Origin of the sequence: Ruegeria marina (assembly GCF_900101475.1) — a bacterium.
GTDB lineage: Bacteria > Pseudomonadota > Alphaproteobacteria > Rhodobacterales > Rhodobacteraceae > Ruegeria_B > Ruegeria_B marina.
In genome coordinates, this window is record NZ_FMZV01000006.1 from 1 (window position 1) to 57671 (window position 57671).

Annotated in this window: 37 protein-coding genes (1 of these 37 running past the window's edge); 17 read left to right on the forward strand and 20 right to left on the reverse strand. The window is 66.4% G+C overall.

Features of this window, described 5'->3' with window-relative positions; translation table 11 throughout:
- Positions 1–335: hypothetical protein (locus tag BLT75_RS24585; protein ID WP_218128871.1), on the reverse strand; the 335-nt coding region annotated here is incomplete at its 3' end.
- Between the two features lie 352 nt (positions 336–687).
- On the opposite strand from BLT75_RS24585, the gene BLT75_RS10140 reads away from it, so the two are divergent.
- The 5 genes from BLT75_RS10140 (at position 688) to BLT75_RS10160 (ending at position 6865) form a co-directional block, all read left to right on the forward strand.
- Positions 688–1722, forward strand: coding sequence for a hypothetical protein (locus BLT75_RS10140; RefSeq protein WP_093030587.1), 1035 nt, complete (start codon positions 688–690; stop codon positions 1720–1722).
- A gap of 2 nt (positions 1723–1724) precedes the next feature.
- Positions 1725–2966 (forward strand): GNAT family N-acetyltransferase, encoded by a 1242-nt coding sequence (locus BLT75_RS10145; protein ID WP_093030590.1) that lies wholly within the window; start codon positions 1725–1727, stop codon positions 2964–2966.
- A gap of 789 nt (positions 2967–3755) precedes the next feature.
- Positions 3756–4520 carry a sugar transferase gene (locus BLT75_RS10150; protein ID WP_093030593.1) on the forward strand — a complete coding sequence of 255 codons (765 nt, stop codon included), beginning with the start codon at positions 3756–3758 and terminating at the stop codon, positions 4518–4520.
- Between the two features lie 40 nt (positions 4521–4560).
- Positions 4561–5493: a CpsD/CapB family tyrosine-protein kinase gene (locus BLT75_RS10155; protein ID WP_143028540.1), complete on the forward strand. Its 933-nt coding sequence runs from the start codon at positions 4561–4563 to the stop codon at positions 5491–5493.
- A 97-nt stretch (positions 5494–5590) separates the two neighbouring features.
- Positions 5591–6865, forward strand: coding sequence for a GumC domain-containing protein (locus tag BLT75_RS10160; protein ID WP_176827919.1), 1275 nt, complete (start codon positions 5591–5593; stop codon positions 6863–6865).
- A 4-nt stretch (positions 6866–6869) separates the two neighbouring features.
- On the opposite strand, the gene BLT75_RS10165 is transcribed toward BLT75_RS10160, so the two are convergent.
- Positions 6870–8228, reverse strand: coding sequence for an oligosaccharide flippase family protein (locus BLT75_RS10165; protein WP_093030602.1), 1359 nt, complete (start codon positions 8226–8228; stop codon positions 6870–6872).
- Positions 8229–8432: 204 nt separating this feature from the next.
- Between BLT75_RS10165 and BLT75_RS10170 the strand changes: the two genes are divergently transcribed.
- On the forward strand, positions 8433–9632 hold the full coding sequence (locus tag BLT75_RS10170) for a glycosyltransferase family 4 protein (protein ID WP_093030605.1): 1200 nt from the start codon (positions 8433–8435) through the stop codon (positions 9630–9632).
- Positions 9633–9683: 51 nt separating this feature from the next.
- On the opposite strand, the gene BLT75_RS10175 is transcribed toward BLT75_RS10170, so the two are convergent.
- From BLT75_RS10175 to BLT75_RS10210, 8 genes are all read right to left on the reverse strand, one after another.
- The gene (locus BLT75_RS10175) at positions 9684–10529 is read right to left on the reverse strand and encodes a glycosyltransferase (protein WP_093030608.1); all 846 of its coding nucleotides are present in this window, start codon (positions 10527–10529) and stop codon (positions 9684–9686) included.
- Entirely contained in the window at positions 10526–13051 is a 2526-nt protein-coding gene (locus BLT75_RS10180; protein ID WP_093030611.1) for a hypothetical protein, read from the reverse strand. The genes BLT75_RS10175 and BLT75_RS10180 overlap by 4 nt, the downstream gene beginning before the upstream one ends.
- A complete protein-coding gene (locus BLT75_RS10185; RefSeq protein ID WP_093030614.1) occupies positions 13048–13995 on the reverse strand; it encodes a hypothetical protein in 948 nt (315 codons plus the stop codon). Before BLT75_RS10185 ends, BLT75_RS10180 begins: the two co-directional genes overlap by 4 nt.
- A gap of 31 nt (positions 13996–14026) precedes the next feature.
- Positions 14027–14698 (reverse strand): 4'-phosphopantetheinyl transferase family protein, encoded by a 672-nt coding sequence (locus BLT75_RS10190; RefSeq protein WP_093030617.1) that lies wholly within the window; start codon positions 14696–14698, stop codon positions 14027–14029.
- Positions 14695–19296 carry a MupA/Atu3671 family FMN-dependent luciferase-like monooxygenase gene (locus BLT75_RS10195; RefSeq protein WP_093030619.1) on the reverse strand — a complete coding sequence of 1534 codons (4602 nt, stop codon included), beginning with the start codon at positions 19294–19296 and terminating at the stop codon, positions 14695–14697. The genes BLT75_RS10190 and BLT75_RS10195 overlap by 4 nt, the downstream gene beginning before the upstream one ends.
- The gene (locus BLT75_RS10200) at positions 19293–20300 is read right to left on the reverse strand and encodes a glycosyltransferase family 2 protein (RefSeq protein WP_093030622.1); all 1008 of its coding nucleotides are present in this window, start codon (positions 20298–20300) and stop codon (positions 19293–19295) included. Before BLT75_RS10200 ends, BLT75_RS10195 begins: the two co-directional genes overlap by 4 nt.
- Positions 20301–20304: 4 nt before the next feature.
- On the reverse strand, positions 20305–26733 hold the full coding sequence (locus tag BLT75_RS10205) for a type I polyketide synthase (protein WP_093030625.1): 6429 nt from the start codon (positions 26731–26733) through the stop codon (positions 20305–20307).
- Between the two features lie 277 nt (positions 26734–27010).
- Positions 27011–28474, reverse strand: coding sequence for a hypothetical protein (locus BLT75_RS10210; RefSeq protein WP_176827921.1), 1464 nt, complete (start codon positions 28472–28474; stop codon positions 27011–27013).
- A 183-nt stretch (positions 28475–28657) separates the two neighbouring features.
- Between BLT75_RS10210 and BLT75_RS10215 the strand changes: the two genes are divergently transcribed.
- On the forward strand, positions 28658–29446 hold the full coding sequence (locus BLT75_RS10215; protein ID WP_425441132.1) for a WecB/TagA/CpsF family glycosyltransferase: 789 nt from the start codon (positions 28658–28660) through the stop codon (positions 29444–29446).
- On the opposite strand, the gene BLT75_RS10220 is transcribed toward BLT75_RS10215, so the two are convergent.
- Genes BLT75_RS10220 through BLT75_RS24815 form a run of 3 tightly spaced genes read right to left on the reverse strand, consistent with a single transcriptional unit; the run spans position 29418 to position 33569 of the window.
- Positions 29418–31517 carry an NAD-dependent epimerase/dehydratase family protein gene (locus BLT75_RS10220; protein ID WP_093030627.1) on the reverse strand — a complete coding sequence of 700 codons (2100 nt, stop codon included), beginning with the start codon at positions 31515–31517 and terminating at the stop codon, positions 29418–29420. The two genes, BLT75_RS10215 and BLT75_RS10220, sit on opposite strands and share 29 nt — an antisense overlap.
- Positions 31518–31524: 7 nt before the next feature.
- Entirely contained in the window at positions 31525–32496 is a 972-nt protein-coding gene (locus BLT75_RS10225; RefSeq protein WP_093030630.1) for a glycosyltransferase family 2 protein, read from the reverse strand.
- Positions 32493–33569 carry a glycosyltransferase family 4 protein gene (locus tag BLT75_RS24815; RefSeq protein ID WP_093030633.1) on the reverse strand — a complete coding sequence of 359 codons (1077 nt, stop codon included), beginning with the start codon at positions 33567–33569 and terminating at the stop codon, positions 32493–32495. Before BLT75_RS24815 ends, BLT75_RS10225 begins: the two co-directional genes overlap by 4 nt.
- A 216-nt stretch (positions 33570–33785) precedes the next feature.
- Here BLT75_RS24815 and xylB point away from each other — a divergent pair, with 216 nt between their 5' ends.
- Genes xylB through BLT75_RS10250 form a run of 4 tightly spaced genes read left to right on the forward strand, consistent with a single transcriptional unit; the run spans position 33786 to position 38788 of the window.
- Entirely contained in the window at positions 33786–35234 is a 1449-nt protein-coding gene (xylB, locus tag BLT75_RS10235) for a xylulokinase (protein WP_093030636.1), read from the forward strand.
- On the forward strand, positions 35231–36535 hold the full coding sequence (xylA, locus tag BLT75_RS10240; protein ID WP_093030639.1) for a xylose isomerase: 1305 nt from the start codon (positions 35231–35233) through the stop codon (positions 36533–36535). The genes xylB and xylA overlap by 4 nt, the downstream gene beginning before the upstream one ends.
- Positions 36528–37493 (forward strand): aldose epimerase family protein, encoded by a 966-nt coding sequence (locus tag BLT75_RS10245; RefSeq protein ID WP_093030642.1) that lies wholly within the window; start codon positions 36528–36530, stop codon positions 37491–37493. Before xylA ends, BLT75_RS10245 begins: the two co-directional genes overlap by 8 nt.
- The gene (locus BLT75_RS10250) at positions 37490–38788 is read left to right on the forward strand and encodes a cytochrome-c peroxidase (RefSeq protein WP_093030645.1); all 1299 of its coding nucleotides are present in this window, start codon (positions 37490–37492) and stop codon (positions 38786–38788) included. Before BLT75_RS10245 ends, BLT75_RS10250 begins: the two co-directional genes overlap by 4 nt.
- A 57-nt stretch (positions 38789–38845) precedes the next feature.
- Here the strand turns inward: BLT75_RS10250 and BLT75_RS10255 are convergent, their stop codons facing one another.
- Together BLT75_RS10255 and BLT75_RS10260 are read right to left on the reverse strand one after the other, a co-directional pair.
- Positions 38846–40414 (reverse strand): CRTAC1 family protein, encoded by a 1569-nt coding sequence (locus tag BLT75_RS10255; protein WP_093030648.1) that lies wholly within the window; start codon positions 40412–40414, stop codon positions 38846–38848.
- Positions 40404–41642 (reverse strand): ROK family transcriptional regulator, encoded by a 1239-nt coding sequence (locus BLT75_RS10260; protein WP_245706467.1) that lies wholly within the window; start codon positions 41640–41642, stop codon positions 40404–40406. The genes BLT75_RS10255 and BLT75_RS10260 overlap by 11 nt, the downstream gene beginning before the upstream one ends.
- 176 nt (positions 41643–41818) lie before the next feature.
- Between BLT75_RS10260 and xylF the strand changes: the two genes are divergently transcribed.
- The 5 genes from xylF to BLT75_RS10285 all read left to right on the forward strand — a co-directional run bounded on the left by xylF (position 41819) and on the right by BLT75_RS10285 (position 46932).
- The gene (xylF, locus tag BLT75_RS10265) at positions 41819–42847 is read left to right on the forward strand and encodes a D-xylose ABC transporter substrate-binding protein (protein ID WP_093030651.1); all 1029 of its coding nucleotides are present in this window, start codon (positions 41819–41821) and stop codon (positions 42845–42847) included.
- Between the two features lie 66 nt (positions 42848–42913).
- On the forward strand, positions 42914–44212 hold the full coding sequence (locus BLT75_RS10270; protein WP_093030654.1) for a sugar ABC transporter permease: 1299 nt from the start codon (positions 42914–42916) through the stop codon (positions 44210–44212).
- Positions 44213–44246: 34 nt separating this feature from the next.
- Positions 44247–45026 (forward strand): ATP-binding cassette domain-containing protein, encoded by a 780-nt coding sequence (locus BLT75_RS10275; protein WP_093030657.1) that lies wholly within the window; start codon positions 44247–44249, stop codon positions 45024–45026.
- 2 nt (positions 45027–45028) lie between these two features.
- The gene (locus BLT75_RS10280) at positions 45029–45952 is read left to right on the forward strand and encodes a glucokinase (protein WP_093030660.1); all 924 of its coding nucleotides are present in this window, start codon (positions 45029–45031) and stop codon (positions 45950–45952) included.
- Entirely contained in the window at positions 45949–46932 is a 984-nt protein-coding gene (locus tag BLT75_RS10285) for a Gfo/Idh/MocA family protein (RefSeq protein WP_245706469.1), read from the forward strand. Before BLT75_RS10280 ends, BLT75_RS10285 begins: the two co-directional genes overlap by 4 nt.
- 168 nt (positions 46933–47100) lie before the next feature.
- On the opposite strand, the gene BLT75_RS10290 is transcribed toward BLT75_RS10285, so the two are convergent.
- The 4 genes from BLT75_RS10290 to BLT75_RS10305 all read right to left on the reverse strand — a co-directional run bounded on the left by BLT75_RS10290 (position 47101) and on the right by BLT75_RS10305 (position 56188).
- Positions 47101–48891 (reverse strand): gamma-glutamyltransferase family protein, encoded by a 1791-nt coding sequence (locus BLT75_RS10290; protein WP_093030663.1) that lies wholly within the window; start codon positions 48889–48891, stop codon positions 47101–47103.
- A 4-nt stretch (positions 48892–48895) separates the two neighbouring features.
- The gene (locus tag BLT75_RS10295; RefSeq protein WP_093030666.1) at positions 48896–52987 is read right to left on the reverse strand and encodes a translocation/assembly module TamB domain-containing protein; all 4092 of its coding nucleotides are present in this window, start codon (positions 52985–52987) and stop codon (positions 48896–48898) included.
- On the reverse strand, positions 52987–54792 hold the full coding sequence (locus BLT75_RS10300) for an autotransporter assembly complex protein TamA (protein WP_093030669.1): 1806 nt from the start codon (positions 54790–54792) through the stop codon (positions 52987–52989). The genes BLT75_RS10295 and BLT75_RS10300 overlap by 1 nt, the downstream gene beginning before the upstream one ends.
- A 166-nt stretch (positions 54793–54958) precedes the next feature.
- Positions 54959–56188, reverse strand: a complete 1230-nt coding sequence (locus BLT75_RS10305; RefSeq protein ID WP_093030672.1) for a urate hydroxylase PuuD — start codon at positions 56186–56188, stop codon at positions 54959–54961.
- A gap of 95 nt (positions 56189–56283) precedes the next feature.
- On the opposite strand from BLT75_RS10305, the gene BLT75_RS10310 reads away from it, so the two are divergent.
- Complete coding sequence (locus BLT75_RS10310; RefSeq protein ID WP_093030675.1) at positions 56284–57207, forward strand: LysR family transcriptional regulator; 924 nt, start codon at positions 56284–56286, stop codon at positions 57205–57207.
- Positions 57208–57416: 209 nt separating this feature from the next.
- Here BLT75_RS10310 and uraH read toward each other — a convergent pair whose 3' ends face one another.
- Positions 57417–57671 carry the 3' portion of a hydroxyisourate hydrolase gene (uraH, locus tag BLT75_RS10315; RefSeq protein ID WP_093031120.1) on the reverse strand. 102 nt of this gene lie beyond the right edge of the window, so 255 of the gene's 357 nt are visible here — the last part of the coding sequence; the start codon falls outside the window, past its right edge; it ends in the stop codon at positions 57417–57419.

Genomic DNA, 57671 nt, shown 5'->3' on the forward strand with positions numbered 1-57671 from the left:
CCGCCGGAGCCCTTGGTGCCGCCGGAGCCCTTGGTGCCGCCGGAGCCCTTGGTGCCGCCGGAGCCCTTGGTGCCGCCGGAGCCCTTGGTACCGCCGGACCCCTTGGTGCCGCCGGATCCCTTGGTGCCGCCGGATCCCTTGGTGCCGCCAGACCCCTTTGTGCCGCCGGAGCCTTCGTCATCCTCTGGCTGTTGCGAAGTCAAACCCGCAAAGCGATTTCCGATATGCGTGTCATACCAGGAAGAGAAACCATCTCCCTCGATTCCGCCATTGTGGTAGCTGTTTGTACCCCAGCTGTACTGGCCGCCTTGCCAGTTCCCTCTTCCGTAACCCATTACACAAATCCCCCGAATAGAGCCCCGCATCCGGCCAGTGTGAATGCCCTGCAATTGAACCGGCAGAGCGCCAGTTCCGTGCGAGAAGGACAGCGTAGGCAATTGTGGCGTAACGGGGCAAATTTGTGTCAAAATTATGGCCAAAACTCCGGCGGGCTGGGCGAGGCTGGAAACAATGCGCCGGAAACTAGGGAATTGATCGGGCTTTTTCCCGTATTCTGGCGGGGAATCGCGCTAGTTCTGAGGACGAATCGGCAATCGTGATATCGCCCGGACTCACGGGTCGTGCCGGTAGGGCGGGGCGGTCCGTGTTGGTAAATGAATCGGTGCCAGTGTCAAAGAGAGGCGGGACATGACGGACAGCGGGAAAGGCGACAGGCTCACAAGGATCGTGGCGGCGGCAGAGACGCATTTCGGGCGGCCTGTGCAGAAAGTCACTGCTCCTGGTGGCGAGGGGAGGTCGAGTTTCCGGCTGCATTTCAACGACTTGGACGTTATCGCCACCCTGCGCCCGAATTTCCGGCGCACCCATCTGGAAGCTTTTGTGTTGGAGCAGTTGCGCGCCCATAGCGACGACCTGCCCGAATGCCTGGGCGTGGTGGGCGAGATCATGTTCCAGTCCGATGTCGGGCGCCGCCGGCTGAACCAGGAGATCGTGCGCCACAAGGAAAAGGGCCGTCTGGACCTGGCCGCCGAGGCGGTAGCGGCGATCTTTCGCATACAGAGCGCGGCGCGGCGCACCGATCTCAACAGGATGTTGCCGCATCTGGGTGCCAATGACGGCTGGGTGACCAGCCTGGTCGAGGCCGTGGATGTGCTGCAACCCTATTCCATGGGGATTTCGCACCGCTTTGACCGGCAGGCGGCGGCCGAACGACTGGCCTCTCCGGGCCGGCAGTTCGTGAAGTGGGACTGCCGGTCGGGCAATGCGGCGCTGGACCGGGCGGGCAAGCTCCGGTGGTTCGACTTCGAGTATTCCGGCCTGCGCCACGGGGCCGAGGACTTTGCCTGGCTCATCGGCGACGAAGCCTGGCCGGTGGCGCCCGACCAGATGGCGGATGTGATGATCGACGCCTTCGACCCCGGTTGCGGCCACGGGATCGGCGACTACTTTGACTACCTGTCGGTCTACCTGACCTTCCATGCGGTCCAGCGGCTGAAACTGATCACGAAAGAGGCCAGGAAACGCGGTTGGCTGTCCAAGGAACGGGTGCGCAAGTATGACGATGCCGGGGTGCATCCCGAGTTCGCAATGCAGATCAGCCGCGTGGGCGCCTATTATGCGGCCCAGTCACCGGTGACCGAGCCGCTGGCCCGTAATTTCGAGGCGTCGGAGGGCTATTTCCGGGCGATCCTGAAGGATGGGCGCTCGTTGAAAAGCGCCTGATCATGGATGGCGCCGCCGATATCCTGACCCTTGCCGTGCAGGCGAGCGGGCTACGGGTCGCTTCTGTCGAGCGGATGGAGGATCTGACGGCGCTGCGCGACCGATGGCGGGCGCTGGAAGGGCGCGACCCGGAAGGCACCGTTTTCCTCTCCTGGGACTGGCTGGAGCGGGCATTTTCCGGCAATCCGGGTCGTTGGCGGGTCTTGGCCGTGTTCCACGGCCCGCGGCTGGTCTGCGTCTTTCCACTCAAGTACCGGGTGCACTGGAGCAGTTCGCGGCAGGAGTTCCAGTCCGAGATCGAGGCGGGCGGGCGGCTCTTGTGGAGCGAATACACCGGGTTTCTGTGCGAACCGGCCTACGAGGACGCCGCGATCGCAGCGCTGGCCGAGGTGTTGCGGCAGCGCCCATGGGTACGGCTGTCGCTGAGATACGAAGGCTCGCAGGCGCGTGCGGCGAAGTTCATGGCTGCCTTTCCCGGCGAAGAATACTCGGCGCGCCGCAAGGACTATTTCATCAACAAGGGCGAGACCGACAACCTGATCTGCCCGCGGGTGCATCTGCCGGCGACATACGAGGACTGGCTGACCACCGGACCGAGCAAGAATACCCGTCAGAAGATCCGCCGGTTCACCCGCCGGTATCTTGAAAGCGGGGAATGTACCCTCTCCCATGCCTCGGGCGATGCGCTGAAGGCGGACATGGCGGCGCTGCTCAGGTTGTGGATGCGGAAATGGGCGCCGGTCAAGGGCGTCGAGACCGCGCGGCAGGTTGCCGCGAACTATCTGCGCATCCTGACCACCGCAAGTCAGCTTGGACTGCTCTACATGCCGGTTCTCAAGCGAAATGGCCAGGTACTCGGGGCGCTTGGCCATGTCGTCGACCCGCGCATGCGGCGGGTGCATTTCATCGTCGCGGGTCGGGACGAAAGCGCCGAGGGTCATTTCATCGGGCTTTTGCTGCATGCGCAAGCCATCGGTTGGGCGATCCGGCAGGGACACGAAATCTATGATTTCTGCCATGGCAACGAACCCTACAAGTACAGTTTCGGCGCGCAGGAGAGCCGTGTCGCCTATTTCACCATCCGGCGGCGCGCCCTGCCTGCGCCGGGACGGTCGCTTGACCCGATCTCGGGGAAAGCGGCGCTTGGCCGGGTGCTTGGCTTTGTCGAGGCGGAACAGACCAGGGAGGCGGCGGCCGGTTGCCGTCAGCTGCTGGGCATGATGGACCGGCCGGCCCGCGAGTGAACCGGTGGCGGTTCAGGCCTTCGGTTGCCGGGGACAGCTCCGAGCGCAGGAAATCAATGAAGATGCGCGGCTTTGACTGGATGTAGCGGCCTGCCGGAGCGCGCGCGAACACCTTCTTCGCGTGCAGGGGCGCAGACAAGACCCGGCAGCAGGACGATACTCATGCCACTCGGCCCCGTCGCCGTCGAGCAAGCGCCATGCGCTTTGGACAGGGCGACCCGAGGCGCCGCATTGCCTGATCGGACATCCCGGATTGTCTGCGCTCGCCGTGGGGACCGCGCCGGTCAACATCGCCTGCTGCGGTGTCATTTCGCGGTCCTCCTTGACCGTGCGGCGCCGGCAACTTGGTCTCCGGGGTCCTGCCGGACCGTTGACACAATTGCGCCTCGTTTCCGGTGACCCGAACCAAGGCCGCAGGACAATGATTCCGGGATTCCATTGTTCACGAAGCGGGAACATTTGCTCGCCCGGAGAGGAATTGATTATCTCGATTTTTGAAAAAATCCTTTGTTTTGGGCGTTTATAAATGGAAACAATCTGTTTACGCAGAATTCCTTAAATTTTTGCCGGTCCAGGCGTAATCCTGATCATGGCGGAAATGTGGCGTGACTGCGCCGTATTCGAGTTCGAGTTGCAGCGCGTAGGGCGCTGCCGGAACAGAGGAAACTTTCCGCGAAACCTTGGGCCGGCTGCCACTGTCCCGGGGTTTGTAACAAGTGTCTTGGCTTGGCCTTTCTACGCCATGGTGGCGTGGTCAGGGTGGCCTTTGTCCCTATCGCAGGGGGGGAAATGAGCGACTATACCCAAAAGGCATCGCTGGCCGGTGCGACATCGGTAGGTTCGGTTCAGTTCACGACGCCGCTTCCTGCAACCAGGTCGGGACGGGCTCCAGTCAATCTGAATGCTCCGCTGGGAACCGAGGGGGGGCGTGGTTCCCGGCGGGGCGCCCTGTATGCCGATCTGGGCAAGCGTGCTCTGGATGTCACCCTTGTGCTCTTGTCCCTGCCGGTTGCAGGCGTGGTGGTTGTGTTCTGTGCGTTGATGCTGTGGCGCGAAGGTGGCAACCCGTTCTACTGGCAGGCGCGCCTGGGGCGGGGGGGCAAGCAGTACCATATCGTAAAATTGCGTACCATGGTCATGGATGCCGATGCGCGACTGGCCCACCTCCTGGACAAGAATCCGGCCCTGAAGGCCGAATGGGACGCGACGCAGAAGCTGAAGAACGATCCGCGCATAACACCGGTCGGCGGGTTTCTGCGCCGGACTTCGCTGGATGAACTGCCGCAGCTGTGGAACGTTCTGAAAGGTGAAATGAGCCTCGTCGGCCCGCGCCCGATGATGCCCGAGCAACTGCCGCTCTACGGCAAGGCAGAGGCATACTTCTCCTTGCGCCCGGGGATCACGGGGCTTTGGCAAGTGTCGGATCGCAACAACTCGCGCTTCGACCATCGTTCCAAGCTCGACGCCGACTATGCGCGGAACCTGAGCCTGATGGGGGATCTGGCGCTTTTGATTAGAACGACAACGGTTGTCGTTCGTCGCACCGGCCATTGAACAGGCTCGGTACCCAATTTACTTCGGTCGGGAGATGGCGATGGCTTATCATGGCAGAAATCTGGGCTTGAACGGGAATGTGACGACAGTAATGCAGGGCCCGAAGAAAACTTGTGACGATGAACTGGCGAAAACCCGCCCGTTCCGGCGCAAGGCGGCCCTGCGCGCCGAAGCCGAGGAGATGGTCTCTCAGCCTCAGACCCAACTCTCTACCAGGAGGCCGCAGGTGGAGCCGGCACACTATCAGTTGCCTGCAACGCAGCCGGAACCGTGGGAGCGTCTGGCCGCGACACCTTTGCGGCTGAGCCTGCCGAGGGATGGCCGTATGCCGCTGGTCAACCTGTTTCGGACCGATCCGGTGGCCCGGGCGTTCGACGTGATGCGGACAAGGGTACTGCAGGCTCTCAAGGCAAAGGGATGGACGCGGATCGCCATCGCTGCGCCGACTGCGGGGTGTGGGGCGACTTTCACGTCGGTGAACCTTGCGCTCAGCATGGCGCGCGTTCCTGCCAGCCGCACCGTGTTGCTGGATCTCAACATGCGCGATCCGGGTGTCGCTTCGGCGCTGGAACTGCCTGCGCGGGCCGACATGCGCCGATTGCTGAAGGGAGAGACCTCGTATCTCGACCATTTGACCCGGTGCAGCGACACGCTCGCGGTGGGGCTGGGCGCCGGGCCGGTGCGCGATGCCTCCGAACTGCTGCACTCCGGCACCGCATCCGACATGCTGGACCAGATACAGCAGGACCTGCGCCCGGATGTCGTTCTGTGTGACCTTCCGCCGGTTCTGGGTTTTGACGATCTGGTTGCCTTGGTGCCACGGATCGACGGGGTCCTGCTGGTGGCGGACGGAACGCGTACGACCTCCGAACAGATACGCCGGTGCGAACAGGTGCTGGGTGCGGATGTTCCGTTGCTGGGCGTGGTGCTGAACCGCGGGCGCGGGAATGGGGCGGAAAACTACGTCGTTTGACCTTCGTTTTTCCGGCGTGTTGCCTTAATTTGGGCGGTATACCCTGTTTTCTTGCGGGCAAGAGAGCAGGGCTTCGGAAACGAGTGAGATAACAGGTATGGGGCCGATCCATTCGATCAGCGATGTGGTCGATATGCTGCGTCGCCGGGCGCGACTGATCATCGCCGTGATCTTCGTGGGGTCGCTGCTGTCCTTGTACGCGGCGATGATGCACCAGCACGAGTATGAATCCCACGAAGTCATCCAGATTGCCCGTCCGGTCGTGTCCGATGAACTGGCCAGCAGTACGGTCGAAGGCTCTGCCGCCAGGCGGCTTCAGCTGATCCAGCAGGTTCTCACGACCCGGGGGACGATGCTGGAAATCATCGAGAAATACGGCATCTACGACGATCTGCCGGCGCTGAAACCGCAGGCCAAGGTCACGATGTTGCGCAACGCCATCCGCATCGAGGGCATCGCTGCCGCGCGCGAAGGCTATGCCGATGATGGCGCGATTTCCGTGCTCAGCATCACGGCCCGCATGGCCACGCCGGAACTCGCGCAGCAGGTGGCGCATGAGTTCGGGCAACGCACGGTGGAACTGAGCAAGCAGAGCCGGATAGAAAACGCGCGCGCGACGCTCAACTTCTTTGACGCCCAGAAGGCGGCGCTGGAGCAGGACGTCGAAACGCTCGAAGCCGAAATTGAAGCCTATCGTGCCACCCATCAGCTCAGCCTGCCGGGCGCAGTCGAAGCCAGGCGTGACGAGATCCGCACAATCAACGACGGCCTGCTCGATATCGCCCGCGAGCGCATCCAGATCGAAAGGGCGATTGAACTGGCCTTGCAAAGCGAGCGCCCGGCCACGGCAGAACGCCTGCGCAAGGATCTGGGTGAACAACTGGCCACGCTGGACGCGCAGCGCGACCTTCTGGAAGAACGCAAGTACGCTCTGGAACGGCTGATAGAAGGCAGCCCCGAGGTGGAACGGGTGCTGGGCGCCTATGACCGCAGTCTCGACCAGTTGCGCGACCAGCTGGCGCAAGTGGCGAGCCGCCGCAACGAGGCCGAGATGGGCTTTCTGATCGAGGCCGAACGTCAGGCCGAACGCCTGATGGTGATCGAAGAGGCCGCCCTGCCGGATTATCCGGTGACCGAGAGCCGTAAGAAGATCGCCCTTTTGGGGCTGGCTGCCAGCATCGGGTTGGCGCTGGCGCTGGCCTATGTGCTGGAGTGGCGCAACCCGGTGATCCGCAGCGCTGACCAGATGGAACGCGAACTGGGGTTCCGCCCCGTGGTGGTGGTGCCCTTCCTCGATGCCAGCGCACCGCGCCCGTCGTTGTGGCGGCGCATGACGCGCCGGTTCCGGGGTTCCCGCGCGCCGGCGGAATAGCGCCTCAGTAGCCGGAAAGCAGGGCGATGTCGGCCCAGTGCATCCACAGGATCAGGGCCGTGGCGAGAAGGCCGGCCAGGATCGCCACGACATCGTGGCCCGCGTCCCATGCCCCGTATTTGCGTGCCAGCCAGACCACCGCCGGATAGCTTGCGACCGTTGCCACGGCCATCGAAGCGATGCCGCCCACCAGGCCGAAAAGCGCCAGCCCCAGGATGATGCAGAAGATCTGGAACACCGCCCGCACCATCATGACGATGAAGTAGGACCGGCTGTCGCCCATGGCCAGCGCCACGTTGTCATAGGTCAGGATCACCAGCCGGGGATAGAAGGCCAGCGAGATCAGCGTCACCATCGGTCCAGCCAGCTGGTAGCGCGCGTCGTAGAGCAGCCCGACCAGTTGCGGCCCGATTGCCGCCATCAGCAGCAGCGCAAGACCGATCGACAGGCTCATGCCGGCGCGCAGGCGGCTCAGGTACCGGCGGTTCATGTCACCTTCGGCCGGCGGCTTGTCGCGGTAGACGGGGATCATGATGCGACCGATCATCGACAGCCCCGCCATCATCGGGAAACTGCCGAGGAAATAGCCGATGTTGTAGATCCCCAGCATGTCGATGCTGAGGTAGCGGCCCAGGATGGCGCGGTCGCCCTGGCTGATGACGAAGGTCAGCGCCGTCGACAGGAAGATCCACTTGCCGAAATGGATCAGGTCATTGGCGGCCGCCGGCTCCCAGCGGAACCGGTTCACCGGGCCGGGCAGCAGGAAATGCGTCAGCAGCAGCTTGGCCACGGCCGAGACCACGCCGCCGAGCGCCAGCGCCATCACCGATTGGGTGAGTTCCGCATAGATCACCATGAAGCCGATGCCGATGGCCTGGCTTGCCAGGTCCAGCACGGTCAGACGCCCGACCAACAGGTGGCGGTGGGCGGTTTCGATCCGGGTCGGAAAGAACCCCGACACCAGCAGGGCTAGGGCGCCCACCGGCAGGTATTTGACCAGCTCCGGTTCTTGGTAGAACCGCGCGACCGGCACTGTCAGCAGGCAGGCCACCGCAAACAGCATGCAGCCCCGGAACACCTGGATGGTCCAGGCGGTGTTCAGGAAATCGGGGTCGTCGCCGCGCGGATTCTGTGCAATCGACGGGCCGACACCGACATCGGAAAACAGGCTCAGGCCCACGACGACCACGGTGACCAGGGTCATGATGCCGAATGCCTCGGGGAACAGCAGGCGCGTCATGATCAGGTTGGCGGCAAGGCGTAGCGCCTGGCTGCCGCCGTAGCCCACCATCAGCCACGAGGCGCTGCGCAGGACGCGGGCCATCAGGCCGGTGCCGCTGAAGGCGGTAAGGAGACGAGACATTCGGGATCCCCGCTGGTGGCCGTGGCCTGCCGGTTTGACGTCACGCTAGAAAGCGTGCCGTTCCGGGTCAATCGGAGCCAGGGAGAGGGGCGCCGCCTTGTGGCGCGGCGTCCACAGGCGGTGCCCGGGTGCAGGCGGACGGGTAGGCAGGCGGTCCCGGGCGCGTTACCTCTTGGCCAAGCCAACGCCGCAGGTCCCGCCGCCGTGACAATCGCCTATGTCCTGAACACCTATCCCCAGCCCTCGCACAGTTTCATCCGGCGCGAGGTGCAGGCGCTGGAGCGGCAGGGAGTCCCGGTCCTGCGGCTGGCGATGCGCCGCGCGGCGGTGCCGCTGGTCGATGCGCGCGACAGGGCCGAGGCGGAGCGGACAGAGTATGTGCTGGATCGCGGCGCGCTGGGGCTGGGCCTTGCGTTGCTGCGCCGGTTCCTTGTCGCGCCAGGTCGTGGCTTTGCGGCGCTGCGGCTGGCGTGGCGCTGCGGCCGGGTGTCGCCGGCGGGGCGGCTCCGGCACGTGATCTATCTGGCCGAGGCGGCGCATGTCGCGACCCGCTGCCGCGCGGCAGGCGTGACCCATGTACATGCCCATTTCGGCACCAATTCCACGACCGTTGCCATGCTGGCCGAGGCGCTGGGCGGGCCGGGGTTTTCCTTTACCGTGCACGGGCCCGAGGAGTTCGATGCCCCGGCGGCGCTGTCGCTGCCCGAGAAGCTGGCGCGCGCGCGCTTTGCGGTGGGGGTCAGCCAGTTCGGCCGCAGCCAGCTCTGCCGCTGGACGGCATTCGCGGGTTGGGACCGGTTGCGGGTGGTCCATTGCGGGATCGAGCCTGCGGCCTTTGCCGATCCGGTGCCGGTGCCGGATGGTCCGCTGCGGCTGGTCGCGGTGGGCCGGTTTGTCGAGCAGAAGGGGCAGATGATCCTGCTTCAGGCGATGGCGCGGTTGGTGCGGAGCCATCCGCAGGCGCATCTGGATCTGGTGGGCGATGGCGAGATGCGCGGCGATCTGGAGCGGGCGATTGTCGGGCTGAACCTCGGCGGCAATGTCACCCTGACCGGGTGGCTGGACCAGGACGGTGTGCGGGCGGCGCTGGACGCCGCGCATGCGCTGGTGATGCCCAGTTTCGCTGAGGGGCTGCCGATGGTGGTGATGGAGGCGATGGCGGCCGCCCGCCCGGTGGTGGCAACCTATGTCGCCGGCACGCCCGAGCTGGTGTGGCCCGGCGAGACCGGCTGGCTGGTGCCGGCGGCGGATCCGGCGGCGCTGGCCGATGCGCTGGAGGAAGTGGCCGTGGTCGGGCGACAGAGGCTCGACCGGATGGGACAGGCGGGGCGGGCCCGGGTGCTGGAACGGCATGACATCGACGGGCAAGCCGCGAAACTGGCCGAATTCTTCAAGAGCGGCTGAGGTTGGGGAGGCCAGGAAAATTCGACGAATTTTCCTGGCTGCGCGACCACCTCAGCGGCCCCGCGTCCAGCGCGCGCGCGCACGGAAGAGCGGGGATTTCACGGCCAGCGATACGCCAGCGTAGACCGCAAATCCGACCGGGTCTCGCAGCAACCGGACCATCAGACCCGAGACGCCGAGGCGGGGTGTTCCGTCATTCTCCAATCGTTGCGGATAAAGCGCGGCCACCTCGGCTACGCCCGCGTTCTGGCGACGGCGCACCCGGACGAGGTTGGCAAATCCCTCGACCATCGGCCAGTCGTAACCGGGCGCAACCCGCACCCGTTCGGCGGGCGCAAAGCTGAGTCGCACGAATGTGTCGTCCGAGATGATGTCGGGCCAGTCCTGCCAGCGCGCGCGCCCGGCGGCGTTCACCGCAAACAGGCCGAAACCCGGCACGCCGGTGGTGACAAAGGGCAGGGTTTGCCAGAACCGGCCATAGGCGCGGGTGATCCGGCTCAGGGCCGGGGCGAGGCGCGGCGTGCCGCTGGCGTAGCGGGGTGTGTCAGTGTCGAGCGCCCTCACCAGCGCTGCCATCAAATCGGGGTCGACCCGCACATCGGCGTCGAGATAGGCGCGCAAGGGCCCTTGTGCCGCGGCGTCTCCGGCGTTGAGCGCGCCGAGCTTGCCGCCCTCGGCCAGTTCCAGCACCGTCCAGCCCCAGCCGCGTTCGGCGGCGAGATCCGCCAGCGCGCGGGCGCGCGCGGCGGTGTCGTCGGAACAGCCATTGGCAACTACCACCGCCTCGCCCCGCCAGCCCTCGGGCAGCGGATCGGAGGCTAGGAGCGCGCGAGCGCAGTCACCGATCCAGTCGGCCTCGTCATGGGCCGGGATGATGACGCTGAGGTGCCGGGTCACTTCAGAAACTCCACCAGCGCATCCCAGCGCGGGTTGGCATCGTCGAGATGCCGCAGGTGCCCCCAGCTGCCCCATTTGTTGGGCCGGTAGACATCAGCATAGGCGGTGAACAACCGCCCGCCCACCGCGTGCCAGCCCCGGATCAGGTCGGTATAGAGATCGCCCATTTCCGGCGAATAGTTGAAATGGGTGAAAAAGGCGGTCAGTTCCTCGTCGTCGATCAGCGGGCCGGTTCCCACGACATGGGTTCCGCCTTCGTACATGATCAGGTCCAGCCCGTATTTTTCCGCCACCCCGGCATGATAGGGCAGCTGGGTGCCGAGGTTCTTGGCCAGCGTATCGGTCGCGTCACCGCTGGCCGCGCCATCGCGCAGCTCAGCCCAGGCCAGCGAGGTGGCGAGGTCGAACCGGTGCCGGGCAACATGGGCATCGCGTTCTGGGCCGGTCAACCCCTTGGCCTCGGCCTGCGCCGCCGCTTCGGCGGCGCTGTCGGCCAGCCACTGACGCAGCAAGGGCAGGCGCTGTTCCCAGCCCAGCGTGCCGCCGAAATAGCCGGTCACGGCATAGGCGTCGAAATGGCTGGCGGGGGCGGCGCGGCCCGGTTCCTCGGCCACCCAGGCGGGCGCGTCAAGGATCATCTCCTCCAGCCCGATCCAGCCCGTCTGGGTCGAGATTACCCGCACCAGCCGCGCCTCGGCCTGATCGCCAAAGACCTCGGCCCAGATATCGGCCATCTCGACCGCGCGGGCGGCGTAATAGCTGACCCAATGGTCCTTCCTGTTCCAGCGGGCGCGGGCCTGATCCTCGGCCCATTGCGCCTGGGTGAATTGCCAGTTCCAGACCTCGTTGGACAGTTCCACATAGGCGCGCTGTTCGATCCAGAGCGTGTCGCGCACGATCTCGGCAAAGCGGCGCATATAGTCGTCATCGGCCAGGTGGGGCATGTTGAACCAGCCGTCCGCGCCGGTACGGTTCAACAGGTCCACCATGATCTCGACCGGCACGCCCCTGACCGCCCAGGAGAAATCCTCGGGCCTCGGGCGATCCTTCCAGGCCGATTGCTGCGAATTGTTGGTCTGCATCCAGTCCATGAAGCGCAGCGCGCGAAAGCCGAAGAGCCGATCGAGCCAGCCGGGGTTGAAGCGCGCGCCGGCGTCAAAGGCGGCCAGATGCTCTTGCTTGACCACCGTGATGTTGCGCACATACTCGCCGCCGCGGTGGGTGCGCTGGATTCGGATGTCGACCGGCCCGGGTCCGGGGGTATAGTCGAACGCGACCCTGTTCCTGCCATAGCGCACGTTCTCGGCCCGGCCCAGGACTTCGACGATGCCCTGCCCCTCAAACCGCAGGACATAGCGCCCGGCGGCCGAAACCGCCTCGACCGGCAGGTCGGTCAGGATCAGGGTGCCGATCGAGCCCAGCTCGGGCGGGATCGCCTTGGGCCAGCCGTTCTCGTCCAGGTAACCGGCGTCCTTCAGTTCGTCATATGTTGCGCCGCCGAACTGCCCGGGCAGGTGACCGATCCAGGGGCGTGCGGTCTTGAACACGTCGAGAAAGGGTTGTTGCACCGACCAGTCGTTGACGCCGGCAAGCCCGATGGCGATGGCGACCGGCCCGTCGGGTTCCGGCGGCGGAACATAGCCTTGTTCCAATGTGGCGGGCGTTTCGGCGGGTTCGTCCGCCGCCGTGGCGGGGTCGGGCGCAGGGGCGACGGGTGCGGGCGGGGCGGGTGGCGCAAACCTCTGCACCGCCTCCCAGGCGACGGTTTGCAGGCGGGCGGCCAGTGCCGGGCTGGGGGCGTCGAAGGGCCTGCCCCAGCGGTCCTTCAGCCGGTGCGGCAGGCCGACCGGGCTTTCTCCGGTCAGGGCCGCGTATTGCACCATGGTCAGGAAGTAGAAGCCAAGGGGATTGGGGTGGATGTCGTCGTGAAACACCTGCGCAATCCGGTCGAGGCCCGGCACGGTGCCGTCGGCGATGGCGTCGGTCAGGGCCAGCATCGCCTGTCCGGCGGGCAGCAGCTGCATCGGCGTCGCGCCGGCAGGCCGGGTGGCGTTCACCCCGTCGACGATGGATTGCCATTGGCCCAGGTCCTGTTCGATCCGCTCGCGCCAGGGTGTACCGGCGCCCGTGTCATGCTCGATCCGGGCGCCGCTGCCCGAGCGCAGGTCGTGCCATGTCTCTTGCAGGAACACGCGGGCCTGCGGGTTGGCCGATACCGCCAGGTCGTAATAACGCCGGGCATACCCAAGGCTGTCGTTGTACTGAATCTGGTTGGCCAGCGGGATCGCCTCGGTCAGGATCACCGCATCGTAACCGCCGCCCGCCAGCGCCGCGCGCGCGTTCACGCCCTCGGCCTTGTCGCCGTTTTCCCAGTTGTAGGAGAGAGGCGCGCCATTGATGATCTGCGCTTCGACCCGGACACCGTGCCCCTCCAGCACTGCCGAGAGCATGTCGGGATTGGTCGGGCCGAACAGTGAATGGCCGATGAAAAGAACCCCGATCAGGGAGGAAAGCCAGCTCATTGCGGAACTCCGGTCTTGGGGTAGGTGGTCACGATCTGCCAGACCACCTCCTGCATCAGGCGCGCGGCCTCGGGCGAGGGGGCGCGGGCCGGTGTGCCGTCGGCCTTCAGCAACTCATGCGGCAGGCCCACGGGCGAGCGCTGGTAGAGCACGGCGTAATGGGTCAGCGCCACCATGTAGTTGCCCAGATCGCCCATGTGGATCGGGTCGAGCTTGCCCTCGGGATCGGTGCCGAAGAGCTGTTCGGCGCTGGTGATGCCGCCGACACCGCCCCGCGCCTCGACCTCGCGGACAAAGCGCGACAGCACCTGCCCGACCGGGATGACATGCGCGGGCTGGTCGGGATTTCGGGCGAGATCCTGAAGCAGGATGCCGTTCTCCCACAACTCGACCAGGTCGCGGTCGAGCCGGTTGAGCCAGCCATCCGGATCGTCCAGCCAATGCCAGGTCTCGTAGAGAAACACCCGCGTGTCGGGGCGCCCCTGCCGGGCCAGATCGGCCCATTTGGTGAAATAATCGTCGCTGTCGAGATACTTGATCGCGTCCCTCAGTTCGAGCATCTCGGTCAGGATCACGGCATCGTATTCGCCTGACCCGATCGCCTCGTCCGCAGGCCGGTAGCGGGGGTGGGCGTTCATCACGTCAAAGCCCTTGATCGGTTCGTCGGCCTCCCAATGCGCTTTCATCGGCGTGCCCCAGCCCAGCTGGCTGTCATAGCTGTGGCCCTGGGGCGCAAGCTGTTGCAGCATCGCGGGCATGTCATGGCCGACCAGGCTGTGGCCCAGGTGGAACACGGCCATCGGACCCGGCGGCGGCGGCAGGGGTTGGGCATAGGCGGCGGCCACAATGGCGGCGTCCGGCAGGCGCGGTCGCAGCCAGAACCACCAGAACGCGGCGACCATAAGGCCGAGAACGAGAAGGATCAGGGCGATAAAGCGAGTCATGGTCGAAATCTAGGTCATCGGGGCCGGGATATCACGCGGGCTCGGCTATTGCCGTGACAATCAGCCCCTCTCCGGCCGCATAGCGCCCATGCAGCACATGCCCGCGTCGGAAACCGGGCATGTCGGAGCGGAAAGTGGCGCTGAAGCGGCGGCTGCCGGTGTCGAGCGCGATGCGCAAAGCGTCGAAACCGAACAATGTGCGGCTGATCGGGTATTGCGCCTTGTAGGCGCATTCCTTGGCCGAGAAGATCAGCTTGGCCCAATGGCCGGGGTCATCCTGCCCGGCAAGCCAGGCACGTTCGGCCGGGGAGCAAACAGTCGGAATCAGGTCGGGATCGAGGGGGGTGTCCTCTTCGAGATCGAGGCCGAGGAGCCGCAGTTCCCCTTCCCAGGCGACAGCGGCCAGGCAGGCGGTTCCGGTATGGGTGATGCTGCCCAATAGGCCCGGCGGCCAGATCGGCGCGCGGTCGGCGCCCATGGGAACCGCCATCGCAGGTGCGCCCAGTTCACGCAGGGCGAGCCGGGCGGCGGTGCGGCCCGCGGCGAACTCGCGCCGGCGCCTGTCAACCGCACCTGGGATCGCGGCCAGTTCCTCGGGATAGGCTTCATAGTCCCGTGTCGGATCGGCCGCGGCAAGGGCGGCCTGTCGGCCCAGCAGGGGCGAGGCGAGCAGCAGCGCCTCGGTCGGGCCGGGGCTGCTCATCGGACCCGTTCCTGCCGGTTGGCGCGCATCGCGCGCCGCCGCGACATGGTGTCGGCGCGCTCGGCGGTGTCCACCACCGGCTGCGCCGGTTCCGCCGGGGCCGCACCCTGCGACAGATGCGCGGCCAACCTCCGAAGCGTTGGGAAGCGGAAGATGTCGGTGATCGGCAGGGCCGGCACGTTCAACGCCGCGCGGATCTCGCGATGGGCCTGCACCGCCAGAAGGGAATGGCCACCAAGGGTAAAGAAGTTGTCCGACGGCCGGATGTCGCCCACACCCAGGATGCGCGACCAGATGGCGGCGATCTGTGCCTCGGCCCCGGTCGGCGGCTCGGAGGGTGCCGCCTGCGCGGTGCGCTGCGGCACCGGTTCGGGCAGCGCCTTGCGGTCGATCTTCTTGTTCGGCGTCAGCGGGAAGGCGTCGAGCGTCACGATATGGGCGGGCACCATCACCTCGGTCAGGCGCGCGGCCAGATGCGTGCGCAGCGCGGCATCCGACACCGGCCCGCCGGTGGTGACATAGCCCACCAGCCTTGTGTCGCCGCCCATGTCGCGGGCGATTACCACTGCGCCGGTCACGCCGGGATAGGCCGCGATGGCCGCCTCGATCTCGCCCAGTTCGATCCGCTGGCCGCGGATCTTGACCTGGTGATCGCTGCGGCCAAGGAAGTCGAGCCGCCCGTCGGCACGCCAGCGCACCAGATCGCCGGTCCGGTACATCTGCGGCGCGGCGGTCACGGTCAGCCCGGCCTCGGCCGCGAACGGGTCGCGCGGGAAACGCTCCTCGGTCAGGTCGCAGCGCTGCCAGTAGCCCCGCGTCACGCCCTCGCCGCCGATGCACAGCTCGCCCGGCACGCCGATTGGGCAGGGCTGGCCCGCGCCGTCCAGCACATAGACCGAGGTATTGGCGATCGGGGTGCCGACATTCACCGTGCCGCTGACGCCAGGACCAACCGCCTCGCAGGTGGACCAGATCGTGGTCTCGGTCGGCCCGTACATGTTCAGGATGCGGGCGCCGGTCGCCTCGCGCAGATCCTCGACCAGATCGCCGGGCAGCGCCTCGCCACCAAGCAGCAGGTGTTTCACCCGGCCAAGTGCCAGGCGCGCCTCGTCATTCAGGGCGATCATCCGCGCCATCGAGGGCGTGCATTGCATATGCGTCACCCCATGGCGCACGATCTGCGCGGCGAGCGAGAAATCATCCTCGGCCAGCGCGCTGGGCGCGCGCACCCGCTTCAGCACCTCGGCCAGGGGTTTCAGCCCTTCCAGCACCACGGCGGGGTCGATGCCATAGTCGATGAGACAGGCCACCTCGTCCACGCCGATGCGTTTGAGCTGTTCGACGCGGGCCACCGCATCGCTGATGGTGCCAAACAGCCCCGAGTCCTCGAAATAGCGGTCAAAAGCGAAATCGAGGATGGCCTCCAGCTCGTCGCCGCTGAGCACGCCCAGATCCATCTCGAACGCATTGGTCACACCCTTGGGTTTCTTGAACGCGGGGAAGGCCCAGGCATATTGCTTGATCAGCCCGGCGGCCGAGCGCAGGTAATCCTTCATCGGCTCGCGGGCGGTGCGCGCCGCCTCCTCGCGGCTGTCGGCCAGATAGGTGTGCAGCATCAGCGTCACCTTGAAATCGGCCGGGTCATGGCCCGCCTCGCGCAGGGCGGCGTGATAGATGCGGATCTTGTCGGCCACCTCGTCGATGCTCTGGCCCAGAAGGTGGGTCAGCACGTTGGCGCCGACGGAGCCTGCCTCGCGCCAGGTTTCCGGGTTGCCGGCGGTGGTGACCCAGAGCGGCAGTTCCTTCGACACCGGGCGCGGCTGGGTGACGACCGAATGCATGCTGCCGTCGGCCTTGGGGAACTCCACCGCCTCGCCGCGCCAGAGCCTGCGCAGGGTTTCGATCGTTTCGAACATCGCGGGCTTGTTGCGCGGCGGGGTGTTTTCCGGGCGCAGGATGAAATCGTCGGGCTGCCAGCCCGAGGCGATGCCAAGTGCGGCGCGCCCGCCGGTGAGATTGTCGATCACCGCCCATTCCTCGGCGATGCGGGCGGGGTGATGCAGCGGCGCCACGCAGGACCCGGCGCGCACGCTGAGGTTTTTCGTCACCGCAGCCACCGCCGCGCCGGTCACGGATGGGTTCGGATAGGGGCCGCCAAAGGCGTGGAAGTGGCGTTCCGGCGTCCAGACCGCGTTGAACCCGTGCGCATCGGCGAATTTCGCGCCTTCGAGCAGCAGTTCGTATTTCTTCGGCCCCGGCCCGTCGTCATTGCCCCAGTACATCAGGTTGAAGTCGATCGGCCGGTCGCTGACCGCGATCGGGCCTTTCGACACTTCGGCCCGGTTCTCGTCCGAGCTCAGCACCACCTTGAAACCGCGCGCGAGGGTCCAGAACAGCTCCAGCACCGAGATGTCGAAGCTGAGCGAGGTGACCGCCAGCCAGACGCCGCCATTGGCATGGTCGATGCGGTCGTCCATGCCGGTAAAGAAGTTCACCACGTTCCGGTGTTCGACCATCACCCCCTTTGGGGTGCCGGTCGAGCCCGAGGTATAGATCACATAGGCCAGATCGTCGGCGGTGGCGCCGCCGTCGACGGGTTCCGCGTGTGCCTCTGTCAGCGTGTCGAGGTCGAGCACATGGGCATCGGTCGCGGGCAGGCTGGATTTGCGCGCGCCGCTCGTCACGATCACCGCCGCGCCGCTGTCGCTGACGTAATGGGCGATGCGGTCGGCCGGATAGGCAGGGTCGAGCGGCACATAGGCGCCGCCCGCCTTCAGCACGCCAAGTGCGGCGATCAGCAATTCGGGCGAGCGGTCGAGATAGACCCCCACATGGCTGCCGGGCGCGACGCCCAGATTGCGCAGCCGGGCGGCGACACCGTTGGCACGGGCGTCGAGCGCGGCATAGGTCAGGCTCTGGCCCTCGAACACCAGCGCCGTGGCCTCGGGCGTGCGCTGAACCTGCGCCTCGAACGCCTGGTGCACGGTCAGGGTGCGGTCGTAATTGCGCGCGGTGCGGTTCCAGTCGCTCAGCATGGTCGAGCGTTCCGATGCGGGCAGGATCGGCACGTTCGCCAGACTGTCATTGTCGCCGGCGCGGGTCAGGGAATACATCGCCGTTTCCAGCCGGCGGGCGAGGAACTCGACCGCCTTGCCGTCGAGCCGGGCGCTGTCGGCGTGCAGTGTTGCCGTGCCGTTCCCGATTGATACGGTGAGGGTCGCGCCGGGCAGTGGCCCGGCACCATCAACGGCAAGCGCCACCGGCGGTACCGGGCAGCGGCCGATCCGGGGATCACGCAGGAGCAGGTCGGCGGGTGGCGCACCCTTGGTTCGCGCATCTGCCAGCATGTCGGCGACATGGCGCAGGGTATCGGTCACGGTATCGGTATCGGCGAGGCGCAGCGGTACCCAGCCCGCCAGGTAACCGCCAGCGGCCGTCTGTTCGATGGCGCCGGTGGTCAGGGCGATATCGCCGAAGCCTTCGCCGCTGCTGCGCAGGGCCCAGATCAGCACCGCGGCGGCAAGCCGGTCATCGTCGAGCCCATGCGGGACCGAGATGCGGTTGGCCGTAACCGGCTCGGCGGGGCTGGACCCTGCCAGCGGCACCGGCAGCGGGTGTAGCCCGGCCAGCCGCTTGCGCCAGTGCCGTTCGGCGGGCAGCGCCGCCGCAAGCGCGGTCTCCAGTGCCTGTGCCTCGGCCCCGGTGGGCGAGGGCAGGCGGTCGCCCGGCTTTGTCATCTGCACCAGGTCAACCGGCGTCCCGTCGAGCCTCCGAAGACCACCGAGCAGCACATCGCCTTCTCCGGTCGCCACGGTCAGGGCATCGGAAGAAACCGTCTGAACCGTGCCCGGCAACGCGCCCGAGCGGCCCTCGGACTTTGCGGTGGACACGGTCAGGACCTGCCCGCCAATTTCGATCTTGGGGCAGGTCAGCGGATTGGTGTACTCGCCGAAATCCAGCGCCCGTACCAGCGCCGTCAGCTTGGTGGCGGGTTTCGTGAAATCGAGCCGCCCGGCGGCGGCGGGCCGGTCATCGCGCGCGAAGTAACTGCGCTGGCTCAGGTCCTGCTTCCGGCGGTCAAGCCCGGTTTCCAGTTGGTCGGCGACATGGGCGAAACTGTCGAGCGCCGCGCCATAGCATTTCGAGTTCAGCGAAAACGCGGTATCGTCTTCGGCGATGTCGAACATCTGCTGCGCGAGGATATCGCCCTCGTCGATGCCACCCTCGATCAGGTGCCAGGTCACGCCATAGCGCGTCTCGCCTGCCATCAAGGCCCAGGCCGGGGTGTTCAGGCCCGCGTAGCGTGGCAGCGGCCCGTCGTGGAAGTTGACGGCGCCCTTCGCGGGCAGCGCCAGCACCGCATCCGGGATGACCGAGAGGTTGGCGATGGAGAGAAGCCAGTCGAACCCGCCCGGCGCGAATTGCTGCGCCAGATCGGCGATGCGCTGGCTGTGCGGCAGGCCCTTCCTGCGCGCCCAGGCGGCGATCTCGTCATCCTGCGAAATTACCGCGGTGATCCGGTGCCCGCGGTCGAGCAGCATCTCGCTGCATCCGATCAGCAGGGACTCGTTACCGATCACGACATGGGTCAAACTCATCTGCTGTCCTCCGGAAAAGCGGCGGCGGGCGTCGGGCTCGCAGGGGTGCGAGCCAGCGTGCGGCGTAAGGAATGGGCGATCAGGTCGGTCAGGAAACCATCCGGATCGGAACTCGGCTTGTGCCGGATCAACTGACGCAGGCGCCAGACCAGCGTACCCGCAATCAGGGCGAGGGTGGTCCAGAGCGTATAGGCCCGGCCATGGTTCTTGAGAGAATAATGCAGTCGCGAATCGAACCAGTATTGCGGCGTGCGTTTCCATTTCCGCATCCCGGTGCTGGCCGAACCGATATGGACAACGCCGACTTCGGGCAGGTACCAGGTCTCCCAGCCCGCCGCAGCGGCGCGGCGGCACAGGTCGGTTTCCTCGAAATAGAGAAAGAAGGTTTCATCGAAGCCGCCGGTGGTCTCGATCACCTCGCGCCGGACCATCAGGCTCGCGCCCGATGCCCAGTCCACCCGGGTCCGGGTCCGGGGCAGAGGCGGGGCGATGATCCTGTTCCGCAGCAGGCGCGAGATCGGGCCGGTGCGGGCGGCGGCCTCGAATTCTCCGGCCGCCGAGGGAAAGCGAAACGCGGTAAGATGCGGGGCATTGTCATCGCCGCGTACCGCGCTGGCGGCAAACCCTGCCCGCGGCGTCGCGACCAGAAAGTCGCGAAGCCCCCGGATGCAGCCGGGATCGGGCCAGGCGTCGGAGTTCAGGAGATAGTAGAAATCGGGGGCAGACCCGTCCGACAGCCCCGCCCGCATGCCGAAGTTCATGCCAGCCCCGAAGCCGCCGTTGCGACCGCTTTCGACGATGCGGAATCTGCCGCCTGCATCCCAGCCATGGGCGGCGGCCGCCTGTTTCAGCCGTTCCACCGACCCGTCGCCCGAGTCGTTGTCAACCACGATCACCTCTCCGGGCAGGTCCTGCATCTCGCGCATGGCCGCTTCGCAGGCGCGGATCGTCAGATCCGGCGTGCGATAGTTCAGGATCACCGTCAGGACGGTCGGTTCGTTCATGCCTCTACTCCGCAGCCTTGTCCAGGGGCAGGCAGGCATCCGCATCGCGCAGCCGCTTGCGCAGATGTTCGGTCAGGACCGAAACATTCGGCACCAGCACCATGCTGTCATGATCGCCGGGCACTTCGATGACCTCGATGTTCCGGGCGAATTTTCCCCAGTCGTTGTCGTCGAACACGTATTCGCGCGCGCCGCTGACCCAGTTGCCGCCCGTAACCTTCCAGCGCCGGTCCAGAGGCGGGCGGAACATCAGGAGCGGCCCGTCCCACGGGCGCGGCCGATAGCGCGCGATCGAACCGCGAAAGGCGGCTTCGATCCGGGCATTGTTGAAGGCCGCCCCGCCCGCGTCCTGCACCGGCGCGCGCCGGCGGTTCACCTCCCAGGCGAGCCGGGTACGGACCCAATCCATGAGGAAGCGCGGGCCCTGCTCGGTGAACTGGCGCAGCTTGATGATGGCGCGGTCGCGGCGGCCCAGCGCCGGGCGCACCGGCAGCGGCGTGTCCAGCATCGCCAGAAGCGCGACCTCCTCGCCGGCGGTTTCAAGCTGGCGGGCGATCTCGTAGGCGGTGATGCCGCCACCGGAAAAGCCGCCCAGCAGGTAAGGCCCGTGCGGCTGGATCTGACGCATCTCGGCGATGTAGTCGGCCGCCGCCGCCTCGATCGTATCATGCGGCGCCTCGTCGCCTACCAGCCCGCGCGCCTGAAGCCCGTACACCGAGCGGTCGCGCCCCAGCATCAGCGCCAGATGGCGCAGGTTCAGCACGTTGCCGAACATGCCCGCCACCACGAAGAAGGGCGTTTTGCCGCCCGGACCCACATCGTGCAGCGGCACAACATGGGCAAAGGCGGGAGTATCCCCGGCCGGCTCCGCGCTGTCGCCGGACAGGGCCGCCGAGCGGCCGATCCGGGCGTCGATCCTCTCGGCGATGCGGGCGACGCTGGGGGCCTCGAACAGGACGGAGATCGGGAATTCCACGCTGAACGCGCGGTTGATCTGGGCAAACAGGCGCACGGCGATCAGCGAATGGCCGCCGAGATCGAAGAAACTGTCCTGCGTGCCGACCTGGCTGACCCCCAGAAGGGTTTCGAAGAACCCCGCAAGCGTCTTTTCCGTCTCGGTCTGCGGCGCGACATATTCGATATCGAGCTGTGGCCGCTCAAAACTCTGCCCGGTCTCGGCGGGGGCCGAGATCTGCTCGGCCTCGGCAACCAGCCGGGGCAGGTCGAGCGAGGAGACAACCACCTGCGGCAGTCCGCTGTTCAGCGCCCGCTCCAGCGCGGCGGCGCCCTCTTCGGCGCGTATCCCCTGCGCGATATTGCGGTGCAGGCGCTGTTCCTCGGGCGACAGGGCCGCCGACTTGCGGACCGGTTCCAGCCCGAGCGCGGCGGCATCTGCATCGGCCCTGGCCGGATCCCCGAGGTCGATGGTGCCGGCGGTGCGCTGCATCTGGAACCCCGCGATATCGACCAGCACCCGGCCCGACGGATCGGTCAGCGTGATATCGAACGAGGCGAACCCCTCGGTCGGCGTGGTTCCGGGCGTGGGTCGCATCCAGCTGCGGATTTCGGCGGGCAGCGGGGCAAAGACGCGCAGCGACCGGTACGAGACCGGCACCCACAGGGCCCGGCCCCGGTATCCGCGCGCCAGTTCGATGGCCCAGCCGGTGGCAAGATCCAGAAGACCGGGATGCATCTGGTAGCCCTGGTCGAGGTCGCGTCGGTATTCCTCGGGCAGGGCCAGCCGGGCCAGCCCCTCGTCCTCGCCTCGCGAAGTGGCGCGCAGCACCTGCCAGCGCGGGCCGAATTTCAGATGCGCTTCCTGCGGCGAATGCAGAACCTCGCCAACCGGAGCGGTCGCCGCCTGCGGGCAGCGCGCGCCGATGGCGGCCAGGTCGAGCGTACCGGCCTGCGCGGCGGGGGCGACGACCAGCGAAGCCTGCGCGTTCTGCACGTAGCCGCCGCCCGGCAGGGCGCTGTGCACGGTGAAGGCGTAGCCATCACCCGTGGTTTCGAGCCGCACGATCACCTCGCGCGGGGCGCCGTTCACCCGCAGCGGGCGGAAGAAATAGAGATCGCGTATCTCGAACGGATGCGTCACGCCCTGCGCGCGCAGCGCTTCGGTAGCCATTTCGATATATCCGGTTCCCGGCAGCAGCGCCTCGCCCGAGGCGGTGCGGTGTTCGTTGAACACCCAGTCCTCGGCGCTCAGGCGAGAGACGAAAAACCGGTTGCCTTCCTCGTCGAACCCGGCCTCGTGCAACAGCGGCAGGCCGGTTGCAACACGTTCGGTGGCGGAATCGCTGCCCAGCCGCGTGGCGCGCGCCTCGGCGGCCATGCCGACATCGGCCCAGACGCCCCAGTTCACCGCCACGACCCGGGTCTTGGCCCCGCTGCGGCTGCTGGCAAAGGCATTCAGATATTCGTTGGCCGCGACGTAATCGACCTGGCCCGCCGGACGGCTGGCGGTCGAGGAAGAGGCGAACAGAACCATCAGTTCCAGCACGCCGTCGGGGAACAGTTCGTCCAGCACCCGGAGCCCGGTCATCTTGGGCGCCAGCACCCGGTCCAGCCCGGCCTCGGTCTTGGCCAGGATCGGCCCGTCCTCGATATGACCGGCGGCATGGATGACGCCGGTCAGCGCGCCGAACCGGTCCTGCGCGGTGTCGAGCGCCGCGCGCATCTGGCCGATGTTGCAGACATCGGCGGCAATCGCGGTGATCCGGCCCCGGTCCAGCGCCTCCAGCGCCTCCAGCGCGCGGATGCGGCGGCTGGTCTTGTCGGCGGGGCTGTGCGTGGCAAGCCAGCCGGCGCGGTCGGCGGACAGCTCCTCGCGCCCCAGCAGGATCACATTGGCGCCATGGCGCTGCATCAGGCGGCGCGCCAGCGTCAGCCCGATGCCGCCGAATCCGCCGGTGATCAGATAGGTGCCGCCGTCGCGGAAGGCAGGAGCATCCCCCTCCAGCGGCGCCGGGCGATAGCTGCGGCCGAACCGCTTGCCGTCGCGCCAGGCGGCGATTGTATTTCCGGGTTCGGCCAGCAGTTCTTCCAGCAGGCGCGGGGTCAGGTCCTCGTCCTGCTCGGGGGCGGCGCCGCGCAGCCGCGCCAGCAGCGGCGGGCGCAGGCGCGCGGGTAGTTCGATATCGACCGAGGCGCAGGTGATCCCCGGCATCTCGTGCGGCAGCACCCCCAGCGGCCCCGCGACGGTGGCCTTGGCCGGATAGGGCAGCGTCTCGCTGCGGACCTGCGCCGCGCCGGTGGTGAAGGCGGTGATATGGACCGGACCCGGCAGTTCGACCTGCCCCAAGGCCTGCGCCAGCCATGTGAGGCTGAAGAAGCCGTGTTCCATGTTGCGGTCGTGGAAACTGGAACCGGGGCGGAAGCTTTCTGCCGCGGTCACCAGCCAGAAATGCCCGATCCGGTCGGGCAGGCGGCCTTGTGCCGCCAGATCGCGCAGCATCAGGTCATAGCCCATGCGCCCCTGTTCCGGGGCCAGTTCGAACCGGGTGTCGGACTGTTTGACATAGCTGTCGCTGGCTCTGACCCGCGCCACCCAATGGCCGGCGGCCTCGAGCCGGTCGGCCGCCCTGGCGGCCAGCCCCCCGGCATCGAGAAAGATCAGCCAGTTCAGCGGCGCGGTGCCCTCCAGCTCGGTTTCGACGTCGATGTCGCATTCGGCCAGACGCGGCCGCCAGACTGGACGCCAGCCCCATTGCGCCATGTCGTCGATCCGCGACAGCACCTCGCGCGGCTCCTCGGCCCGCAGGGTACCGGGTTCGATGAAATAGCGGCTGCGCTGGAACGCATAGGTCGGCAGCGGCAGGCGGTGGCGTTTGGCCTCGCCCCAGATCTGCGGCCAGTCAGCCTCGACCCCGCAGGCCCAGAGCCGCCCGATCACACCGAAGAAATAGGCGTCGTCGGCGATCTCCTGGTCGGGGTGGCGCAGGGAACTCAGCACCTGGCCGGGTGACACGGCGGGCGACGTCTGTGCCAGCGAACTCAGCGCCTTGCCGGGGCCGACCTCCAGGAACACCCGGTCGCGCCCCTCGGACAGCGCCGCGATGCAATCGGCGAAAAGCACCGTGTTGCGCAACTGGGCCACCCAATAGTCGGGGCTGGTGGCCTGTTCTGCGGTCAGCTCTTCGCCGGTGCGGTTCGACTGGATCGGGATCTGCGGCGCACTCAGGCTGAGTCCGCGCAGGAAATCGCCGTACTCCTTCAGGATCGGCTCCAGCATTCGCGAATGCGCGGCAATATCGATCTGGATGCGCTGATACTCGACCTCGCGGGCGCTCAGCACCTCGGCCAACCGGTCCAGCGCCGCCTGCGGGCCGCTGACGGCGGTCAGGCGGGGGGCGTTGACGCTGGCGATGTCCAGATCCTCGTCGATCAGCGCCTGCACCTCATCGAGCGGCAGCGAAACCGACAGCATGCCGCCCGGCGCCACCGTGTCGAACAGCCGCCCGCGCAGCAGCACCAGGTCAATGCAATCCTCGAACCGCATCACGCCGGCCAGACAGGCGGCGGTGTTCTCGCCCATGGAATGGCCGACCAGCGCGGCGGGCCGCACCCCCCAGCTGAGCCAGAGCTGCGCCAGCGCGTATTCGACGATCATGATCAGAGGCAACTGCACCGAGGGCTGTTGCAGCCGGGCATTGGCCTCGGCCATGTCACCGTCAGGCAGCCAGATGGCGCGGATATCGTAATCGAGGCTTTTCTGCAGATGCGCCAGCCCCCGGTCCATCCATTCGGCAAAGACGGGTTCGACCTCGTAAAGGTCGCGCGCCATGCCCGCATATTGCGCCCCGCCACCGGGGAACATGAAGACCACATCGGTCCCGGCTCCCAGCGCGTCATGGGTAAATACACGGCGCGGATCGCCCTGGTCCAGCAAATCGGCGGCCTCAAGCGCGGTTTCGGCCACCAGCACGCGGCGTTTCTCGAACCCGCGGCGGCCCTCTTTCAGCGTATAGGCCACATCGGCCAGGTTGACCTCCGGGTTGGCGCGCAGCCAACCGGCCAGCGCCTTGGCATTGCCATCGAGTGCGGCGCGCGAGCGGGCCGATATGCACAGGATCTGGAACGGGAAATCGCTTTCCTCCGAGGCGGCGCGCTCTGGCGCTTCCTCAAGGATGACATGCGCGTTGGTGCCGCCGACGCCCAGGCTGTTCACCGCGCCCCGGCGCGGCCCCTTGTGCGGGGTCCAGTCGGTCAGCCGGTCGTTCACCCGGAACGGGCTGGTCTCGAAATCAATCGCCGGGTTCGGCGCCTCGTAGCCCAGCGAGGGCGGGATCTGCCTGTGATGCAGCGCCAGCGCGGTCTTGACGAAGCTCGCCACCCCGGCGGCGGTGTCCAGATGGCCGATATTGGTCTTGACCGAGCCGATCTTGCAAAAGCCGCTCTCGGCGGTCTGTTCCCGGTACGCCTGGGTCAGGGCCGATACCTCGATCGGGTCGCCCAGATAGGTGCCGGTGCCGTGGCATTCGACATAGTCGATGGTGTCGGCCGGCACATCCGCCGCCTTCAGCGCCGCGCTGACCGCCTGCGCCTGGCCGCCCACCGAGGGCGCCAGATAACCCGCCTTGTCGGCGCCGTCATTGTTGATCGCGCTGCCTTTTATGACGGCCCAGATATGGTCGCCGTCGGCCAGCGCATCCTCGAGCCGGCGCAGCGCCACCACGCCCGCGCCAGAACCGAACACGGTGCCCTGCGCCCGGTGATCGAAGGCGTGGCAATGGCCATCGGGGCTGAGGATCTCGTTTTCCTTGTAGAGATAGCCGCGCCCCTGCGGCAGTTCGATGGTGGAGCCGCCCGCCAGCGCCATGTCGCATTCGCCCTCGCGCAGCGCCTTGCAGGCGTAGTGGATGGCGACCAGCGAGGTGGAACAGGCGGTCTGGATATTGACCGAGGGTCCGTGCAGGTCGAAGACGTGACTCACGCGGGTCGACAGGAAATCCTTGTCGTTGCCGGTGTGGCGCAACAGGAACATGCCGACGTCATCGACCAGCCCCGGGTTCGAGCAGATGTTGAAGTAGAAATAGCTGCCCATGCCGCAGCCTGCATAAACCCCGATCGGCCCGGATACCGAATCCGGCGGATGACCGGCATTTTCCATCGCTTCCCAGGCGGTTTCCAGAAACTGGCGGTGTTGTGGGTCGAGGATCGCGGCTTCCTTGGGGGAAAAGCCAAAGAAATCGGCGTCGAACCGGTCGAACCCGTCCAGCGGCGCCGCCGCGCGGACATAATTGGGGTCTGCCAGCAGGTCGGGGCGCTCTCCGGCCGCGATCAGCGTCTCGTCATCAAGCCGCCGGATCGATTCGATCCCGGCCCTGAGATTGTCCCAAAACTCGGCAGCCGACGCGGCGCCGGGAACGTGCACGGACATGCCCACGATGGCGATGTCGCCTTCCTGCTTGCAAAAGTCACTCGTTCCCATGGCCTGACCAAACGATCCTGTTCGTTTACCTCAGCCCGCCTACCCGGCCACCATCTAAGCCGCCGTTTCGCCAAGCTGAAAGGCAATAATTTTAACTGTTCTTGCCGTAATTCCCTAACGCACTGTGACAATGACACGAAACCTGTTGCCTTCGGAATGTGTCCTGTTCCCGATTGCGCACAACACAGTTTTTCCAGAGAAATTGTGGCGGAAACAGGGACAATTGAAGGTGCATTCCCGTGCTTTTCGGTGAAGTTTTCGGGGCATCACGGCCCGTTTACAGGATGGTTCTCTTGTCACCTGGGGACACCGTCCCACCCAGCGCCGGGCCGCTGCCGAACATGCCGCGCCGTTTATGGCTCCAATCCGGGTACCACTGGCGTTCGATGTAACCGACAACCGCGCCGGCACAGAGCCAGGTGAACGGGGTCAGGGTTGCGTTCAGCAGCATGTCGGTCATCGTTGCCGCCAGGATCACCGCAATCGGCGCAAGGGCATCAGACACGCTTTCCGGCGGCGTTTTCCGGATATGAAGGGCCGCCATGATGATCGGGGCTGCCAGAAGGCCCATCTGTGCAATATACCCGAGCCACCCGAATGTTCCGAAAACGATGATCCATGCCCCGTCGGGGATCGAGATGATCATGCCGGTTTCCGGATCGAGCTCCAGGTTGCGGCCCCAGCCGCCCCAGCCGAACCAGGGCTTGTCATGGGCGCGGTCCAGAAGAAGCTCTTCGTTCGTGAAGCGGAATTCCAGCGATTGCGCGCGTTCGGCACTGATGCCGGCCGCTTTCTCCAGTATCGCGTCCAGCGGAATGAGCCCGAGGTTCCGCAATGCCGGGTAGGTTATCGCCAGCAGCGCAATGGCCAGCGCCAGGCGGATCACCATCTTGCGCCGAAGAAAGAGGACGACGGGTACAAGGGCCATGCCGTACATGAGCGCCGCCAGGCTCTTGCAGGCATTGAGGACCAGCGCCAGATAGAGCGTCGCCATTCCCCATTTCAGACGTTCGTTGTCCTGCGACGCGCGGGCCAGCGCCGCTGCCGAGATCAGGGCCGTCACCATGAAGAAGGCCAGCCACAGCCCATGCGGCAGGAACACAATGGGCCGGAAGCCGCCGTCGCGGATCATCTGGCTGAAATCGTGCTGGAAAAAGCCGTAGACGAAGATGTTTATGACCGGAGCGAAGTTGATTTCGAAGAGCGACGGCAGGGAATAGGCCAGCCCTGCCACTGCAAGCCCCAGAATGATCGCGCGCAGGCCGTTCTCGTCGGACAGATGTGCCCGGCCCAGGAAGAAGGGCAAGAGCACGATCACCTGCCCGATCATGATGGACAACAGGTCGCGCAGCCCGAGACCGGGAATCTGATTGGTGATGAACCGGATCGGTTCGCTGCCTGCCAGAACCTCGAAGATCAGCGGCTCGCGGTTGGTCAGCACGGTAGGCACCGCACACAGGATGAATGCGGCCACCAGCACGCGCACGGGCCTGGCCCGGGGCAACAGGGGAACAGCTTGCCGTGCAATCACGAGGCAGGCAAGGAAGGTTGCGACGGAGGCGATCGAATCCTTGTTCAGCGACGGGATCAACGGCAGGTCGAGTTCGGCCACAGGGGGCAGGATCAGATAGCCGCCCAGAATGCCCCAGATGATGGCATGTCGCACGGGAAGCCGCACGAACAGGGCCACGCAGACAAGCGGCCACAGCATCAGCATCAAATAGGCGACTGGGTTGGGCATTGGACTCCGTCTGGCTGGTTCCGGTCGCTATTCCAGGCCGATCCTATCAGACCGGGTTTGGCCTGTCGTCAGATAGAGCCCGATTTGGGCGATCCGGTGGCAGGATCGGCACGGTTTCGCAGCAAGTCTTGGCATCGCGCGCCCTTGTCCGTTAAGGAGTTGGAAAAATGGGAGAGCAGCCAGGTGGAATTCCACTTCGGATCGAACCGTATCAAGGTCAACATGGCCACGGGCGCGGAGCTGATGGCTGAAGTGCGGCGGCGGTTCCGTGCCGGCGAGGGCTTCGCGCTGGCAACGATCAATCTGGATCACCTGGTCAAACTGGCAGTCGACCCGGAATTCGCCAGCGCCTATGCGGCACAGGATCTGGTGGTGGCCGATGGCCGGCCCATCGTGGCCCTGTCGCGTCTCGCTGGCCGTCCGGTCGCGTTGCTGCCCGGTTCCGATCTGGTGTTCCCATTGGCCGAACTTGCCGCCGAAGAAGCCGTGCCAGTGGCGCTGGTGGGCTCGTCCGAGGCGGCGCTGGCTGATGCCCGCCGGGTGCTGGAGGGGCATGCGCCTGGTCTGTCGGTGGTCTGGATCCACGCGCCGCCCTATGGCTTCGACCCCCGAGGCGCGGCGGCGGCGGCGATCCTGTCGGAACTGGCGACACGGGGTGTGGGCCTGTGCTTTCTGGCGCTCGGCGCGCCCAGGCAGGAGATTCTGGCCCAGCGCGGGCGCGAACTGGCGCCCGGCGTCGGCTTTGCCTCGGTGGGGGCCGGGCTCGATTTCCTCGGCGGCCACCAGGTGCGCGCGCCGCGCTGGATGCGGCGGGTGGGGCTGGAATGGCTGTGGCGGATGCTGAGCAACCCTGTGCGGCTGGTGCCGCGCTATGCCCGCTGTGCGGCGATCCTGCCTGGACAGGTCGCCGCCGCGCGCCGGTTGCGCAGGACCGGCAGCCAGATCAAAAGCCGAACAACCCGGCCTCGGTGATCGCAAGACACACGAATTTGGCGCGGTCGGTGCAGGGGTGCCAGCCCAGCTCGGTCCGCGCCCGGCTGTTGTCAAAGGGCGTCAGATGCGCCCGTGACAGCCAGTCCGCGCGCGAGGGCCGGGTCAGCCCGCTCCGCCGCAGCAGCCGCGCCTTCAACTGGTGTTTCACCGCATCGGCGGCATACATCAGGTGGAGGTTGCCGGAACTGACCTGGACACGCGCGCCCAGCGTATCATGGATGGCGTCGAAATAGTCCCGCGCGCTCAGCAGCGGCGGGCCCACAAGGTTGAAGCTGCGCCCCTCGATCCCCTGCGTCGCGGCGCAGGCGATCAGCCCGGCGACGCAATCGCCGATCAGCACGAAGGGCAGCGGGTTGCGCCCGTTGCCCCAGAGCCGCACCGCGCCCGCCCCGTGCCAGCGCCCGATGCCCCAATGTTGCAGCGGCCCGCCCGCGCCGACCACGATGCCGGGCCGTGCGATGACCAGCGGCAGCCCGTGCTGGCGGTGCAGCGCCATCAGCCGATGTTCGCATTCCGCCTTGGACCGGGCATAGAGGTTGCGCTCTTCCATCTGATCGGGCAGGGACGTTTCGTCGTCGATCCGACCCTTGGGGTCGGACATGTCGAAACTGGCGATGGTGCCGGTATAGACCAGCCGCCGCACGCCCGCCGCCTGCGCCGCCCGGCCGATCCCCTCGGCCACGGCGACATCGTTTTTCAGGCAATCCTCCCAGCTGCTGTCGGTCGAGCGGGCGAGGTTATAGACCGTGTCGATCCCCTCCATCGCGCGGGTCAGCGCCTCGGTATCGGTCAGCGACAGCGAGACCGTTTCCACCGCGTCGGGCAGATCGGCAAATGGCCCCCGCCGCCCGCGCGAGACGACGCGCACATCGGTGCCGCGTGCCGCCAGTTCGCGGGTCAGCGCCCGGCCGATGAAGCCGGTGCCGCCGATCACCATCGCCTTTGGCGCCGGTTTGCGGGTGGCGGCGGGCAGGCTGACCACCGGCCAGTCGCAGCGGGCCAGCACATCGTCCAGCGCCGTCATCACCGCAACGGCAGAGGCACCCGACCAGCGCGGATCGGCCGCCTCGCCGCGCGCCAGCGGCCCCCAGACGCCGCGCACCAACCCGCTGAAACTCAGCGCATAGGGCGACTTGCGGTTGAGCGACGTGAGTTGCCGGGCGGCATTCACCACGCCTTGCGCCAGATGCTGACCCGACAGCGACACTTGCCGCCAGAGCGGATTGGCCACCAGGTCGGCGGTGTTCTCGGCGTCGATCACCAGCGTATCGGCGGCCAGGTCCAGCCGGGCGCGGGCCGAAGACCCGCGCACCGTCACCGAGCGGTCATCGACCGTTTCGACCAGCGACAGGGTCAATGTCAGGTCAACCGATCCGGCCCGCGCCATTATGCGCCAGCCCTGCGGGCGCGTGCCCGCTCCGGGCAGGGCGACGGGCTTGCTCAACGCCAGATGCTGGATCTCGACCGTGCCGAACAGGTCATGCGCCAGGCTCAGCAGATGCGGCCCCAGTTCCAACAGCAGGTTGCGGGTCTCGCGCAGCGGCCAGATGCCATAAGGACCCGAGCGCAGCGGCACGAAGGGATAGCACCAGCGGATCTCGGCACCCGAGACACGCCCCAGCCCGCCGCGCCGGATCTCGCGCTTCAAGCGCTCATAGCTGGGCAGGCCAAGGAAGTTGTGCCCGGGGTGGAACCGCCGGTTCGCTGCCTGCGCGGCGGCCTCGATCTCCTGCGTCTGGGCGGCGTTCAGCGCCACGGGCTTTTCCACCAGTACATGCAGGCCCGCTTTCAGGCATTGCAGCGCCAGCGGGTGATGCAGGTCGGGCGGCGTCAGGATATGAACCCCGTCGCAGACCCCGGCGGCGATCATCTCCTCGACGGTGGCAAAGGCGCGCGCGCCATGATCATTGGCCAGCCCCTCGGCCAGATCCAGATTGGGATCGCAGACGGCGCTCAACTCCACCTCGGGCGCGGCGCGCAGGGCGTCCGCATGCCAGGAGGCGATATATCCGGCGCCGATCAGGCCGATGCGAAGGGGGGTGCGGGTCATAAGCGGCTCACTGGTATTCGATGATCTTGGGGCTGCGCCGGGCCAGCCGGGTCAGCCAGTACTTGCCCATACCCAGAAGGTTGGGAAACTTGGACAGGGTCAGGAACGCGGCCTGTCTGCGCGCCTCGCCGGGCGCCATGCCTTCGGCTTGCAAGCCCCGAACGCTGCGCTGCCAGGACAGGGTATAGAGCGCGGCCACCAGCAGCGGCACGGCGGGGCCATGGGACGCACCGATCAGGGCGATCAGTGGCAGCAACAGCCCATAGGCCAGTACCCGGCGCCGCTCGACCCGGAAATGGCCGGGATGCAGCGCGCCGACCTGGGCAAAGCCGTGTCCGGCCCGCACTGCCCGCCGCCACCATTGGGCAAACCGGGTCATTGCGGCGTCGTGGCGGGTCATCTCCAGCGGCAGCCGTTCCAGCGCCCATCCCGCCTCGGCCAGCCGCAGGCAGAAATCGTCATCCTCGGCGGCAATGACGGCGGGATTGAACCCGCCCACCTGCCGGAACGCCTCGGCCCGCACCATCATGTCGCCGCCGCAGGCCACGATCGGCCCGGCGGGACGGCGCCATTCATGGTCGCAGATACGGTTGTAGAGGCTGACCTCGGGCGCGATTTCCGACCGCCAGCCGGTGACAAGACCCAGGCGATCGTCCTGCCTCAGCCGCGCCTCGCCCGCCTCCAGCCAGCCCGGAACAAGGGCGCAATCGCCGTCGATGAACTGGACGAAGGGCGCAGGATCCTTCGCCTGCGCGGCTTCGAACCCGGCATTGCGCGCCCGCGCCGCGCTGAACGGGACCGACATGTCCAGTTCCACCACCAGCGCCCCGGCGGCCCGGGCCGCCGCGACGCTGCCGTCGGTGGACCCCGAATCCACATAGATCAACCGGCGCGCCTGCCCGCGCGCGGCGCGCAGGGCGCGCGCCAGCCGGTCCCCCTCGTTTCGGCCGATCAGGACCAGATCGACGCTGCCACTCATCCGGCATCCCCGGCAAGCAGGGCTTCGAACCGGTCGCAGGAGTGTTCCCAGGTGAACTCCGATGCGCGCGCATGGCAGGCGTCGGACATCGTGCGCCAGTCTGCGGGCGGCAGGTCGAGTATCGCCCGAGCCCCCTGCACCAGACCCGACATGTCACCAACCTCGCACAACTGCCCTGTCACCCCGGGCTCGATCAGGTCGAAGGCCGCTCCGACGCGGGTTCCCACCACCGGGCAACGCGCCGCCATCGCCTCGAGCATGGGCAGACCGAAACCTTCGGAATGGCTGGGACAAAGCCAGAGATCGCAGCGGGCATAGAGCGCGGGAATTTCCGCCTGAGCGGGACGCAGGTGGAACTCGGCCCCTTCCGGCAAGGCATGCCCAGTCTTCAGCGGTTCTGCGCCGAAGACGATGATCCCCAGTTCGGGATAAAGGACGCGCAGGCGGTGCAGCGCCGCAATTGCTTCCCCGGCCCCTTTCAATGCGCCCTGGCAATAGACGAAACCCGCGACCGGCCTGGCATTACGGTCGCGCGCCGGGGTGGAAAAGCGCGCGTGGTCGATGGCATTGGGCACAACCGCCGGAGCGGGCAGGCCATAGGTCTCGGCCAGGGTTTGCGACAGCCAGCGCGACACCGCGATCTGCCGCAGCGGCAGGAAATAGGTCGCGCGCGAAATCTGCCAGGGCAGGAAGTCGAACACCTCGTGCCCCTGGACGAAATAGAAACCGCGCCCCTTTTCCGGCGGCATGGCAGCGGCGGCAAAGGCGGTTTCCCACCAGGTCGCGACAATGGCGTCGGCATCGGGGACATCGCCTGCGCCGAACTGGAAATCGCTTCGTTCGGCTTCGACCACAGGTACGCTCAGCCCCTCGAAATGCCCCGGCGGTTCGGGCGGGTTCGGTGCCCTGCCGTGCGCCAGCGCAGCCAGTTTCTGCCGCAAGCCGATGCAGGGTCTCGAGGGCGTTACGATAGTCACCTCATGACCGCGCGCATGCAGCATCTCGGCGTAGACCGCGATGACCCGCAATCCGCCCGACAGATTCGAGCGGGGGCTGAGGAACGTGATGCGCAAGCGGTCTTCTCCTTCTTGGGGTGCCGGGTCGATGACCCTCCCGTCCTATCACGCGACAGGAAAACTGCGCGCGGATTCCATCCGGTGACAGGGATTATCCCGTCCAAAGTACGGTTTTGCGACGTCTCTGTGGCACAACAGGGGCAGGGGGATGATTTTTTAATTTGACACAAAAATTAAATGAGTGGACAGTCGGAAGCGGAATTGGGAGGCCACATGTTCATCGGACTGGATCTGGGCACGTCGGGCGTGCGGGTGGTGCTGGTGCGCCCGGACGGCAATGTGCTCGACAGCGCCGAAGCCGGGCTTCTGGCGGTCCATCCGGCCCCGGGTTGGAGCGAGCAGGACCCCGCTGACTGGGTGAAGGCGGCGCGTAGGGCCATCCGGGCATTGGCGCAGCGCCATCCGCTGGCGATGGAGCGGGTCGAGGGGCTGGGCCTGTCGGGCCAGATGCATGGCGCGGTGCTTCTGGATGCCGGGGGGGCGGTGCTGCGCCCTGCGATCCTGTGGAACGACAGCCGCTGCCATGCCGAGGCGGCCGAACTCGATGCGATGCCCGAGGTTCGGGCGTTGTCCGGAAATATCGTCTTTCCCGGTTTCACCGCGCCGAAACTGGTCTGGATGGCGCGGCACGAACCGCAGGTCTTTGCCCGCATCGCCAGGGTGCTGCTGCCCAAGGATTACCTGACGTGGTGGATGACGGGCGAGTTTGGCACCGAGATGTCCGACGCCGCCGGAACCGCCTGGCTGGATGTCGGCGCGCGCGACTGGTCGGACCGGTTGTTGCAGGCGGGCGGCATGCGCCGCGACCAGATGCCGGTGTTGCGCGAGGGGACCGGGATCGTCGGCCCGATGCGCCCGGATCTGGCCGCCGAGCTGGGCCTGCCAGCGGATGTCCAGGTCGTGGCGGGCGGGGCCGACAATGCCGCCGCCGCCTGCGGCGTGGGCGCGCTGGCCGAAGGCGACGGCTTCGTCTCGCTGGGCACTTCGGGCGTGCTCTTGGCGGCGCGGAGCGGGTTTTACCCGGACCCGGCCAGCGCGGTGCATACCTTCTGCCACGCGGTGCCGGGGCGCTGGTACCAGATGGGCGTGATCCTAGCCGCGACCGACAGCCTGAACTGGCTGGCACGCATCACCGGCGCTGATGCCGCGACCCTGACCGCCGAACTGGGCGCTCTTTCTGCCCCCGGCCCGGTCCGCTTCCTGCCCTATCTTTCGGGCGAGCGGACGCCGCATAACGATGCCGCCGTGCGCGGCGCGTTTTTGGGCCTCGACATCGCCCACGACCGGCGCGATCTGACCCGCGCGGTGGTCGAAGGCGTGAGTTTCGCCCTGCGCGACAGTCTCGACGCGCTGCGCGCCACTGGCGCCGATCTGCCGTGCCTCTTGGCCATCGGCGGCGGTACTCGCTCGCGCTACTGGGTGGAACTGCTGGCCACCGTGCTGGGCCTGCCGCTCGACCTTCCGGCGCAGGGCGAATTCGGTGCCGCACTGGGCGCCGCGCGCCTCGCCATCTGCGGCGTCACCGGGGCCGATCCACTCCAGGTGATGACCCGCCCGGCAATCGCCGAAACCATCGACCCCCACGCCGACCTGGTCGATGCCTATTCTCAAGCCCATGCGGATTTCGCCGCCACTTACCCCAAGCTGAAAGCCATGCCATGACCGAGTTCTTCGTCGATATCGCCCCCGTCCGGTTCGAAGGGCCGGACAGCACCAACCCTCTGGCCTTTCGCCACTATGACCCCGACGAAATGGTCATGGGCAAGCGGATGGAGGATCATCTGCGCTTTGCGGTGGCCTATTGGCATTCCTTTGCATGGGAGGGGAACGACCCGTTTGGGGGCCAGACCTTGATCCGGCCCTGGCAGCCGCAGGACGACATGGAGCGCGCCAGGATCAAGGCCGACGCGGCCTTCGAGATGTTCGACATCCTCGGCGTGCCCTATTTCTGCTGGCACGATGCCGACATCCGCCCCGAAGGCGCCAGCTTTGCCGAGAGCCTGCGCAATTTCGAGGAAATCATCGACTATTTCCTTGCAAAAATGGAAAGCCGCAAGACCCGGCTTCTATGGGGCACCGCCAATATGTTCAGCCACCGCCGCTGGATGGCGGGCGCGTCGACCAACCCCGACCCGGACGTCTTTGCCTATGCCGCCGCGACGGTCAAAACCTGCATGGATGCCACCCACCGGATGGGCGGGCAGAACTATGTACTCTGGGGCGGGCGCGAGGGGTATGAGACGCTCCTGAACACCGACATGGGGCGCGAGCTGGACCATATGGGCCGGTTCCTGAGTATGGTCGTCGACTACAAGCACAAGATCGGGTTCAAGGGCGCGATCCTGGTCGAGCCGAAACCCCAGGAACCGTCGAAACACCAATATGATTTCGACGCCGCCACCTGTATCGGCTTCCTGCGCAAATACGGGTTGGAGGACGAGGTAAAGCTGAATCTGGAGCAGGGCCACGCGATCCTGGCCGGGCATTCCTTCGAGCACGAGATCGCGGTGGCGGCAGCCGAGGGCATGCTGGGTTCGATCGACATGAACCGCAACGATTACCAGTCGGGCTGGGACACCGACCAGTTCCCCAACAACGTGCCCGAGGTGGCGCTATGCTATTACCACATCCTGCGGGCGGGCGGCTTCACCACCGGCGGTACCAATTTCGACGCCAAGCTCAGGCGGCAATCGCTGGACGCGAGTGACCTGATCGCCGCCCATGTCGGCGGCATGGACATCTGCGCCCGGGGACTGAAAGCCGCCGCCGCGATGATCGAGGATGGCGGGCTGGAGGCGGCGCTGCGCGAACGCTACGCGGGTTGGGACAGCGCCCATGGGCAGGGCATCCTGGAGAGCGATCTGGACAGTCTCTTCGCCCGCGTCGTGGCGGGCGAGATCGACCCGCACCCCCGCTCGGGCCGGCAGGAGATGCTGGAAAACCACGTGAACCGCTTTGTCTGACAGGGGCGATATCCGGCGGAATGTGCTGGAGGACGGCGACGTTGCGGTCGCGATCCTGAACCGGGGCTGCATCACGCAGGACTGGCAGGTGCCCTTGCGCAGTGCCCGCGTGCCGGTGGTGCTGGGTTATGCCGACCCGGCCGATTACGCCCATAATCCCAACAGCTTGGGCATCATCGCGGGCCGGGTGGCGAACCGCATCTCGGGCGCGGGGTTCACGCTGGATGGGGTGCGCTACGCCTTGCCCGCCAACGAGGCCCCGAACCACATCCACGGCGGGCCCGAGGGCCTGCATGCGCGCCTGTGGGACATGCAGCCCGATGGCGCCCGCGCGGTACGGCTGTCGCTGGTGTCCGGGCATGGCGAGGGCGGCTATCCCGGACGGCTCGACCTGGTCGTGATGATCAGCCTGAAAGGCGATGCCCTGACCTATGACATGCGCGCGACCAGCGATCGGCCGACTCTGCTGAACCTTGCGCAGCATTCCTATTACTCTCTTGGAGCAGAAAGTTGCCGCGATTTCCACGTGACCCTGCCCGCCAGCCGATACACCGTGAACGATGGGGCCAGGATCCCGACGGGCGAAATTTCCGCGGTCGCAGGCCAAACTTTCGATTTCCGGGCCGGACGGAGCATTGCCGAAGCCGATCCGGACGGGCAGGGGCTTGACATGAATTTCGTGCTCGACCGGGGGCAGGCGCGGGTGGCGGGCAACGGGCTCGTGCTCGAGATCGAGACCGACCAGCCCTGCCTGCAACTCTATACCGGCCAATACCTGACCGCCGAACACGCCCCGCTGCCGGGTCAGCGCCATGCGGCTTTTGCCGGGATCTGCCTGGAGCCGCAAGCCTATCCCAACGCGGTGAACACGCCGGGCTTTCCCATCCCGCTGGTGACACCGGACCGACCCTATCACCAGCGCACGACAGTGCGCATTTACCAGGAGGACGCGGCATGAGGCGGCTGCTCACGCTGCTGACCATCGCGGCCAGCCCGCTGCTGGCCGATCCGCTGCCGCGCGCCGATGCGGTATTCGCGGACCCCGACATGGCGGCGGTGCGGCTGGGGCAATTGCTGTTCTACGACCCGATCCTGAGCGGCAACAAGACCGTGGCCTGCGCCAGCTGCCACCATCCCCGCTTCGGCACCTCGGACGGCGTGTCGCTGGGCCTGGGCGACGGGGCCTTGGGGATCGGCCCCGATATGCGCCTCGACCCGGAAAACCCGCCCGAACAGCGCATCCCGCGCAATGCGCCGGCGCTGTTCAACCTGGGCGCGGCGGAGTTCACACATTTCTTCCACGACGGCCGGCTGGAGCGCGACCCCTCGCGCCCCTCGGGCATCCGCACGCCGCTGGGGGCCGACATGGAGCAGGGCTTCGCCTCGGCGCTGGCGGCGCAGGCGATGTTCCCGGTGCTGTCGGGCGACGAGATGGCCGGGCATTACTCGGAAAACGACGTGGCGCAGGCGGTGCGCCGTGGGATGCTGACCGGTCCGGGCGGGGCCTGGGCGATCCTGGCCGCGCGGGTCGAGGCGATCCCCGAATACCGCAGCGCCTTCGACACGGTGATCGGCGACCGCCCGGTGACATTTGCCGATATCGCCAATGTGATCGCCGATTTCATGGTGTTCGAATGGCGCGCGGATGACAGCCCGTTCGATCGCTACCTGCGCGGGCAGGGGGATCTGCCCGACGCGGCCATGGCTGGGATGGAGTTGTTCTACGGCAAGGCGAGGTGCTCTGCCTGCCATGCGGGCCAGTTCCAGACCGATCACGGGTTTCACGCCATCGCCATGCCGCAGATCGGGCCGGGCAAGGCGGCGCGGTTCGAGCGGCACCACCGCGATATCGGGCGGATGCGGGTGACCGGCGACCCGGCGGACGCCTATGCGTTCCGCACGCCCTCCCTGCGCAATGTGACCGTGACCGCGCCCTACGGGCACAGCGGCGCCTACGCCAGCCTGCGGGCGGTGGTCGAGCATCACCTGGACCCGGTCGCAAGCCTCGGGCGCTACGATATCTCCGCGGCGGTGCTGCCTGGACCCGCCTTTGCCAGCGATCGGGCGGTTCCGGACGACAGGGCCGAGGTCGCGGCGATCGCCAAGGCGAACCGGCTGGTGCCAGTCCGACTGGACGCCGGCGAAGTCGATGCCATTCTCGCCTTTCTCAATACGCTGACCGACCCCAAGGCGGTATCCGGGCGACTTGGCATCCCGGTCAGCGTCCCGAGCGGCCTGACCGTGCCGCGATAGATTTTTCGACGAAAAATCTTTGCCTCCGGCGGGAGTAGTTGAGAAACGAAGAAGGGGCTAGCGCCGCACCTTCAACCCGATCGCGCTGCGCACCAATGTCAACGCCTGATCAGGGCCGACATGAATGGTTTCCGATCTGGTGCCATCGGGCCAGGTCACGCGGATCCCGATCTCGCCCGCGTCGCCCAATCCGAAATGCTGGAACCCCGCCGCACCGCCGGCATGGCCGCCGCCCACCGTGATTTCGCGGAGGTGCCATTTTTCCCGGGCCTCGTCCTGCCCGTGCCCGTGGCCATGTCCGTGACCCGTCTCCACCTCGATCCAGCCTCCGATTGCGTTGCGGTTGGGGCCTGGCTGTTCCAGCGCCAGCGCCAGCCAGCCACCGGTGCCGGGCGTCACGTTCTGCCAGACCTCCAGCGGCGCGCGGCGGTTGACCACGGCGATGTCGAGCCTCCCGTCGCCGTTCAGATCGACCAGCGCGCCGCCGCGGCCGCGGTGCAGGCTGGCGATGCCGGCGCTGTCGCCCGTCTCGGCGAAAGAGCCGTCCGGTTGCTGGATCAGCAGGTTGTTGGGGTCATCCATGGCGGCGTCCGGCATCTGCTCGACATTGCCCTTGGTGATGAAGATATCGTCCAGCCCGTCGTTCTGTACGTCGCCAATGCCGATGTGCCAGCCGGTCGAGGGGCGGCCGTCGCCGCCGGTATAGGGCCGGTGTGCGGTGGTGCCCATGGCATAGGGCACGTCCGCGAACCCGGCGCCGGTCCCGGTCATCTGTTGCAGCCGCTGGTCGCCCATCGAGGACAGGAACACCTCTTGCCTTCCGTCGCGGTCCAGGTCGCGCTGGGCGATGCCCATGCCCCAGAGCCTGTGGCTGATCCAGCCGTCTTCCGGGCCGAGCAAGCGCGGGACGGGCTCCATCGCCCACATCTGCTCCTCGCCTTCCGAGACATAATAATGCCGGTCGTTGCTGAGCCGCAGGTCGGCGCGGCCTTGCCTTGCCCAGTCGCTGAACAGCATCGACAGCGGGCAGAACCCCGGCTCCAGCATCAGGGGCGGGCCGTACCGGTCGCCCTCGGGCCGGTAGAGAAGGTTGGTGTCGCAGGTGCCGAAAGGGCCATTGGGGTTGGTTCGGTCCACATAGTTGCCGAAGGCCAGCGTCGGCAGGCTCTGCCCTGCCTCCCAAGTGGCGGAAAAGGCGGTGGTCCAGCGGTCACCGCTGACAAATCCCAGCCCCTCGAACGGGGCAAAGCTGCAATCCGGTCCGCCGCGCAACAGCTGGTTCGGCCCGACCCGAAGAACCGCCAGGTCCATCTGGTCATCCCCGTCGATATCCAGCGGATAAGCGCCGATCATGCCCGGTTCGGCCAGCACCCCGGGCGTGTCCGCCTCGAACCGCAGGGTATCCCCGTCTGACCGGTTGCGCAGCAGGGTGGCCGGGTTCTCGCCGCCCGCAGCCAGAAGCTCGGGCAGGCTGTCGCCGTCGCAGTCGAACACGGCAAGGCCGCCGCCCACGAAATGTTCCCACCCGCCGGCATAGACATGCTCGGGCACCGGCACCGGCGTGAACGTGGGACCGGCCAGGGCCGGTGCGGCGGTCAGTGCCAGCAACAAGACCTCAGGCCGCATGCTCGTCCAGCCTTTCCAGTGCCATTTCCGACACCTTGTCCAGCGCATAGGCCGCCGCGCCCCGCGCCCACATCAGGTCGCCCCATTTGTGCACCACCACCTCGGGCGGGGCCTTGTCCACCTGCACGATGGATTTGCGCATCGTGTCGATCACCGCATCGGAATAGAGGTGGTCGAACTGCATCTGCTCGCCTGCGAGGATGATCAGTTCGGGGTCGAAGATGTTGACGAGATTGGCCAGCCCCATGGCAAAGATCTGCCCGGCGCGGTCAACAATGCTGCGCGCCGTGGCGTCGCCCGCCCGGGCGGCGTCGAGCAGGTTTTCCACCCGTTTCGCCGGATCGGCATGGGCGTCCTGCCCGCTGACCAGCGTCGCCTCGCGTAACAGCGCGTAATCGGCGACATAGGCCTCCAGGCAGCCGCGCTGGCCGCAGCGGCAGAGCGCGCCGTTCAACTGCACCTTGGTATGGCCGAACTCGGCGCCGCAGCCGCGGGTGCCGCGATAGAGCGCGCCGCCGATCACCATGCCGAGACCCACGCCGCTTTCGATGGTCACGACCAGAAAATCGCTGTGGTCCCGGCCAAGGCCAAAGGTATGTTCGGCCACGGCCACCAGGTTGGCGTCGTTGTCGATGAAACAGGGCACGCCCAGCATTCCTGTCAGCAGCCCTCCCAACTCCACGTTGCGCGCCGACAGCGAGGGCGACCAGTGCACGAACCCGTCGTTGGCCTCGACAATTCCGGCGATACCGATGCCGATGCCCGAGATATCGCCCGGTTCGCGACCGATATGGCCGGCAAGGCGCGATACGGCTTGCCGTATCTCGGCGGCCAGTTCCTCGGGGCTGCTGACCGGGCGACTCAGGTCACATTCCTCGGTCGCCAGTTGCTCGCCTTCGAAATCCAGAAGCACCAGCGACAGCTTGTGATGCGAGATCTTCACGCCGACCACCAGATGCGCGGCACCGCGAATCTTGAGATCCACCCGCGGCCGCCCGCGCCGGGAATCCGGCTCGCCCTCGTCGCGCGAAACCTCCTCGACCAAGCCGTCCGACAGGAACTCGGCGGTGATGGTGGTGACGGTGGCGCGGCTGATCCCGGTCAGGCCCGAGAGTTCGATCCGGGGGATGCGGCCCGCCTTTCGGATCTCGCGCAACAGGGTCCGGCGTCCGTATTCCCTTTGCATTACAGCCATTTGCGCGACACCTCCCAACAGCGGTCCTGCCATCTGTCCCGATCCTAGCCAGCCAGGCAGGCAAGGCCAAGGCCGATCGGAACACTGGCGGCAAGACAAGCCTATCTTATTTAATTTGACTTACAAATTAAAATGACACACGATCGTTGCACCGGCCCCGCCCGAGGCAAGGAATGGCGTGCGGCTGAAAATGACTTTGGGAGGATACAATGAAACTCTATGCAACCGCGTCGGCGGTGATCGTCAGCGCCATGCTGGGAACTGCGGCCTGGGCGGCCGATGTCGTCGTGGGCGTCAGCTGGTCGAACTTCCAGGAGGAGCGCTGGAAGACCGACGAGGCCGCGATCAAGGCCGAGCTTGAGGCCAAGGGCGCCAAGTATATCTCGGCGGATGCGCAAAGCTCGTCGGCCAAGCAACTGTCGGACGTGGAAAGCCTGATCGCGCAGGGCGCGACCGCGCTGATCATCCTGGCGCAGGACGCGCAAGCCATCGGCCCCGCCGTGCAGGCCGCAGCCGACGAGGGGATCCCGGTCGTGGGCTATGACCGCCTGATCGAGGACAGCCGCGCCTTCTACCTGACCTTCGACAACGTCGAAGTGGGCCGGATGCAGGCCCGCGCCGTGTTGGAGGCCGCACCCACCGGCCGCTATGTCATGATCAAGGGTTCGCCCACCGACCCGAACGCCGATTTCCTGCGCGGCGGTCAGCAGGAAGTGCTGCAAGCCGCCATCGACAAGGGTGACATCACCATCGTTGGCGAAGCCTATACCGACGGCTGGCTGCCCGCCAACGCGCAGCGCAACATGGAACAGATCCTCACCGCCACCGACAACGGTGTCGACGCGGTGGTCGCCTCGAACGACGGCACCGCCGGCGGCGTCGTGGCGGCGCTGACCGCGCAAGGCATGGAAGGTATCCCGGTCTCGGGTCAGGATGGCGACCATGCCGCGCTGAACCGGGTGGCCAAGGGCACCCAGACCGTTTCAGTCTGGAAGGACGCCCGCGACCTCGGCCGCGCCGCCGCGCGCATCGCCGTGTCGCTGGCAGAAGGCACCCAGATGAACGCCATCGGCGGCGCCGACGACTGGACCTCGCCGGGCGGCACAAAGATGAGCGCCATGTTCCTCGAACCGCTGCCGATCACCAAGGACAACCTGTCGGTTGTTGTCGATGCCGGCTGGATCACCAAGGAAGCCTTGTGCCAGGGCGTGACCAACGGTCCCGCCCCCTGCAACTGATCCTTTCCCAACACGACCGGTCTCACCCTGCATCGGGGTGAGACCCCCAAAATCGCAGGACATCCCATGACTCATTCCGAGGCGGAGCTGTCCCCGGCACAACCCAGAAAATCCTTTGTACGGACGCTGGAACTGGATCTGCGCCTTCTGGGCATGATCGGGGCCTTTGCGATCCTGTGCATCGGCTTCGACCTGGTGACCGGCGGCCGCTTCCTGACACCGCGCAACATCTTCAACCTGACGATCCAGACCGTTTCGGTCGCGATCATGGCCACCGGCATGGTGTTCGTCATCGTCACCCGCCATATCGACCTGAGCGTCGGCGCGCTGCTGGCCACCTGTTCGGCCGTCATGGCGATGACCCAGACCGAGATCCTGCCCAACATGCTGGGCCTCGGGCTGGGTCATCCGCTGATCCCCTGGGTGACCATCGCCTTCGGCATCCTGGTGGGCACGTTGATCGGCGCCTTTCACGGCTGGCTGGTGGGCTATCTGACCATCCCCGCCTTTATCGTGACGCTCGGCGGGTTGCTGGTCTGGCGCAACGTCGGCTGGTACCTGACCAGCGGCAAGACCATCGGCCCGCTGGACCCGACCTTCATGCAGTTCGGTGGCATCAACGGCACGCTGGGTGCGGGATGGTCCTGGATCGTCGGGCTGCTGGCGCTGGCTGCCGCGCTCTATGGCCTGTGGACCAGCCGCAAGAACAAGATCCGCCACGGCTTCTCGGTCAAACCGCTCTGGGCCGAAGGCGTGCTGGCGGCGCTGATCTCGGCGGCGATCATTGGCTTTGTGGCGATCCTGAACGCCTACGAAGTTCCCGCCGCCCGGTTGAAGCGTGATTTCGAGGCGCAGGGCCTGACCCTGCCCGAAGGCTATACCGAAGCCTATGGCATCCCGATCTCGGTGCTGCTGCTGATCTTCATCGCCGCCGCCATGACCATGCTGGCGCGGCGCACCCGGCTGGGCCGCTACATCTTTGCCACCGGCGGCAACCCCGATGCGGCGGAACTGAGCGGCATCAACACCCGCCTGCTGACGGTCAAGATATTCGCGCTTATGGGCGCGCTCTGCGCCATTTCGGCGGTCGTCGCCTCGGCCCGTCTGACCAACCATTCCAACGACATCGGCACGCTGGACGAATTGCGCGTCATCGCCGCGGCGGTGATCGGCGGCACCGCGCTGTCCGGCGGCTTCGGCACCATTTACGGAGCGATCCTGGGCGCGCTGATCATGCAGTCGCTGCAATCGGGCATGGCCATGGTCGGGGTCGATGCGCCCTTGCAGAACATCGTCGTGGGCGCGGTGCTGGTGCTGGCGGTGCTGATCGACATTGTCTACCGCAAACGGACGGGAGTCGCGTGATGGAACAGCGTACAAAACGGTCAACAGGTGCGTCATGACAGGTACAGAACAGTCAAAACGCGGTACACCTCTGGTCGAGATGCGCGACATCTGCATCTCCTTCGGTGGCGTGCATGCCGTGGATCATGTCAGCGTCGACCTCTATCCGGGCGAGGTCGTGGGCCTTCTGGGTCATAACGGCGCCGGCAAATCGACCCTGATCAAGATCCTCTCGGGCGCCTACCGGATGGACTCGGGCGAGATCCGGATCAACGGCGAAAAGGCCGAGATCCACAACCCCCGCGACGCAAGGCGTTACAATATCGAGACGATATATCAGACACTTGCGCTGGCCGATAACCTCGATGCAAGCTCGAACCTGTTCCTGGGGCGCGAGCTGGTGACGCCCTTCGGGCTGGTCGATGACGACGCGATGGAGGCCGAGACGCGCAAGATCATGGGGCGGCTCAATCCCAACTTCAAGAAGTTCAACGAACCGGTCTCGGCCCTTTCGGGCGGCCAGCGCCAGTCGGTCGCCATCGCTCGCGCGGTCTATTTCGACGCCCGCATCCTGATCATGGACGAACCCACCGCCGCCCTCGGACCCCATGAAACGCAGATGGTGGCCGAGCTGATCGAACAGCTAAAGGCCCAGGGAATAGGGATTTTCCTGATCAGTCACGACATTCATGACGTGATGAAACTCTGTGACCGGGCCAGCGTTATGAAGAACGGCCAGCTGGTCGGGACGGTGGATGTGGACAAGGTCACCGATGACGATCTCTTGGGCATGATCATCCTGGGCAAGCACCCGGGCGCCCAGGCCGAGGCGTGAGCATGGCCGTCCTGGTGGCAGATGTAGGGGGAACCAATACCCGCGTGGCTCTGGCCCAGTCCGGACGACTGTCGCAGCTGGCCCGCTTCGGCAACGATGCCTATGGTTCGTTTTCCGAGGTGCTGTCGGCCTATGCGCGCGGCCACAACCCGCCGGCCTTGCGTGGAATCTGCGTGGCGGTCGCGGGTCCGGTCGCGGCGGGCCGCGCCGAATTGACCAACAGAAACTGGCACTTCGAGGAATCTGGGCTGGCGGCCGCGCTGCCGGGACAGGGGGATATTCCCGCCCGGCTGATCAACGATCTTGTGGCGCTGGGCCATGCGCTGCCGGGGCTCATGGAGGCACAACTCGACGTGATCCGCACAGGTGCCGCGCAGCCCTCGAACGATCAGGCGCTGGTGGCGGGTCTGGGCACCGGCTTCAACGCCTGCCTGCTGAAAGGCGGGGCCGTGGTCGAGGCGGAAATGGGCCATGCCAGCCTGCCGCTTGGCATTGCCGAAGAGTTGCGCGCACAGCTTGGCGATGCGGCGGGGACGTTTCGCACCAACGAGTGCCTGTTCTCGGGCCGGGGTCTGTCGCGGCTGCACCATATCCTGTCCGGGCAGGACAGGCGCGGCCAGGACATACTGGCGGATTACATCGCAGGCGGCGATCCCAGGGCCGCGGCCACGGTTACGATGACCGCGCGGTTGCTTGGTCTTTTCGCGCGTGAACTGGTATTCCAGTACCTGCCGTTTCGCGGCATCCATTTCGCAGGAGGCGCAGCGCGTGGTATCCTCGGTTCTGCGGCACGGGCGGAGTTTCTGTCGTCCTTCGAGGCGGATGGCCGGTTTGCCGATCACCTGGATCGGGTGCCGGTGCGCCTGATCGCCGATGATGCCGCCGCGCTGAGCGGCGCCGCCCGGATGATGGAGGAATGCGCATGACCAAGCCCCTGTTCCGTTGGGGTATCCTGTCGCCCGCCAGAATCGCGCGCGAACACGTTATGCCTGCCATGGCGCGGTCCGAAACCGGCGTGATCCACGCCATCGCCAGCCGCGACGCGGGTCGCGCGCAGGCGCAGGCGGCACGGTTCTCGGCACCGCGCTGGTATGGCGGCTACGATGCGCTCCTCTCCGATCCGGATGTGGACGGGGTCTATATCCCGCTGCCCACGGCGCAGCACGCCGAATGGGCGATCCGCGCGGCGGAGGCCGGAAAACATGTTCTGTGCGAGAAGCCCATCGCGTTGAAGGCGGACCAGATCGACCCGATCATTGCCGCGCGCGATGCATCAGGCCGGGTGGTGTCCGAGGCGTTCATGGTCTGGTATCATCCGCAATGGCGCAAGGTGCGCGAGCTGATTTCGGGTGGCGCCATCGGACGGCTGCGGCAGGTCACGGGAGGGTTTTCCTATCACAACACCGACCCGGACAACATGCGCAACAGGCCCGAACTGGGCGGCGGCGCGCTGCCCGATATCGGTGTCTATCCGGTGGTCACGACGCTCTTGGCAACCGGGGCCGAGATGCAATGGGCCGAGGCGCGGATCGACTATTCACCCGCCTTCGGCACCGATATCTTCGCCCGCGTGGTGATCGGCTGCGGCGGCTTCGACCTGAGTTTCCACGTTGCCACCCAGATGGCGGCCTATCAGTCGATGCGGTTTTTTGGCGAGACCGGCTGGATCGATGTGCCGACCCCGTTCAATGCCGGCCTCTACGGGTTTGACGAGGTCGTGCTGCACGACCAGAAGAACATGACGCGCCAGGTGTTCCGGTTCCCGGGTGTCAACCAGTACGAGGCGCAGGTGGATGCTTTCGTGCGCGCCACCCGAGGGGAGGGCGAGGTATTTCCGTTGGAGATGTCGCGCCGCGTGCAGGAGGTGATCGACGCGATCTATGACGCGGGGGCCAGGCGCGCCTGACGCTTTTGCGGGCATTCCCTGCGTTCAGGTCGTGGCAGCGGGCTTCAGGCGGTTGGCGCGGAGGCGGCGCAGGGGGCTCTGCCCCCTCGGCCCTGACGGGCCTCACCCCCGGAGTATTTGGGACCAGAAAGAAGCGAAACCCGGGGCACGCCAACCAAGGTCAGGATCCTAGCGACCTATGGCATAGGCCTGCATAAGCCGCGGCGTGGCGGCGGCGCGCAAGAGCCCGTCGGAATTGCGGCTGGCTGCAGTCAGACGCCCGACGGTCCAGGGTTCGGCCACCTCGACCGCGTGGCCGCGCCGGCGCAGATCGGTGATGACCGCTTCGCCAAAGGCGGGTTCGATCATCAGGTGGCCCGGCCGCACGGGCCGGGGGTAGAACGACTCCTGGAAATGGCCGGTATGAAACAGCGGCGCGTCGATCGCCTGTTGCAGGTTCATGCCGCCATGCACCAGCCGCAGCAGGTAGATGAGCTGCCACTGGTCCTGCTGGTCGCCCCCCGGCGTGCCAAAGGCCAGCTCGGTCCCGTCCGGCCCCCGCGCCATCGAGGGCGACAGGGTGGTGCGCGGCCTGCGCCCTGGCGTCAGAGAGCCGGGCAACCCCTCGTCCAGCCAGAACATCTGGGCGCGCGTGTTCAGTGGCATACCCAGCCCCGGCACCACCGGCGAGCTTTGCAGCCAGCCGCCCGAGGGCGTGGCGGATACCATGTTGCCCCATCGGTCGATCACGTCGATATGCACCGTATCGCCCCGGCGCTGCGACAGATGCGCCATGGTCGGTTCGCCCGCGCCGGTGCCGCCGCCCGAGACATAGTCTTCGGTCGCATGGCGCAGGGCGGCGTCGGTCCAGGTCTCGAATCCCGCCAGCCGGCCCGGGCGCTGTTCCACCGAGGCCGCATCGCCGATCAGCGCGCGCCGCGCCTCGGCGTATTTCTCCGACAGGAGCGTGCTCATGGGGATGTCGGTGTGATCGGGGTCGCCGTAATAGGCCTCGCGGTCTGCAAAGGCGAGTTTCATTGCCTCGGTGACCAGATGCACGAAATCGGCGCCGCGGAGATCCATCGCGTCGAGATCAAACCCGTCGAGGATCTGCAGCGATTGCAGCAGGGCAGGGCCTTGGGTCCAGGGGCCGCCCTTCCAGACCGTCCAGCCCTTGTACCGGGCCGAAATGGGGGCCTCGTAACTTGCCTGCCAGCCGGCCATGTCCTGACCGGTCAACACCCCCTTGCGGCGACCGCCGGCGGCATCCATGACGCAGGCATCGCGCAGGTAACGGTCGATCGCCTCGGCCACGAAGCCGCGATAGAAGGCGTCGCGTGCCGCCTCGATCTGCGTTTCGCGGCCCGGTTTCGCCTCGGCCTCGGCCAGAAGCCGCGTCCAGGTGTCGGCCAGCGCGGGGTTCTTCATCAATGCGCCGGGTTGCGGTGCGGCACCGCCCGGCAGCCAGGTGTCGTAGGAGGTGGGCCATTCCTCGCGAAAGAACCCGGCCAGCCCGGCGATGGTGGCGGCGACGCGGGGCAGGGTGGGGTGACCTGCGCGAGCATAGTGGATGGCCGGTTCCAGTATATCGCGCAGGGGCAGGCTACCATGGTCCCGCAACATCAGCATCCAGGCGTCGAAGGCGCCGGGTATCACGGTTGCCAATAATCCCGATCCGGGAATGCGCCGCAATCCTTGCGCCCTGTATTGGGCAATGGTGGCGCCCGCGGGCGCCGTGCCCTGGCCGCAGACCATGGTCGGGACCGTGTCGCACGAGGGTTTGATCAACAGCGGCATGTCGCCCAGCGGACCGTTCAGATGCGGCTCGACCACATGCAGCACAAACCCCATCGCCGCCGCGGCGTCGAAGGCATTGCCGCCCTTCTCGAGCAGGCTCATGCCCACCGCAGAGGCGATCCAGTGCGTCGATGTGGCCACGCCGAAGGTGCCGGCGATCTCGGGGCGGGTGGTGAATTCCATCGGATCAGTAGTCCCGTTCGAAGAAGATCCCGACCGAGGTGTCGCCCGCATTGTCCACCGTGCCCTTCAGCGTCAGATTGTCGGTCACGTCGAGGTTCAGGTTCACCTCGGTATCGCCTGACGTGTTGACCGTGAAATCGGTGTAGAGATTTTCTCCCAGATAGGCGCCGGCCCCCAGTTGGGCCCTGCCTTCCGTGTCCGCGCCGACCTCGATCGTATCCGCGCCGGTTGCTTTGCGTACACCCTTGGTGGCGTCTCCGCCTGCCCCCGACAATGTCGCCAGCGAGGCCGCCATCTGTGCAATTACAAATGGCGAAAGCTCGGCAAACTGGTTGCCGAAGAGAAGCATCGCCAGCGCCTCTTCCGAGGGGCGATCGGGGTCTGCGATTACCTTGATCTCCGGTGCGTCCAACGGCCCGATAATCTGAAGCGAGGCCTGCCCTTCCGAGGTGGTGGTGGTCGAAGCGAATTCGACAAATGGCGTCAGGTCGCCTTGCAGGGTGACTATGCCCTTGGTCAGGTTCAGCCGTCTGCTGAAGATGTTGAAATCGCCGCGGATCAGCCCGATCTGACCCGAGGGAACCGGCGCTGCGCTTGTGCCGCCAATGTGGATCCGTCCACCCATTTCGGCGTTCAGCCCGCGCCCGCGTGCGTAGACCCGTCCGGGCGCATCGATCGAGATGTCCAGGGCGATTGCCGAATTGCCGCCGCCGCCATTGCCGGTGTCGACCAGGTTGGCACGCTGGCGTGTTGCAAACACAGCAGCAGGTTCGCGGCTGTGCACGATATCGGGGATCGCTGCCGCCCCGGCGGCGCCCCCGGCGGTGTTGAGGTTGATGTTGGTCTCCCCGACATTGATCTGTCCCGACAGGGAACTGTTTCCGGTCAGCGGCCCAGACAGTGTGATCTGGCCGCCAAGACGGCTGTCGTAAGACAGGTTGTCGGTCATCACCAGATCATTCAGCGCGACAGTGATGCGCCCGTCAAACGGCGGCAACAGAGATACCGGGCCGGACACGGTGAAGCTGCCACCGGCCCGCACACCGCCATTGAGGGAAATCTGCGCCGACTGGTCGGCGATCCTTACCGTTCCTCCGATGCCGGTAATCGTCTGCCCGGCCCCGGGTATCGCCAGCGTCGTGCCTGATGTCGTGATCGTGCCGGTCAGCGCAGCCAGACCCGGCGTGCCTTTCATCGCCACGTCGAACCGGGCCGTTCCGTCGATCTTGTTGGGGGAGAGCGCCTTGTTGGCCACCCCCAGGCTCAACTGACCATTGGTCGTCATGTCGACCAGGCCGCTCGTCTCGTCGAAGCTGCCTGCCACTTCGGCGGTTATCCCCGCCGGGCCCTGCGCCCTCCCGCTGATCGTCCAGACCCCGGCAGAGCGATCCGCCGTGCCACGCGCCGTCAGACTGCCGGGCAGATCCGGCACGAAGCGTTCCAGCCGGGCCAGTTCGGCGTCGAAATTCAGGTCCGCCGTGCCATCGGTGTCGACGGTGCCGTCAAGCCGGGCAAAGGAACTGTCCGGCCCGTTGAGCGACACATCGGTCCGGATGCCCGTCGGAGTGGGAGACACGGTTCCCGCCAGTTTCAGTGGTCCCGAAACGGCGGGGGTGACGCGGGCCAAGTCATCAAGGGCCGCCTTGAAGCGCAATTCGCTGTCGGCCGTCCGGAACGAGCCGCGCGCATCGGCGCTGAGCGCACTGCCCTCCAGCGTGAAGGCCCGGACATCGAGGCCCTCGCCATCGCGCAGACCGTCGAAATGCAGCCGCGTGCGCCCGGCGATCAGCTTGTCGAGCTGTGCTATCCCGGCGCGCAGGTCCGTGGCATCCAGATCGAGGCGCATGTCAAAGGTTTGATCGGCAATCTGTGCCCGACCGTTCAGTTCGGCTTGAACCGATCCGCCCAGATCCCGGCCGGCAAGGCCGGAAAAGACCGCAAGTCGCGGGGCAGAAACTGTGGCCTTGCCATCAACGGCCAGGGCGCCGCTCAGGCCGGTGATCTCGGCCTCGACATCGGCGGTTGCGGCGCGGCTGTCCAGCGTCACCTTGCGCAGGTTCAGACTGTCGCCGTCGCGGCTTGCATCGAAATGCAGGGTCACTGGACCGGCGATCAGCGGGTCGATCTCGGCCATGCCGGTCGACAGGCCGCGCCCGTCCACGTCCAGCACAAGGTCAAAGGTCTCGCCCGTCTGGGTCGCCTTGCCCGTCATCTCGGCCGCGATTGTTCCGGTCAGGTCGCGTCCCGCCAGGGCCGAGAAAGGGGCGAGGTCGGGGGCCTCGACCCGTGCCCGGCCATCGAGAGTGAGTATCCCGTCCGGCTGAGTCACCATCGCCGCCGCCTCGGCCCGGACCGCTGGCGCGTCAAGCCGGAAGTCTCGTACCGTCATGCCGCTGGCATCCCGTACGGCATCCAGGCGGATTGTGCTGCGGCCTGCGATCAGCGGGTCGATCTCGGCCCTGCCGCTGGACAGATCCATACCTTCGGCATCAAGCACGAAATCGAAGGATCCCGACAGCGGTGTGCCCTTTCCGGTCAGTTCGGCATTGACCGAACCGCCCAATGCCTGCCCTGCCAGATCCGAGAAGCGGCTCAGGTCGTCGGCCACGAGCGTGACCTTTCCATCCATGGCAAAGCCCGAAGTAAGCCCGTCGATCACCGCATCCACAGTCGCGGCGAAATCCGCGCCTTTCAGTTCGACGGCACGCAGTGTCATCGACTGCTCGGGTGGCAGGTCGAACTGCCCGTTCAGCGTGATCGCGGTGCCGACGGCACGGTTCAGCGCCGGGTCTGCAAAGATCAGCCCTGCAAGCATCGATTGCAGGTCGCCGCCGATATGGGCGCCTTCGGGTCCGGTGGTCAGCGTGCCTTCGGCGGCGAACCGGGCCCGGCCCAGCCGCAATTCGGGCGTGTCCACCTCGTTGGCGGTCAGGTTCAGCACCCATCCGTCGCCGTTCGCCCTGTCATAAAGCCCGGAAACCTGTGCCGACTCCAGCGTGATGCGCGGACCGGCCACCGGCAGCACCACCCGGTCGCCTTCAGGCGACATGATTCGCCCTTGCACCGCGGCATGCTGCAACAGGCCGCCGGCGGCCATCGCCATTTCGCCCTCGAGCCGCAGCGCCTGCGAGGAGAGGGTGAATTCGTCGAGGTCAAGCGCGCCGTCGGAATGGCTGACCCCGGTCACGAAAAGCCGCGTCTCGGTGCCGAAGAACGGATCGAATTCGGCCTCCAGGAATGGTGTCAGATCACCGCCCAGATCGGCGGTAAAGCCTGTACCGGGCTGCGCCGCGCCGGCTTCCGCCAGGGTTGATTGCAGCCGGACCTGGCCGGCCACCCGCTCGGCCCCTTCGCTGGCGAGTGCGATATCGGCGGTGAAATCGCTCACCGGTCCTTCGCCCGCCGCGGTCAGTTGCAGGGCGGGGGTACCGGGAATGCCAAGGCTGGTGGAAATCAGCCCGCCCGCGTCCTCGGTCACCGCGACGTCGAGCTTGATCTGGCTAGTCTCGTTCGTAAAGCCCGCGACCAGCCGCATCTGATCGCCCCGACGGTCCAGCCGCTCGATATCGAGAGCGCTGTCCAAGGTTCCGTCAGCCAGCGTCAGCTTGCCCAGAACGGACAGATCGGCTGGCATGCCCGCCAGCGCCGCGCCAAGCGCCAGCTTGTCCACCCGGACCTCGCCCAGTTCGATCGCCACCGGCAGTTCCGGCAGCTGGAACGGGGTCGCGGCTGCGTCAGGCAGTTCGGTCTGTTCGGGGCCTGGCAGGGGGGCGCGGTCGATGCGGATTTCCGCCGCCGTCAAAGCGTTGACCGAGAACCGCCCCCGGATCAGTGCCAGCCGGTTCCAATCCAGCGCCGCGTCGCGGATCGTCAACCAGACGCCGTCGTCATCGGCGACCGTGATCTCTTCGATTGTGGCCTTGGCGCTCAGTGCGCCGGACAGGCCGCGCACCCTGATGTTGCGGCCCTCGCCCGACAGCGTGTCCTCGAGGAAATCGACCAGCAGGCCGCCGCTTTCCTCCAGGCTCTGCGCGACGGCATGGCCCGAGGTCGTCAGCATCAGCGTCACGGCAAGGGGATAGGTTACCTGTCTCATCAGAACGCCTGTCCGATCCCGATGTAGAATTGAAGCCCGTCGCCGGTCGAGCCACTGGTCGGATAGGCGAGGTCGAACCGCAACGGCCCGAACCCGCCCAGATCATAACGCACGCCCAGACCTGCACCGGCATGGCTGTCGGATCCTGAACCGACGAAAGCGGACTCGCCGACCATCCCGAAGTCGTAAAAGCCGACCAGCGAGATTTTCTCGGTCACCTTGCCGCGCACTTCGGTGGACAGGCCAAGAAAGGATCGCCCACCGGCCGTATTGGCCCCGACGGGGATGCCCAGGCTTTCATACGGTTGACCGCGAACGGTTCCGGCCCCGCCGGAAAAGAACAGCAACTCCGGCGAGATTTCGGACAGGGACGGACCGAATACCGAGCCGATCTGCAACCGGCCGGCCAGCACAAGTCTGCCATCGGTGCCGAAATCCCAGTAGCCGCGGCCATCGGCCACCAATTGGGCCCCCGACTTGGTGCCGGATATACCGACAAAGGGCAACAGGCCGCCGCTCACATAGAATCCTCGGGTTGCGCTGACCTTGTCGTCCCGCTTGTCCCATTCGAAACTGGTATCCAGACCGAAATAGCGGAACTTGCGCCCGCTTCCGAAAGCGTCGGTCGCATCGCCATAGTTGAGGCCGATCGCCGCCTCTGCATAGAGCTCGTCCGAGAAGGTGCGCCGTGCGCCGACGCCCAGAACCGCGCGGGTGATATCATAATGGGTGCGGTTGCGGCGCTCTGCCTCGCCAATATAGAACATGCTGTCGTCCGGGCCCAGCCGATCAGGGCGCTCCAGACGAAAGCCGATGCGGCCGTCGATATCCTCGGTTCCACCGAGATTGCGCACCGTCGCTTCCAGGCGCAGGCGATCGGCCCGGCCCAGCAGGTTGCGATGAATCCAGACCGCCGACAGGTCCAGCCCCTCCCGCGACGAGAGTTCCGCGCCAAAACTGATCCGGCGTTTCGGCAGGTCTTCGAACGTGGCGTCGAAGTCGAGCGTGCCGTCCGCGTTGGGCGTTTCGCGTTCCGTGATCGACACAAGGTTGAAGGTGCCTGTCCGGCGCAGGCGGGTGCCGACCTTCTGCACATGTGCGGGCGAATATATCTCGCCGGTCGGGAAGCCCGCGATTCGGCGGATCGCGTCGGTCTTCACGTCAGTGTCGCCCTGAATGTGCATCTGGCCAAACCGCAACTGCGGTCCCGGCAGCAGGCGGATCTCGGCGTCCAGTTCTGCCTCGGCGTGGCGCGCACGGATACGCTGATCTCCGACCTCGACCTTTGGGTAGCCCGCATCGCGCCAGCTGGACACCCCACCGCGCACCGTCGTCTGAATAACCCTGGTCGAGGCGGGTTGACCGGCTGCGAATTCGGGCGGGACCAGGCTGCCGGGGGCAATGGGCCCGATCCGGGCCGTTCCGAAGCGGAACGGTGGGCCCGTCTCGACGGTTATCTCGATCCGGTCGATCCGCGGCGGTGTCTGAATCGGGTCGATGCTGGCGGCCTCGCGCCCATCGAGCCGGATGTGAACGATCGGGCTGAAATACCCTTCGCCATACAGGATCTGTACCAGCGTCCGGTAGTCGGCCAGCGCCGAGGACAGGAGTTCCAGCGGTGAATCGAGACCGCGCGCGGGGGCCGACAACGAGGCAGAGCTCTGCTCCAGCCGCTTGGTCAGGGCTTCCGGTGCGCCGGGTGCTGTCAGCGTCGCCTCAAGCGCCGTTGCCAGACCGGGGGCGAACAAGAACCCTGCGGCCGCCAGACCGCGCGACAGGGCACAAAATGCGCCTTTGAATGTCATCAAACCGGCTCCAGACAGCTCTGCCTCAACAGCACGGGCCTTCCCCCAAGGATGACTCGCGAGGTCCTTTGGGGATAACACAGTCCCCTAAGCAAAAGGAACGCAGAAAGCGCCCCCAGCTCCAACGGATGGTAGTGCTGCGGTCAAAACCGGCAATATGCCGCTGTCATTCGGTGGCGGTTCGATACCATGCCACGATGGCGGCCCGGCCCTCGGGCTCCATGAAGGTCACGTTTGCCGGCGGCATGGCATGGCTGACCCCGGCCTGGAGGTAGATCGCCCGCGCATTGCGGGCGATATCGCCTTCGGTTTCCAGCAGCACGCCCTTGGGCGCCCAGAGGATCCCCTCCCAGACCGGCTCTCGGGCGTGGCACATCGAGCAACGTCCCAGAACCACGTCATGCGCCTCGGCAAAGCCAGGCGCGGCGGCAAGACGTTGCTCTTGTGCGGTGAGCGGCGCCGCATCTGCCGCTTCCAGTTGCTGGTGCATCGGCGCGGTCGACAGCCACATGATGGCTATGAACAGCAGGGCTGTCACCAGCCAGGTCCAGGTCGGGTTGCCGGTGCGGGCATGGAGCGAGTTGAAATAGTGCCGGATCGTCACCCCCATCAGGAACACCAGCGCCGCGATGATCCAGTTGTACTGGGTGGCAAAAGCCAGCGGGTAGTGGTTCGACAGCATCAGGAACAGCACCGGCAGCGTCAGGTAGTTGTTATGGGTCGAACGCAGCTTGGCGATCTTGCCGTATTTCGGATCGGGCGCGCGCCCGGCCCTCAGGTCGGCCACCACGATCTTCTGGTTGGGGATGATGATGAAGAAGACGTTGGCGCTCATGATCGTGGCGGTGAAGGCGCCCAGATGCAGCATCATCGCGCGGCCGGTGAACACCTGGTTCAACGCCCAGCCCATGACGACCAGCAAACCAAAGAGCAGCACCATCAACAGCGTCGGGCGCTCGGCCAGGCCGGATTTGCAGAGCCGGTCGTAGACCAGCCAGCCGATCGACAGCGTCGCCGCCGAGATCAGGATGCCCTGCCAAAGGGCCAGCTCCGCCTTGGACTGGTCGATCAGATACAGCTCGCCCCCCGCCCAGTAGACGATCATCAAGAGCGCAAAGCCGCTGAGCCAGGTCGAATAGCTTTCCCATTTGAACCAGGTCAGATGTTCCGGCATCCGCTCGGGCGCCACCAGGAACTTGCGGATGTGATAGAATCCGCCGCCATGCACCTGCCATTCCTCGCCATGCGCGCCGGGCGGCAGGTCGTCCGCCTTGCGCAACCCGAGGTCCAGCGCGATGAAGTAGAAGGATGATCCGATCCAGGCGATGGCGGTGATCACGTGCAGCCAGCGCACGCCAAAGGCCAGCCAATCCCAGAACACGGCAAGATCATACATGGGTCGGTCTCCGATCTGTTTGCGCCAGACTATGCAAGAGCAGTTTTTTCCGGTATTCCAGCATATTGCCAAGCTGTATCAAAAATTCCGGAACAATGTCCTATCTCGACAATATCCGAACCTTCGTGCGGGTCTATGATCTGGGCAGCATGTCCGCCGCCGGGCGCGACCTGCGGATTTCGCCCGCAGTGACTTCGGCCCGGATTTCGCAGCTCGAAGAGCATCTGAACGTGCGCCTGTTCCAGCGCACCACCCGCAACCTGACGCCCACCGAACAGGGCCGGGCCTTCTATCCCGGCGCGGTGGCGGTACTGGAAGCCGTGGACGAGGCCGAGGCGCAGGTCATGCACCTGACCGAGACGCCGCGCGGCGCCATATATGTCGCGGCCCCGCTGGGGCTGGGCCGTCGGTTGCTGGCCCCGAACGTGCCGGAATTCCTGGCACAGTATCCCGAGATCGACATCCGACTGCGGCTGACCGACCGCAGCGTGGACCTGACGACCGAAGGGCTGGACCTTGCGTTCTTCCTGGGCCAGCCCGAGGACAGCAACCTGCGCATCCGCAAGATCGCCGATTGCCGCCGGGTGCTGTGTGCGGCGCCCGACTATGTCGCGCGTCGCGGCCTGCCCCTGAATGGGCAGGCGCTGATCGACCAGCGTCACGATTGCCTGAACCTGCGCTTTCCCGGGGCGACCGAGTTCCAGTGGCTGCTGCAGACCCCGGACGGGCCGCGGCGCTTTGCCGTCTCGGGCCGTTACGAATGCGACGATGGCGATGTGCTGACCGACTGGGCTCTGTCGGGGCAGGGCATCGCGCTGAAACCCGTGTTCGAGGTCGCCGGGCATCTCAAGGACGGTCGCCTGGTCCCGGTGGCGCATGAGACGCCGCCGGTGCCGGTGCAGATGGCGTGCCTCTACACGCATCGCCGGCATCAGGACCCCAAGACCCGCCTGTTCATGGAGTTCATGACGGAACGGATCGGGCGGGCGGTGAAATCGGCCGAGGCGGGCGCGTCCTGACAAGGGGATCCTCCCGATCCCGGATCGCCACCCTGGCGGGTGACGCCCGGTGTTGTGCCCGGCGCCGGACCTGCTCTCCGGCAGGGTCGTTTCCTGGCGCAACCACCGGTTTCATTGAAACCGCGTCGCGCCCCGGCGCGGCGCCCGGCCCAACCGGAGGAGGGCATCTTTGATGCCTGAACGACGGGCGGGAGCGCCTCCGCTTGCCCTCAGCTGCCGCGATAGGTCGAATAACCGAAAGGCGACAACAGCAAGGGCACATGATAATGCGCCTCTCCGTCCGTGATCCCGAACCGGATCGGCACCACGTCGAGGAACAGGGGTTCGTCCCCCGACTGGCCGCTCGCGCGCAGGTAGTCGCCCGCCGCGAACTCAAGCTCGTAGACCCCCGGCACGAAATCGCCCTTGGGCAGGATCGGGCCGTCGGTGCGCCCGTCGACGTTCGTACGCATCTCGGCCAGTTT

What these genes read in the sequence shown, in the direction of transcription:
- BLT75_RS10155 (WP_143028540.1), top strand. Translation starts at nt 4,561, where the DNA reads ATGGCTTATCATGGCAGAAATCTGGGCTTGAACGGGAATGTGACGACA.
- xylB (WP_093030636.1), top strand. Translation starts at nt 33,786, where the DNA reads ATGTTCATCGGACTGGATCTGGGCACGTCGGGCGTGCGGGTGGTGCTG.
- BLT75_RS10180 (WP_093030611.1), bottom strand. Translation starts at nt 13,051, where the DNA reads ATGAGCTGGCTTTCCTCCCTGATCGGGGTTCTTTTCATCGGCCATTCA.
- BLT75_RS10200 (WP_093030622.1), bottom strand. Translation starts at nt 20,300, where the DNA reads ATGAACGAACCGACCGTCCTGACGGTGATCCTGAACTATCGCACGCCG.
- BLT75_RS10165 (WP_093030602.1), bottom strand. Translation starts at nt 8,228, where the DNA reads ATGTCTCGTCTCCTTACCGCCTTCAGCGGCACCGGCCTGATGGCCCGC.
- BLT75_RS10290 (WP_093030663.1), bottom strand. Translation starts at nt 48,891, where the DNA reads ATGGAATTCACCACCCGCCCCGAGATCGCCGGCACCTTCGGCGTGGCC.
- BLT75_RS10150 (WP_093030593.1), top strand. Translation starts at nt 3,756, where the DNA reads ATGAGCGACTATACCCAAAAGGCATCGCTGGCCGGTGCGACATCGGTA.
- BLT75_RS10250 (WP_093030645.1), top strand. Translation starts at nt 37,490, where the DNA reads ATGAGGCGGCTGCTCACGCTGCTGACCATCGCGGCCAGCCCGCTGCTG.
- BLT75_RS10195 (WP_093030619.1), bottom strand. Translation starts at nt 19,296, where the DNA reads ATGAGTTTGACCCATGTCGTGATCGGTAACGAGTCCCTGCTGATCGGA.
- BLT75_RS10210 (WP_176827921.1), bottom strand. Translation starts at nt 28,474, where the DNA reads ATGCCCAACCCAGTCGCCTATTTGATGCTGATGCTGTGGCCGCTTGTC.
- BLT75_RS10255 (WP_093030648.1), bottom strand. Translation starts at nt 40,414, where the DNA reads ATGCGGCCTGAGGTCTTGTTGCTGGCACTGACCGCCGCACCGGCCCTG.
- BLT75_RS10225 (WP_093030630.1), bottom strand. Translation starts at nt 32,496, where the DNA reads ATGAGTGGCAGCGTCGATCTGGTCCTGATCGGCCGAAACGAGGGGGAC.
- BLT75_RS10280 (WP_093030660.1), top strand. Translation starts at nt 45,029, where the DNA reads ATGGCCGTCCTGGTGGCAGATGTAGGGGGAACCAATACCCGCGTGGCT.
- BLT75_RS10300 (WP_093030669.1), bottom strand. Translation starts at nt 54,792, where the DNA reads ATGACATTCAAAGGCGCATTTTGTGCCCTGTCGCGCGGTCTGGCGGCC.
- BLT75_RS10305 (WP_093030672.1), bottom strand. Translation starts at nt 56,188, where the DNA reads ATGTATGATCTTGCCGTGTTCTGGGATTGGCTGGCCTTTGGCGTGCGC.
- BLT75_RS10140 (WP_093030587.1), top strand. Translation starts at nt 688, where the DNA reads ATGACGGACAGCGGGAAAGGCGACAGGCTCACAAGGATCGTGGCGGCG.
- BLT75_RS10205 (WP_093030625.1), bottom strand. Translation starts at nt 26,733, where the DNA reads ATGGGAACGAGTGACTTTTGCAAGCAGGAAGGCGACATCGCCATCGTG.
- BLT75_RS10185 (WP_093030614.1), bottom strand. Translation starts at nt 13,995, where the DNA reads ATGACTCGCTTTATCGCCCTGATCCTTCTCGTTCTCGGCCTTATGGTC.
- BLT75_RS10285 (WP_245706469.1), top strand. Translation starts at nt 45,949, where the DNA reads ATGACCAAGCCCCTGTTCCGTTGGGGTATCCTGTCGCCCGCCAGAATC.
- BLT75_RS10220 (WP_093030627.1), bottom strand. Translation starts at nt 31,517, where the DNA reads ATGACCCGCACCCCCCTTCGCATCGGCCTGATCGGCGCCGGATATATC.
- BLT75_RS10275 (WP_093030657.1), top strand. Translation starts at nt 44,247, where the DNA reads ATGACAGGTACAGAACAGTCAAAACGCGGTACACCTCTGGTCGAGATG.
- BLT75_RS10310 (WP_093030675.1), top strand. Translation starts at nt 56,284, where the DNA reads ATGTCCTATCTCGACAATATCCGAACCTTCGTGCGGGTCTATGATCTG.
- BLT75_RS10295 (WP_093030666.1), bottom strand. Translation starts at nt 52,987, where the DNA reads ATGAGACAGGTAACCTATCCCCTTGCCGTGACGCTGATGCTGACGACC.
- xylF (WP_093030651.1), top strand. Translation starts at nt 41,819, where the DNA reads ATGAAACTCTATGCAACCGCGTCGGCGGTGATCGTCAGCGCCATGCTG.
- BLT75_RS10270 (WP_093030654.1), top strand. Translation starts at nt 42,914, where the DNA reads ATGACTCATTCCGAGGCGGAGCTGTCCCCGGCACAACCCAGAAAATCC.
- BLT75_RS10190 (WP_093030617.1), bottom strand. Translation starts at nt 14,698, where the DNA reads ATGAGCAGCCCCGGCCCGACCGAGGCGCTGCTGCTCGCCTCGCCCCTG.
- BLT75_RS10260 (WP_245706467.1), bottom strand. Translation starts at nt 41,642, where the DNA reads ATGGCAGGACCGCTGTTGGGAGGTGTCGCGCAAATGGCTGTAATGCAA.
- BLT75_RS10160 (WP_176827919.1), top strand. Translation starts at nt 5,591, where the DNA reads ATGGGGCCGATCCATTCGATCAGCGATGTGGTCGATATGCTGCGTCGC.
- BLT75_RS10145 (WP_093030590.1), top strand. Translation starts at nt 1,725, where the DNA reads ATGGATGGCGCCGCCGATATCCTGACCCTTGCCGTGCAGGCGAGCGGG.
- xylA (WP_093030639.1), top strand. Translation starts at nt 35,231, where the DNA reads ATGACCGAGTTCTTCGTCGATATCGCCCCCGTCCGGTTCGAAGGGCCG.